Annotated in this window: 47 protein-coding genes and 1 pseudogene (2 of these 48 only partly in view); 32 read left to right on the top strand and 16 right to left on the bottom strand. The window is 71.6% G+C overall.

All coding sequences use genetic code 11. From position 1 onward, the window contains the following. Both PZB75_RS05930 and PZB75_RS05925 read right to left on the bottom strand, forming a co-directional pair. Positions 1-1,210, bottom strand: the 5' portion of a protein-coding gene (locus tag PZB75_RS05930; protein WP_275534231.1) for a YhgE/Pip domain-containing protein. 878 nt of this gene lie to the left of the window's left edge; 1,210 of the gene's 2,088 nt are visible here — the first part of the coding sequence; the start codon lies at positions 1,208-1,210; its stop codon lies beyond the left edge, outside the window. Then, the gene (locus PZB75_RS05925; protein ID WP_275534230.1) at positions 1,182-2,000 is read right to left on the bottom strand and encodes an ATP-binding cassette domain-containing protein; all 819 of its coding nucleotides are present in this window, start codon (positions 1,998-2,000) and stop codon (positions 1,182-1,184) included. Before PZB75_RS05925 ends, PZB75_RS05930 begins: the two co-directional genes overlap by 29 nt. A 255-nt stretch (positions 2,001-2,255) precedes the next feature. On the opposite strand from PZB75_RS05925, the gene PZB75_RS05920 reads away from it, so the two are divergent. From PZB75_RS05920 to PZB75_RS05910, 3 genes are all read left to right on the top strand, one after another. Then, positions 2,256-2,804, top strand: a complete 549-nt coding sequence (locus PZB75_RS05920) for an SAV_6107 family HEPN domain-containing protein (RefSeq protein WP_275534229.1) — start codon at positions 2,256-2,258, stop codon at positions 2,802-2,804. 103 nt (positions 2,805-2,907) lie between these two features. Beyond that, a complete protein-coding gene (locus PZB75_RS05915; RefSeq protein ID WP_275534228.1) occupies positions 2,908-3,666 on the top strand; it encodes a methyltransferase in 759 nt (252 codons plus the stop codon). 324 nt (positions 3,667-3,990) lie between these two features. Continuing rightward, positions 3,991-4,383, top strand: a complete 393-nt coding sequence (locus PZB75_RS05910) for a DUF3040 domain-containing protein (RefSeq protein WP_275534227.1) — start codon at positions 3,991-3,993, stop codon at positions 4,381-4,383. Between the two features lie 510 nt (positions 4,384-4,893). Here the strand turns inward: PZB75_RS05910 and PZB75_RS05905 are convergent. The 4 genes from PZB75_RS05905 to PZB75_RS05890 all read right to left on the bottom strand — a co-directional run bounded on the left by PZB75_RS05905 (position 4,894) and on the right by PZB75_RS05890 (position 10,583). After that, entirely contained in the window at positions 4,894-7,326 is a 2,433-nt protein-coding gene (locus tag PZB75_RS05905) for a DUF3488 and transglutaminase-like domain-containing protein (RefSeq protein WP_275534226.1), read from the bottom strand. Next, positions 7,323-8,693, bottom strand: coding sequence for a DUF58 domain-containing protein (locus tag PZB75_RS05900; RefSeq protein ID WP_275534225.1), 1,371 nt, complete (start codon positions 8,691-8,693; stop codon positions 7,323-7,325). The genes PZB75_RS05905 and PZB75_RS05900 overlap by 4 nt, the downstream gene beginning before the upstream one ends. Further along, positions 8,693-9,754 carry a MoxR family ATPase gene (locus PZB75_RS05895; RefSeq protein ID WP_275534224.1) on the bottom strand — a complete coding sequence of 354 codons (1,062 nt, stop codon included), beginning with the start codon at positions 9,752-9,754 and terminating at the stop codon, positions 8,693-8,695. Before PZB75_RS05895 ends, PZB75_RS05900 begins: the two co-directional genes overlap by 1 nt. A gap of 265 nt (positions 9,755-10,019) precedes the next feature. Next, the gene (locus tag PZB75_RS05890; RefSeq protein ID WP_275534223.1) at positions 10,020-10,583 is read right to left on the bottom strand and encodes a carbonic anhydrase; all 564 of its coding nucleotides are present in this window, start codon (positions 10,581-10,583) and stop codon (positions 10,020-10,022) included. A gap of 404 nt (positions 10,584-10,987) precedes the next feature. Here PZB75_RS05890 and rsmH point away from each other — a divergent pair, with 404 nt between their 5' ends. The 16 genes from rsmH (at position 10,988) to PZB75_RS05810 (ending at position 29,063) form a co-directional block, all read left to right on the top strand. Further along, positions 10,988-11,953 (top strand): 16S rRNA (cytosine(1402)-N(4))-methyltransferase RsmH, encoded by a 966-nt coding sequence (gene rsmH / locus PZB75_RS05885; RefSeq protein WP_275534222.1) that lies wholly within the window; start codon positions 10,988-10,990, stop codon positions 11,951-11,953. A gap of 55 nt (positions 11,954-12,008) precedes the next feature. Next, complete coding sequence (locus tag PZB75_RS05880; protein WP_275534221.1) at positions 12,009-12,584, top strand: septum formation initiator; 576 nt, start codon at positions 12,009-12,011, stop codon at positions 12,582-12,584. Between the two features lie 4 nt (positions 12,585-12,588). Continuing rightward, positions 12,589-14,604 carry a penicillin-binding protein 2 gene (locus PZB75_RS05875; RefSeq protein ID WP_275534220.1) on the top strand — a complete coding sequence of 672 codons (2,016 nt, stop codon included), beginning with the start codon at positions 12,589-12,591 and terminating at the stop codon, positions 14,602-14,604. Between the two features lie 15 nt (positions 14,605-14,619). Further along, a complete protein-coding gene (locus tag PZB75_RS05870; RefSeq protein ID WP_275534219.1) occupies positions 14,620-16,359 on the top strand; it encodes a UDP-N-acetylmuramoyl-L-alanyl-D-glutamate--2,6-diaminopimelate ligase in 1,740 nt (579 codons plus the stop codon). Between the two features lie 4 nt (positions 16,360-16,363). After that, positions 16,364-17,770: a UDP-N-acetylmuramoyl-tripeptide--D-alanyl-D-alanine ligase gene (murF, locus tag PZB75_RS05865; RefSeq protein WP_275534218.1), complete on the top strand. Its 1,407-nt coding sequence runs from the start codon at positions 16,364-16,366 to the stop codon at positions 17,768-17,770. Continuing rightward, positions 17,767-18,837 carry a phospho-N-acetylmuramoyl-pentapeptide-transferase gene (mraY, locus tag PZB75_RS05860; protein ID WP_275534217.1) on the top strand — a complete coding sequence of 357 codons (1,071 nt, stop codon included), beginning with the start codon at positions 17,767-17,769 and terminating at the stop codon, positions 18,835-18,837. Before murF ends, mraY begins: the two co-directional genes overlap by 4 nt. Continuing rightward, positions 18,834-20,261, top strand: coding sequence for a UDP-N-acetylmuramoyl-L-alanine--D-glutamate ligase (gene murD / locus PZB75_RS05855; protein WP_275534216.1), 1,428 nt, complete (start codon positions 18,834-18,836; stop codon positions 20,259-20,261). The genes mraY and murD overlap by 4 nt, the downstream gene beginning before the upstream one ends. A 111-nt stretch (positions 20,262-20,372) precedes the next feature. Further along, on the top strand, positions 20,373-21,854 hold the full coding sequence (ftsW, locus tag PZB75_RS05850; protein ID WP_275534215.1) for a putative lipid II flippase FtsW: 1,482 nt from the start codon (positions 20,373-20,375) through the stop codon (positions 21,852-21,854). Positions 21,855-21,860: 6 nt separating this feature from the next. Further along, entirely contained in the window at positions 21,861-22,955 is a 1,095-nt protein-coding gene (gene murG, locus PZB75_RS05845) for an undecaprenyldiphospho-muramoylpentapeptide beta-N-acetylglucosaminyltransferase (protein WP_275534214.1), read from the top strand. 50 nt (positions 22,956-23,005) lie between these two features. Continuing rightward, positions 23,006-23,797 (top strand): FtsQ-type POTRA domain-containing protein, encoded by a 792-nt coding sequence (locus tag PZB75_RS05840; RefSeq protein WP_275534213.1) that lies wholly within the window; start codon positions 23,006-23,008, stop codon positions 23,795-23,797. Positions 23,798-24,073: 276 nt separating this feature from the next. Next, positions 24,074-25,291, top strand: coding sequence for a cell division protein FtsZ (gene ftsZ, locus PZB75_RS05835; RefSeq protein ID WP_275534212.1), 1,218 nt, complete (start codon positions 24,074-24,076; stop codon positions 25,289-25,291). A gap of 44 nt (positions 25,292-25,335) precedes the next feature. Further along, positions 25,336-26,049 carry a peptidoglycan editing factor PgeF gene (pgeF, locus tag PZB75_RS05830; protein ID WP_275538606.1) on the top strand — a complete coding sequence of 238 codons (714 nt, stop codon included), beginning with the start codon at positions 25,336-25,338 and terminating at the stop codon, positions 26,047-26,049. Between the two features lie 3 nt (positions 26,050-26,052). After that, a complete protein-coding gene (locus tag PZB75_RS05825; protein WP_275534211.1) occupies positions 26,053-26,772 on the top strand; it encodes a YggS family pyridoxal phosphate-dependent enzyme in 720 nt (239 codons plus the stop codon). Positions 26,773-26,897: 125 nt separating this feature from the next. Beyond that, entirely contained in the window at positions 26,898-27,521 is a 624-nt protein-coding gene (gene sepF, locus PZB75_RS05820) for a cell division protein SepF (RefSeq protein ID WP_275534210.1), read from the top strand. 71 nt (positions 27,522-27,592) lie between these two features. Further along, positions 27,593-27,877 carry a YggT family protein gene (locus PZB75_RS05815; protein WP_275534209.1) on the top strand — a complete coding sequence of 95 codons (285 nt, stop codon included), beginning with the start codon at positions 27,593-27,595 and terminating at the stop codon, positions 27,875-27,877. Between the two features lie 49 nt (positions 27,878-27,926). After that, positions 27,927-29,063: a DivIVA domain-containing protein gene (locus tag PZB75_RS05810; protein WP_275534208.1), complete on the top strand. Its 1,137-nt coding sequence runs from the start codon at positions 27,927-27,929 to the stop codon at positions 29,061-29,063. Positions 29,064-29,250: 187 nt separating this feature from the next. On the opposite strand, the gene ileS is transcribed toward PZB75_RS05810, so the two are convergent. Next, entirely contained in the window at positions 29,251-32,409 is a 3,159-nt protein-coding gene (gene ileS / locus PZB75_RS05805; protein WP_275534207.1) for an isoleucine--tRNA ligase, read from the bottom strand. A 546-nt stretch (positions 32,410-32,955) separates the two neighbouring features. Between ileS and PZB75_RS05800 the strand changes: the two genes are divergently transcribed. The 5 genes from PZB75_RS05800 to PZB75_RS05780 all read left to right on the top strand — a co-directional run bounded on the left by PZB75_RS05800 (position 32,956) and on the right by PZB75_RS05780 (position 37,825). Next, on the top strand, positions 32,956-33,774 hold the full coding sequence (locus PZB75_RS05800) for a TraR/DksA C4-type zinc finger protein (RefSeq protein ID WP_275534206.1): 819 nt from the start codon (positions 32,956-32,958) through the stop codon (positions 33,772-33,774). Between the two features lie 57 nt (positions 33,775-33,831). Next, on the top strand, positions 33,832-34,443 hold the full coding sequence (lspA, locus tag PZB75_RS05795) for a signal peptidase II (protein ID WP_275534205.1): 612 nt from the start codon (positions 33,832-33,834) through the stop codon (positions 34,441-34,443). Between the two features lie 138 nt (positions 34,444-34,581). After that, positions 34,582-35,523 (top strand): RluA family pseudouridine synthase, encoded by a 942-nt coding sequence (locus PZB75_RS05790; protein WP_275534204.1) that lies wholly within the window; start codon positions 34,582-34,584, stop codon positions 35,521-35,523. Then, the gene (locus tag PZB75_RS05785; RefSeq protein ID WP_275534203.1) at positions 35,520-35,996 is read left to right on the top strand and encodes a GNAT family N-acetyltransferase; all 477 of its coding nucleotides are present in this window, start codon (positions 35,520-35,522) and stop codon (positions 35,994-35,996) included. The genes PZB75_RS05790 and PZB75_RS05785 overlap by 4 nt, the downstream gene beginning before the upstream one ends. Positions 35,997-36,238: 242 nt before the next feature. Beyond that, complete coding sequence (locus tag PZB75_RS05780; RefSeq protein ID WP_275534202.1) at positions 36,239-37,825, top strand: Na+/H+ antiporter; 1,587 nt, start codon at positions 36,239-36,241, stop codon at positions 37,823-37,825. Between the two features lie 175 nt (positions 37,826-38,000). Here the strand turns inward: PZB75_RS05780 and PZB75_RS05775 are convergent, their stop codons facing one another. Further along, entirely contained in the window at positions 38,001-39,134 is a 1,134-nt protein-coding gene (locus PZB75_RS05775; protein ID WP_275538605.1) for a mechanosensitive ion channel domain-containing protein, read from the bottom strand. Between the two features lie 37 nt (positions 39,135-39,171). On the opposite strand from PZB75_RS05775, the gene PZB75_RS05770 reads away from it, so the two are divergent. Further along, positions 39,172-39,750, top strand: a complete 579-nt coding sequence (locus PZB75_RS05770; protein WP_275534201.1) for a dienelactone hydrolase family protein — start codon at positions 39,172-39,174, stop codon at positions 39,748-39,750. A gap of 93 nt (positions 39,751-39,843) precedes the next feature. Here PZB75_RS05770 and PZB75_RS05765 read toward each other — a convergent pair whose 3' ends face one another. The 3 genes from PZB75_RS05765 to PZB75_RS05755 all read right to left on the bottom strand — a co-directional run bounded on the left by PZB75_RS05765 (position 39,844) and on the right by PZB75_RS05755 (position 42,966). After that, positions 39,844-40,665 (bottom strand): thioredoxin domain-containing protein, encoded by an 822-nt coding sequence (locus PZB75_RS05765; protein WP_275534200.1) that lies wholly within the window; start codon positions 40,663-40,665, stop codon positions 39,844-39,846. Between the two features lie 50 nt (positions 40,666-40,715). Beyond that, positions 40,716-41,441, bottom strand: coding sequence for a hypothetical protein (locus PZB75_RS05760; protein ID WP_275534199.1), 726 nt, complete (start codon positions 41,439-41,441; stop codon positions 40,716-40,718). A 184-nt stretch (positions 41,442-41,625) separates the two neighbouring features. Beyond that, complete coding sequence (locus PZB75_RS05755) at positions 41,626-42,966, bottom strand: DUF2252 domain-containing protein (RefSeq protein WP_275534198.1); 1,341 nt, start codon at positions 42,964-42,966, stop codon at positions 41,626-41,628. A 167-nt stretch (positions 42,967-43,133) separates the two neighbouring features. On the opposite strand from PZB75_RS05755, the gene dnaE reads away from it, so the two are divergent. Then, the gene (dnaE, locus tag PZB75_RS05750; protein WP_275534197.1) at positions 43,134-46,679 is read left to right on the top strand and encodes a DNA polymerase III subunit alpha; all 3,546 of its coding nucleotides are present in this window, start codon (positions 43,134-43,136) and stop codon (positions 46,677-46,679) included. A 79-nt stretch (positions 46,680-46,758) separates the two neighbouring features. On the opposite strand, the gene PZB75_RS05745 is transcribed toward dnaE, so the two are convergent. Further along, a complete protein-coding gene (locus PZB75_RS05745; protein ID WP_275534196.1) occupies positions 46,759-46,935 on the bottom strand; it encodes a hypothetical protein in 177 nt (58 codons plus the stop codon). 289 nt (positions 46,936-47,224) lie between these two features. On the opposite strand from PZB75_RS05745, the gene PZB75_RS05740 reads away from it, so the two are divergent. The 4 genes and pseudogenes from PZB75_RS05740 to PZB75_RS05725 all read left to right on the top strand — a co-directional run. Next, positions 47,225-48,487, top strand: coding sequence for an NYN domain-containing protein (locus tag PZB75_RS05740; protein WP_275534195.1), 1,263 nt, complete (start codon positions 47,225-47,227; stop codon positions 48,485-48,487). 166 nt (positions 48,488-48,653) lie between these two features. Continuing rightward, entirely contained in the window at positions 48,654-49,628 is a 975-nt protein-coding gene (locus PZB75_RS05735; protein ID WP_275538604.1) for an ABC transporter ATP-binding protein, read from the top strand. Between the two features lie 208 nt (positions 49,629-49,836). Continuing rightward, positions 49,837-50,583, top strand: a complete 747-nt coding sequence (locus PZB75_RS05730; protein WP_275538603.1) for an ABC transporter permease — start codon at positions 49,837-49,839, stop codon at positions 50,581-50,583. Positions 50,584-50,617: 34 nt separating this feature from the next. Continuing rightward, positions 50,618-51,229: pseudogene (locus PZB75_RS05725) on the top strand (ABC transporter permease); the annotation flags it as partial. Between the two features lie 378 nt (positions 51,230-51,607). On the opposite strand, the gene ybaK reads toward PZB75_RS05725, so the two are convergent. From ybaK to PZB75_RS05705, 4 genes are all read right to left on the bottom strand, one after another. Beyond that, on the bottom strand, positions 51,608-52,108 hold the full coding sequence (gene ybaK, locus PZB75_RS05720; RefSeq protein WP_275534194.1) for a Cys-tRNA(Pro) deacylase: 501 nt from the start codon (positions 52,106-52,108) through the stop codon (positions 51,608-51,610). Between the two features lie 17 nt (positions 52,109-52,125). Continuing rightward, positions 52,126-52,875 carry an LON peptidase substrate-binding domain-containing protein gene (locus tag PZB75_RS05715; RefSeq protein ID WP_275534193.1) on the bottom strand — a complete coding sequence of 250 codons (750 nt, stop codon included), beginning with the start codon at positions 52,873-52,875 and terminating at the stop codon, positions 52,126-52,128. A gap of 5 nt (positions 52,876-52,880) precedes the next feature. Next, complete coding sequence (locus PZB75_RS05710; protein ID WP_275534192.1) at positions 52,881-53,918, bottom strand: hypothetical protein; 1,038 nt, start codon at positions 53,916-53,918, stop codon at positions 52,881-52,883. Between the two features lie 172 nt (positions 53,919-54,090). After that, entirely contained in the window at positions 54,091-55,692 is a 1,602-nt protein-coding gene (locus PZB75_RS05705; RefSeq protein WP_275534191.1) for an oxidoreductase, read from the bottom strand. Positions 55,693-55,851: 159 nt separating this feature from the next. On the opposite strand from PZB75_RS05705, the gene hisD reads away from it, so the two are divergent. Continuing rightward, a complete protein-coding gene (hisD, locus tag PZB75_RS05700; protein ID WP_275534190.1) occupies positions 55,852-57,183 on the top strand; it encodes a histidinol dehydrogenase in 1,332 nt (443 codons plus the stop codon). Beyond that, a protein-coding gene (locus tag PZB75_RS05695) for a histidinol-phosphate transaminase (protein WP_275534189.1) crosses the window boundary here: on the top strand, positions 57,180-57,671 show its beginning. The gene runs 645 nt beyond the window's last position; the window shows 492 of its 1,137 coding nt (coding positions 1-492); it begins with the start codon at positions 57,180-57,182; its stop codon lies beyond the right edge, outside the window. The genes hisD and PZB75_RS05695 overlap by 4 nt, the downstream gene beginning before the upstream one ends.

Below are 57,671 nucleotides of genomic sequence, written 5' to 3'. Positions count from 1 at the left end.
CCTTCTGGGCGCCGGTGTCGAGGGCGTTGATCCTGGCGACCGCGTCCTCCAGGTCCTCGTCGAGGTGCGGGGAGCGTTCGGCGAGGGCGGCGGCCTGCTTCTCCAGGGCCGAGAGCTGCCCGCGCAGCTTCGTCAGCTCGCCGTTCTGGTCCTTGACCAGTGTGTTCACATCGTCGGCGACCTTCGCGACGTCCGCCGCCGCGGTCGTGGCGCGCTTCAGCGGGGGGCAGGTCTCGGCGTCGGGCACGGACTGCTCCTCGCAGCGGGTGCGGTGGACGGCGGTCAGATCGTCGGAGGCCTTGTGGGCGGCCGCCGCGGCGGTGGGCGCGGCCTTCACCAGCTCGCCGAGGTTGTCCCGTACCGTCTTCGAGCCGTCGGCCACCAGCCGGGCGGTGTCACCGATCGCCTTGCCGTTGTCCTTCAGGAAGGGCCGGACGTCGGCGGCCACGCCGTTGACCTTGCCGGCGAGCAGCCGGGTGCCGTCGGCCACCTGCCGTGAACCGTTTTCCAGGTCGCCCGCGCCCTTGTCCAGCTTGGTGAGGCCACCGGTCAGCCGGCCGCTGGCGTCCTTGGCGTCCTTGAGCCCGTCGGTGAGGTCCTTCGAGCCCTGCTTCGCCTTCCCGATGCCGGTTTCGAGGTCACCGGCGCCCTTCGCGGCCTTCGCCGTCGAGTCGTGGAGGTCGGAGAAGGAGAGGTAGATCCGGTCGAGGAAGCCGCGTGAGGCGTTCGTCGAGGCGGCGGTGCGGACCTCGGCGAAGACCGTCCGGGAGATCTGCCCGACGATGTAGTTGTTGGCGTCGTTCGTCCGCACCTGGAGCGCGGAGGTCTCGGGGGAGTCCCCCGAACTGGACGTGATCCGCCGGCTGAAGTCGGCCGGCATGGTCAGGGAGAGGTAGTACGTGCCGTCCTCAAGGCCCTTGTGGGCCTCGGTGGCGCTCACCTCGTGCCAGTCGAAGACCTTCGAGTCGAGCAGCTTCTCGGTGATCTCGTCACCGGCTCTGACACGCTCGCCCCCGGTGGTGGCGCCCTTGTCGGCGTTCACCAGCGCGACGGGGATCTTGTCGAGGCGGCCGTACGGGTCCCAGAAGGACCAGAGGTACAGCGCGCCGTACAGCAGGGGGAGCAGCAGGAGGGCGGCCAGTGCGGCGCGCGGCAGCCTGCCCCGGCCGAAGCGCTTCAGCTCAAGCGCGGCGAGTCCGGGCGAACGCATGGCCGGTCCCCTTCCCGGTCGTGTCGGTGTCGCCGACGGTGGTGGCGGTGGCGCCGGTGGGGGTGTCGGTGTCACCGGCGCCGGGGACCGTCGCCGCTTCCCGGGTCCGCACGGTGATCGTGTCCTCGGGGGCCTGGCTGCACACCGCGAGCACCGTCGTTCCGTCGGCCGCGATCGAGCGCAGCAGCGCCCAGGCGTCGGCGCGCTCGGCGTCGGAGAGCTTGAGGTCGGTGTCGTCCACGGCGAGCAGCCGGGGGCGGTCGACGAGGGCGAGGGCCACGGAGAGCCGCAACGCCTCCAGCCGCTCCAGATCGCGTACGGAGGTCCGCTCCGCCTTGGGCAGGGAGGCGAGGTCGAGTCCGGCGGCCGCCAGCGCGCCGTCGACACGGGAGCCGGTCTCGGCGGAGCGCTCGGCACGCGGCCGGAGGAAGGCGCGCAGCGCGCCGCCGTAACGGCGTTGGAGGAGGGCTCGCTCGCGCAGGTGCTCGGCGACCGTGAGGGCGGGGTCGAGTTCGCTGACACCGGGGACCGGGCCGAGTCCGCAGACGCGGCGTACGGCGGCCGACCGGCGCGGTACGCGGTGTCCGGCGACCTCGGCGTATCCCTCGCCGGGACGCATACGGCCGGTGAGAGCGAGCAGGAGGCAGGTCCGGCCGGAACCTGACGGTCCCTCGATCGCCACCAGCGAACCCGGCTCCGCGTCGAACCGTACGTGCCGGAAGGCCCAGCCGCGTGGGCCCTTGAGGCCGAAGTCCTCGGCGATGACCGCCGCACCGTGCGGACCGTCCACGGATGCCTCCTCCTTCTCCTGGAACCGTTCCCGACGGATTCGCCCGAGGGGGCGAGGGGGGAACCCCGGTGGATTCCCTGGGGAAGCGATTCTTTGCACTGACCAGTCAGTGCAAAAACTAACCCGAACCCTTGCTCGACGCAAAGTGCCTGGTCAGCCGGGGATGGCGGGCGTCAGCCGGGGCATTGTCAGTGGTGGCCTTCAGGATGGACACATACGGCCACAGAGCCGTCACACGACGACAGGAGGTTCGTCATGGCCAGCTCGTCCGCGGCAGCCGCACACCGGCGTCGCACAGGCAGCCCTGCCCCCTCACTGACCGGCGCAGCCCCGTCACTCACCGGACCGGCGAGTGACGTCCACCCCGTCCTGCGGCGCACCGCCGCCCCGCCCGCCGCCCTCGATCTGCTCGCCAAGGCCCGCACCGGTCTGGACGAGGCCGGTGCGCTCGACGTGGCCAACGAGCGCTATGCCACCGCCCACCTCGCCGCGCTGCACACGGCGGCCGCCGTGCTCGCGGCCAGGGGCCGCCCCGAGTCCTCCCGGCGCCGCCGGGAGGTGATCCGCAGCGTCTGGGACGTCCTGCCCGAGATCGCCCCGGAACTCGCCGAATGGAGCGCCCTGTTCGCCTCCGGCGCCGACCGCAGGGCACGGGCGGAGGCCGGCATACCGGGCGCCGCCGACAGCCGCGCCGCCGACGACCTGCTGCGGGACGCGGCGATGTTCCTGCGTCTCGTCGAACGGCTGCTGATGCTTCAGCCGGTGCTCCCGCAGCCCAGGGCCGGGAGGCCGGACGTGGGATGACCGGGACCGCGGCGCGAGGCAATAAGGTGGAGAGCACCCATTACCACCTGCGCCGTTCGCGCTCCGCCCTCAGCGGCGGCACCGTGCCGAGGAGTCAACTGCCGTGTCGGACCCGCTGCGCCCCCGCGCCTCCCTCCGTACCGCCGTGGTCTGGGAGGTGCTGAAGGACGCCCTCGACCGTCAGGTCAAGGCGACCGGCAGGGACGCCCTGGACGTCCTGGACACCGGCGGCGGCACCGGCAACTTCGCGGTGCCGGTCGCCCGCCTCGGCCACCGCGTCACGGTCGTCGACCCCAGCCCCAACGCGCTCTTCGCGCTTGAGCGCCGCGCCGCGGAGGCCGGGGTCGCCGACCGTGTCCACGGTGTCCAGGGAGACATCCTGGGCCTCTTCGACGTGGTCGAGCGCGGGGGATACGACGCCGTGCTCTGCCACGGCGTCCTGGAGTACGTCGACGAACCGGCCGAGGGCGTGCGCAACGCCGTCGACGCGCTGCGCCCGGCCGGTTCGCTGAGCCTGCTGGCCGCCGGACTCGGCGGCGCCGTTCTCGCCAAGGCCCTCGCCGGGCACTTCGCCGAGGCCAGGCAGGCGCTCACCGACACGGCGGGCCGCTGGGGCGAGGGCGACCCGGTGCCCCGCCGCTTCACCGCCGAACAGCTCACCCAGCTGGTCTCGGCCGCGGACATCGAGGTCCGTGCGGTGCACGGGGTACGCGTCTTCGCCGATCTCGTCCCGGGTGTACTGGTCGACGCCGAACCCGGCGCCATGGAGGCGCTGCTGAAGCTGGAGGCCGCGGCCGCCGAGCTGCCCGCCTTCCACTCGGTGGCGACTCAGCTGCACGTTCTGGGCGAGAAGCGCGCATAAGGCGCACCACCGGTCGCGCCTTGGTGTGACCGGAGTGTGTTCGGCCGGTGACCGAAGTCCGGCCGGACGTCGCTGATCAGCGACGCAGCCGCAGACGGAGTACGCCCCAGGGCCCCCGATCCGGCGCCGCGACACGTATGATCGGGGGACACCATCCGGCATGACGGATCGGAGGTTGGGGAATCAAAGCCTCAACACCTGACCCGACGTGGCGGCCCGGACTGGCTGTTTGAAAAGTGGGCAGGTTTCACGGGGGCGATTCCCTGCCTATCCTGGAAGGGCCGCATACCGGTCGCCCCCGCGGCCGACGACGAGGAGGACTCCGTGCCGCTCTCGGAGCACGAGCAGCGAATGCTCGAGCAGATGGAGCGAGCGCTGTACGCCGAAGATCCCAAGTTCGCGACAGCGCTCGAGGGAAGCGGGCTGCGTACGTACACCCGACGACGGGTCTACCAGGCGGTCGCAGGCTTCCTGGTGGGTATCGCGCTCCTCATGGCCGGAATGGTCGCTCAGCAGATCTGGATCAGCGTGGTGGGGTTCCTCGTCATGCTGGGCTGCGCGGTCCTGGCGGTCACCGGATGGCGCAAAGCGCCCAAGCCCGGTGAGCAACAGCCGGGCGCGGCCGGAGGCGAACGCCGGCAGCCCAAGCAACATCGGACCGTGATGAATCGGATCGAGCAGCGGTGGCAGCGTCGCCGCGACGAGCAGGGCCAGTAGACACGAGCCAGGTGGTACCGCGGCGGACGCGGAAGTTTCATGGGTGAGGGGCGACCGAGACTTTCCGGTCGCCCCTCACCCATGTCGGCGTGCGGGCTGTGCCGCGCGGGGCGGGTACGGGAGTGGTGCCCCGGAGGGTGGCCGACCCGCGGCGGCCCACCCGGATGGGGGAGCGGCCCGCTCGGGTCTGCCGTACCACCGGCTTCGACGGTGGCGGGTCGTACGGCCGAACCCGTCCCGCATCACGCCCGCCCGGATCTGCCGCACCGGCCCCGACCGGACGACCTGCCGGTGCGGACCAGGCCCCGGAAGCGGGGGGCCGGTCCTGTGCGGACCGGGTCGAGGCGCGTACGGGCGCCGGAGAAGCCCCCTGATGGCCCCGGGCAGGACCCCGGAACGGCTCTTCCGAACGGGTGGTGGGACCGACGGGCAGACGGGGGGGCTTCCTGGCCGGGCGAGGCCCCGGTCCGGGGAAGCCGTCCGGGTGTCGTGCGCGGAGGGCGGCCGGGATCAGCCCTGCTGGCGGGAGGGTCTGCGCAGCCGCGCCGCCCAGCGGAGACGACGGTTCTCTCCGGCCGTTCTCCTGCGGTGGGTGTACGCCGCCCAGCGTTCCGAGACCGCCCAGACCACCCGGACGGCCGAGCGCGGCGCCAGAACCGCACGCCACCGAGTGCCCCGGCCGGTCCCGGCGCGCAATCCCGCCCGTATCGCCGAGACGTCCTCGACCAGCCCAGGACGGAACATCGGCCGCGGTGCGTACAGCACCTGTTCCACCGCGTCCGCCACTCGATGGGCCGCGTTCGCCGCGCTCTCGTCCAGCCGCCCCAGCCGCACGATCCGGTCCACCGTTCCGCGCGGGGTCCGGGCGTCGTCGGGCGGGATGCCGTGGTCCCAGGCCGAGTCGACGACCTCCTGCCAGACGGCCAACACCCGGGCCGCGGTGTCGGCGGGAGCGCGACCCTGCGAGCCGGTCAGCCTGCGCCTGCGCACCCGTAGCCGCCACAGCAGCGGCAGGAACGGCAGCACCAGCACCACCAGTGCGCCCAGGACGATTCCCGCCACCGTGCCGACGGGGGTTCCCGGGTCCGTGGGCAGTGCGGCGCCCGGCGCCGTCGAACCGCCGCACTCACCCTGCTTGCGCATCCGCGCCGGGCAGTTGTCCGAGGCGGAGGGGGCCGCCGACGGCGCGGCCGAGGCAGACGTCTCGGGTCGGGCCGGGTCGGCCGTGTCCCCCGCGGGGGTTTCCGGCTGCGTGTAGACAGGGGCGGAACCACGGGTCGGAGTCGGTTCGAAGCGGGTCCAGCCCACGCCCGCGAAGTACAGCTCGGGCCAGGCGTGCGCGTCACGCAGTCCGACCGAGTACCGCCCGTCCGGCTGCGGGGAGCCCGGCGCGAACCCCACCGCGACCCGGGCCGGAATGCCCAGCGTCCTCGCCATCGCGGCCATCGTGAACGAGAAGTGGACGCAGAAGCCCCGCCTGTCCTTGAGGAACCGGCCGATCGCGGCGCTGCCCGTACCCGAGTTCACCGAGGTGTCGTAGGCGAATCCGCCGTCCGACGCGAACCAGTTCTGCAGCCTCACCGCGCGCTCGTAGTCGTTCGTCATGCCCCGGGTCAGCTCGGCCGCCGTCTCCTCGACCACCTTCGGCAGCGAGGAGGGGACCCGGGTGTACTGCCTCAGCACCTCGGGCGGCGCGTCCGGCGCACTCGCCAGTTGCTCCGCCGACGGTCTTGTCTCCAGGCTGCTGACCTCGTACCGCACGCCCCCCGTCGTCTGGCCCGAGTCACCGACGAGCGTGCGCCCGGCCGGCTCGTACCGCCACCGCCCGGCGACGTCGACCTCCGTCGCGGGGTAGGGGAGCGGCAGATAGGTCTGCCGGTACGAACTCGACGCGGAGATCTCGGAGGTCACCTCGGACACGGCGACCGACCCGGTGAGACCGTCCGGTCCGGGAAGCCGCCGCGGCACATCCGTGAGGCCGCGCTTCGACGCCCGCCACTCGTCCCCGGTGAACTCGTCCAGGGCCAGAATCCGCAGATAGAAGTCCTGCGGATTCCCTGAGGTCGTGCGGTACGACATCACCTCCCGGTCCTCCGGCTGGTTCAGGTCGTCCTGGAGGGAGACCAGCGGGTTCACCGCCGAGATGGTGCCGCCGCCACCGCCCTTGCCGTCACCGCTCCCGTGACCGACGCTCAGCAGACCGCCGTCGAGCGCGGGCAGCGCCGCCGGCACCACCAGCGCGACGCCCAGGGCCAGCACACCGATCCGCCGGCCCGTACGGACCGAGGCGAACGTGGTGCGGTCCGACGCCTGTATCCCCGCCGTCAGCCCGCCCGACGATCTCGTGGACGCGCCGAACACCCGCCCCCACCGGGCGAGCCGGTCCCGTCCCTCGGACAGCAGGAGCAGCAGATATCCGGAGGCGGCCAGCAGGAACCACAACCAGCCCGCGCCCCCGTCGGCCAGCCCCGCCGCCACCGAGTACATCGCGAGCAGCGGCAGACCGGCCGGGGCCGCGTTGCGGAACGTCACCGCGAGGACGTCCACCACGAGGCCGATCACCAGGACCCCGCCGATCAGCATCAACCGGATGCCGTCCGTCGCCGGCGCCGGAATCGCGTACTCGCCGATGTCGTCCGCGCCGGCCGTCAGCAGATCCGCGATCCGGCGCACCGCGTCCGGCCCCGGCACCACACCGACCAGCGCCTGCTCCCGCGCGAACACCACGCTCAGCAGCAGCACCGTCACCAGCGCCTGCGAGGCCACCGTCAGCAACCGGGGCAGCGACATCCGCCGGGCGAGCGTCCCCGCCCCGCTCTGCACGGCCAGCAGGAACGCGGCCTGGACGATCCACCCCGACGAGCGGACCAGCGGCAGCATCGCCGCCGCCGTCATCAGCGTCGCCGCGAAGGCGCACAGCGCCGGCCGACCACGACCGCTCATGACCGTCCCCCCGAAAGATCCGTCGTGCCACCCGCACCGGCCGGGCGTGTGTCGTCCCGCTCCCCGGCGGCCTGCCGCCACAACCGGGCCAGCTCCGCCCCCGGCCGTACCGTCACGGCTGTCCATCCCGACTCGCGCAGCATCCGCAGCCGCTCCTCGTGCGCCCCGGAAGGCACGGCGCCGTCGCCCGGCATCCAGGCCGCGCTGTCGAGCACGAACGCCATGGCCGCGCGGCTGCGCTGCCGCATCCGGGCCGCCACCGCCACCTGCTGTTCGTCCAGGTCACCGAAGAAGGCGACCAGCAGGCCCTCGGTCCCGCCGCGCAGCACGTCGTGTGCGCGTGACAGGCCACCGCCGTCGGAGTGGCCGACGACCGCGAGGGTGTCCATCATCAGGGCCGCCGACTCGGCGGCCCCCTGCGACGCCCCGGTGAAACCGTCGGCCCCCTCGCCCGGCACCGACGTGCCGACATCCGTCAGCAGCCGCACCGCGAAGCCCCGCTCCAGCATGTGCGTCAGGGCCGAGGCCGCCCCCGACACCGCCCACTCGAAGGCCGAGTCCGGCCCGGCCCCCTCGTACCCCACCCGGCGGGTGTCCAACAGCACCGTGCACCTGGCCCGCTGCGGCTGCTCCTCCCGGCGCACCATCAGCTCGCCGTGGCGCGCGGTGGAACGCCAATGCACCCGCCGCAGGTCGTCACCGTGCCGGTACCCGCGCGGAATCACGTCGTCCTCACCGGCCAGGGCCGTCGAACGCTGCCGTCCCTCGCCGTACCCGGAAGCATCGCCCGAGAGCCCGACCGCGGGCAGCGCCTCCGTCCTCGGGAGCACGATCAGGGTGTCGTACGCGTCGAACGAGCGGGTCAGCTCGCACATCCCGAACGGGTCGCCGAGCCGCAGCTGCAACGGCCCCAGCGGATAGCGCCCGCGCAGATCGGACCGGACCCGGTACGACACCTCGCGCCGGCCACCCGCCTCCACCCGGTCCAGCACGAACCGGGGCCTGGGCCCCAGCACGTACGGCACCCGGTCCTGGAGCATCAGCAGCCCGGTGGGCAGCCGCGACACGTTGTCCATCCGCAGATGCACCCGCGCCTCCGCCCCCGGCGGCACCCGGGACGGTGAGAGCCGCCGGGTGGCCGCGACCCGGTACCGGGTGCGGTACAGCACCGTCGCGCAGACCGGCGGCAGCACCCCGAGCAGCAGCCCGACCCGCAGCAGATCCCCCTGCCCCAGCACATACGCGCAGATCACCGCGGCCACCCCCGCGGCCAGGAAGGAGCGCCCCCGCGTGGTCAGCCCGCGCAGAGCGGCCGACGGACCGCCCTTGTCGTCACCGCGGTCGGCTGTGACACCCAGGGCGTCCATCACGGTCGCCGGGGGTCGGACTGCCCGCCGTACACCGGCCGGCCCGGTCGACCCGACGGGGCCGGCGCGGTCCGCGGCAGGGCCGGACCCGGCGCGCCCGCCGTGGGCACCGGCGTGCGCTGCAGGATCTCCGTCACGACCTGCTCCGCCGTCCGGCGGTTCAGCTGGGCCTGCGCGGTCGGCAGCAGCCGGTGCGCGAGGACCGGGACCGCCAGCGCCTGCACGTCGTCCGGAAGCGCGTAGTCCCGGCCGCTCAGCGCCGCCGACGACTTCGCCGCGCGCAGCAGATGCAGGGTGGCCCGCGGGGAGGCCCCGAGTCTGAGGTCCGGGTGCGCCCGGGTGGCCGCGACGAGCTGCACCGCGTACCGCCGTACGGAATCGGCGACATGGACCTCGCGCACGGCGTCGATCAGCTTCACCACGTCGTGCGCGTGGGCCACCGGCCGGAGATCGGCCAGCGGTGACACCCCGCCGTGCACGTCCAGCATCCGGAACTCCGCCTCCGGGCTGGGGTAGCCGATCGACACCCGTGCCATGAAGCGGTCCCGCTGGGCCTCGGGCAGCGGATAGGTGCCTTCCATCTCCACCGGGTTCTGCGTGGCGACCACCATGAACGGGTCGGGCAGCTCGTACGTCCGCCCGTCCACGGTGACCTGGCGCTCCTCCATCGACTCCAGCAGTGCGGACTGCGTCTTGGGAGAGGCGCGGTTGATCTCGTCACCGATCACGATCTGCGCGAAGATCGCACCCGGTTTGAACTCGAACTCGCGCCGCTGCTGGTCGAAGATGGACACACCGGTGATGTCCGAAGGCAGCAGATCCGGTGTGAACTGGATGCGTTGCACCGAACAGTCGATGGACCGTGCCAGCGCCTTCGCCAGCATGGTCTTGCCCACCCCGGGAACATCCTCGATGAGGAGGTGCCCCTCCGCGAGCAGTACGGTCAGTGAAAGCCGTACGACCTCGGGCTTGCCCTCGATCACGCTCTCCACCGACCCGCGCACCCGCTCCGCCGTCGTGGTCAGATCTGTGAGGCTCGCTCGCTCGTCATAGGTCGTCACCCGGCCCTCCTCGGCCCATTCCCCCCGGCCCCTGGAGCTCTGGAGGAATCATTCACGGGCCCGAGCGCTCGACCGGCCCGGCCCACCCCGAAATTCGGACACCCCTCCGGAAGGTCCCGGCGAGAGGTCACACACGCATTCTTGTTGGCGTTGCCGCGTCGTGTCACTCGCCTGTGGACAAGTGGGTGCGATATGTCGGTTCTTACCGGTATTCCGGCGTTCCCCGCCCCTTGACCAGGGGCGGGGAGACGGCTCAGGAGACGGCTCAGGAGACGGAGTGGATCTCCCGCAGCAGGCCGGTGGTCACGTCGAAGACGAAGCCCCTGACGTCATCGGTGTGCAGCAGGAACGGCGAGGTCCGGACGCGCTGCATCGACTGACGCACGTCCTGGTCCGCGTCGCTGTACGCCTCGACCGCCCAGACCGGCCGCTGGCCGACCTCGGCCTCCAGCTCCTGCCGGAAGTCCTCGGTGATCGCCTCAAGGCCGCAGTTGGTGTGGTGGATCAGCACGACGCTGCGCGTACCGAGGGCCCGCTGGCTGATGGTCAGCGAACGGATCACGTCGTCGGTGACCACACCGCCCGCGTTGCGGATGGTGTGGCAGTCGCCGAGCTCCAGGCCGAGCGCGGCGTGCAGGTCGAGCCGCGCGTCCATACAGGCCACCACGGCGACGTTCAGCACCGGGCGCGCGTCCATGCCCGGGTCGACGAAGTCTGCGGCGTAGGAGACGTTCGCCTCCACGAGGCGGTCGGTGACCACCCCGCCGGGGCGGGCCTTCTCGGAGGCGGGGGCGACGGGCTCGGTGGCGGAATGCGCGGAAGTCGACATACCCAAGACGTTAGACCTCGAAGCGGGCCGCGGTGTGCGGCCGGAGGGGACAAAGAAGGTCAACGGGACTTGTTGTGAGGTAACCCACAGGTCCGGCCGCAGGTCCGGCCCCTTCCCCCTGCCGGGTGAAGGGCGGCCCTTCGGCGACGCGCTGCCCGGTTGATTGATCGGGAATCGATCGAATGGCAGGGTGGACTAAAGTGACGGGAAGTTACCGACACACTCTGCACATTCCGAAACACTCCGAAGTTCCCCCGGGTGTGCGGCGTACGTACGGCCCGGCCCTCTCCCGCTCGCCGGTCGGCCGATGCCCCTTCCCCGGCGTCGGCGGACCTCCCCTTCATGAGTGGGCGGGGACCCGGCCGCACGTACGGTCACCCGGGACCTGAGCCTGAGAGGGCGCATTGAGCCAGACCCGACACGTCCCGGTGATGCTCCAGCGGTGCCTGGACCTGTTGGCCCCCGCTCTGGAAGCGCCGAGTCCCCGGCCGCCCGTGGTGGTCGACTGCACCCTCGGCCTCGGCGGACACAGCGAGGCCCTGCTCGCCGCCTTCCCGGCCGTCCGGCTGATCGGCCTCGACCGGGACAGGGAGGCGCTGCGCCTCTCGGGCGAACGGCTGGCCCCGTACGGCGACCGCGCCACCCTCGTCCACGCCGTCTACGACGAACTGCCCGACGTACTGGACCGGCTGGGTGTCCCCGAGGTCCAGGGCGTCCTCTTCGACCTCGGCGTCTCCTCGATGCAGCTGGACGAGGCCGACCGCGGCTTCGCGTACGCCCGGGACGCCCCGCTCGACATGCGCATGGACCAGACGACCGGCATCGGCGCCGCCGAGGTCCTGAACACCTATCCGCCGGGTGAACTGGTACGGATTCTGCGCGCGTACGGCGAGGAGAAGCAGGCCAGGCGGATCGTCTCGGCCGTGGTGCGCGAACGCGAGAGGGAACCCTTCAGCAACAGCGCCCGGCTCGTCGAGCTGATCCGCGACGCGCTGCCGCAGGCCGCCAAACGGACCGGCGGGAACCCCGCCAAGCGCACGTTCCAGGCACTGCGCATCGAGGTCAACGGCGAGCTGAGCGTCCTCGAACGCGCCGTCCCGGCCGCGGTGGGGGCCCTCGCCGTCGGCGGACGCATCGCCGTCCTCTCGTACCAGTCGCTGGAGGACCGCCTCGTCAAACAGGTCCTCGCGGCCGGCGCAGCCAACACCGCGCCCCCCGGACTCCCCGTCGTTCCCGAGCGTTACCAGCCCCGCCTGAAGCTGCTCACCCGAGGCGCCGAACTGCCCACCGAGGCGGAGGTCGCCGAGAACAGGCGCGCCGCCCCGGCCCGGCTGCGCGGCGCCGAACGCATCCGCGAGGAGGAGCGATGACCGCATCGGAACCGTCCCCGGCGGGCGCGCCGCCCGGGACGGCCGGGGCCGCACGGTGAGCAAGCAGGCCGGGCAGCTGAAGGGGCGGGCCGCGCGGCTCACCCGGATGCTGCCGGCCGGGTCCGGCAACGCCGCCCGTACGCCCTTCGTCCTGCTGGTCGTGCTGCTGCTCGGGGGTGGCCTGATCACGCTGCTGGTGCTGAACTCCGCGCTCAACGAAGGATCGTTCAGGCTCAGCGAGCTGAAGAAGCGGACCACCGAACTGACCGATGAGCAGCAGGCGCTGCAACGCGACGTCGACGGCTACTCCGAGCCCGACGCGCTGGAGCAGCGGGCGCGCGGACTGGGCATGGTGCCCGGCGGCAGCCCCGCCTTCCTCGGCCGGGACGGCAAGGTCCGCGGCATGCCGTCCCCGGCGGCCGCCCCCGAGCCGACGCCGTCCCCGACCGGTTCCGTACCCGCGTCCCCGCCGGCCCTCTCCGGTTCCGGCGCGGCGGACGTGCCCGCGAACGGCACCCCGGCGCAGCCGTCGGCCGACCCGGGCCTTGCCCCCGATTCCGGCTCCGGTCCCGCCCCCGACGCATCCTCGGGGGCCCTGGCGCCCCCGTCCCCGACGAGCCCCGGCAGGTGACGCAGTGCCCTCCAAGGAACCACCGCGCCGCCGGGTTCCCGGCCCCGGCCGGACCCGCGGCGCCCGGGGCGGTGAGCCCGGCCGTCCCAGGCCCGTCGGCCGTCCCGACGGCCGGCGCCCCCGCCCCGCGGCCCGCCCGCAGGCCCGGCGGCACGACCGGGCGCCGGGCGGACGGCCCGCGCGCACCCTCCGCCTCGGCAGCCCCCGTCCACGACTGCGGCTGGTCAGTCTCGGCCTGACCCTCGTCATGCTGGCCTTCGTCGTCCGGCTGCTCCAGGTGCAGGCCGTCGACGCCCACGCCTACGCGGCCAAGGCCGACAAGAACCGCTACCTGGACTACGAGATCCCCGCCGAACGCGGCGAGATCACCGACCGCAGCGGTATCGCCCTCGCGACCAGCGTCGACGCCCACGACATCACCGCCGACCCCAAGATGTTCACGCCGCAGGAGAGCAAGGCACCGGACGCGCCGCAGCAGGCCGCCGTGCTCCTCGCCCCGATCCTCGGCCAGGACGCCGCGGTGCTGACCGAACGGCTGTCGACCCCCAAGAGCCGCTACACCGTGCTCGCCCGCCGCCAGACCCCCCAGGTCTGGAAGCAGATCCAGGACCTCAAGTCCGTGTTCGCCCAGAAGGCGAGCCAGGACAAGGCGAAGGGCGGCGCCGGGGCCAACGTGCTGGCCGGGGTCTTCCAGGAGTCCAGCACCAAGCGGGTCTACCCCAACGGGGACCTCGCCGCCGGGATACTGGGTTACGTCAATGCCGAGGGCAAGGGCGCCGGCGGCCTCGAATCGAAACTCGACAAGCAACTCGCGGGCGAGGACGGCAGGATCAAGTACGCCCAGTCGGGCGGCCGCAGGGTGCCGACCGCGGGCACCAGCGAGGTCCCGGCCGTCCCGGGCACCGACATCGAGCTGACCATCGACCGCGACATCCAGTGGGCCGCCCAGAAGGCCATCGCCGACCAGGTGGCGAAGTCCAAGGCCGACCGCGGTTACGTGATCGTGCAGAACACCAGGACCGGTGAGGTGCTGGCGATGGCCAACGCCCCCGGCTTCGACCCCAACGACATCACGCACGCCGACATGGCGTCGCTCGGCAACGCCGCGCTCCAGGACGTCTACGAGCCCGGCTCCACCAGCAAGGTCATGTCCATGGCCGCCGTGCTGGAGGAGGGCGTCGCCGATCCCGGCACCCATGTCACCGTGCCCAACACGCTGCACCGCGGCGACCGGCTCTTCCACGACGACATCGACCACCCCACGTGGTACCTGACCCTCAACGGCGTACTGGCCAAGTCCAGCAACATCGGCACCATCCTGGCCACGGGCCGGCTCGGGAAGACCCAGGCCGAGGCCAACCGGGTCCTCCACTCGTACCTGCGCAAGTTCGGCATCGGCAGCACCACCGGGCTCGGCTACCCGGGCGAGTCGCCCGGCATCCTCGCCCAGCCGGAGAACTGGTCCACCTCGCAGCAGTACACGATCCCGTTCGGCCAGGGGCTCTCGCTCAACGCCATGCAGGCCGCCTCCGTCTACTCCACCATCGCCAACGGCGGGGTGCGGGTCGAGCCCACACTCGTACGCGGTACGAAGGGCCCCGGCGGACGCTTCACCGCGGCGCCCGCCCCCAAGAAGACCCGGGTGATCAGCGAGAAGACCGCCAGGACACTGGCCACCATGCTGGAGTCCGTGGTCGACGACGAGGAGGGCACCGGCGCCAAGGCCCGAATCCCCGGATACCGGGCCGCGGGCAAGACCGGCACCGCCAACCGGGTGGACCCGGCACACGGCGGCTACCGCGGCTACACCGCCTCGTTCGCCGGCTTCGCCCCCGCCGACGACCCGCAGATCACCGTCTACTGCGCGATCCAGAACCCCACCAAGGGCAGCTACTTCGGCGGCCAGATCTGCGGGCCCATCTACAAGCAGGTCATGGAGTTCGCGCTCAAGACCCTCCAGACCGCACCCTCCGGCAGCGCGCCCGCCCGGCTGCCGGTGTCCTTCAAGCCGGACGAATGACCCGGGAACCCTCCAGTGACAACCATCACCCCCGATCCCGGGAACCGGAACGGGAACCACCGCCACCCGGCCCCCTCGCTTCGCGAGAGGCCGGGTGCGCCCGGTACGCTCACCGCCGTGTCCCACGCTGATCAGTCCCAAATCACCCAGAAGGACGCCCCTGTGAACTACCCGGGAGCGCCCCGACCGGACCGGCTCAGGCCGACCTCCCTCGCGGAGCTGGCAGCCCGGCTGGGGGTCGAACCGCCGGGATACGGCGAGGTCACCGGCATCACCCACGACTCACGGGCGGTACGCCCCGCAGACGTGTACGCCGCCCTCCCCGGCGCCCGGTTCCACGGCGCCGACTTCGCCGCCCAGGCGGCCCGCCTCGGCGCCGCCGCCGTCCTCACCGATCCGGCGGGCGCCGAACGCGCCGCCGCCACCGGCCTTCCCGTCCTCGTCGTCGACGAACCGCGCGCCCATATGGGCGAACTCGCCGCCGAGATCTACGGGCGGCCCGGCGCCGGCCTCCTCCAGATCGGCATCACCGGCACCTCGGGCAAGACCACCACCGCGTACCTCGTCGAAGGCGGACTGCGCCGCGCCGGACACCGCACCGGACTGATCGGCACCGTCGAGATGCGCATCGGCGACGAACGCGTCAAGTCCGAGCGCACCACCCCCGAGGCCACCGACCTCCAGGCCCTGCTGGCCGTCATGCGCGAACGCGGCGCCGACTCGGTCGCCATGGAGGTCTCCAGCCACGCCCTGGTGCTGGGCCGCGTCGACGGCTGCGTCTTCGACGTCGCGGTGTTCAACAACCTCAGCCCGGAGCACATGGAGTTCCACTCCGGCATGGAGGACTACTTCCAGGCCAAGGCCCAGCTGTTCACCCCGCTCCGCAGCAGGCGGGGCATCGTCAACTTCGACGACGAGTACGGCCGCAGGCTGATCACGGAAGCCACCGTCCCCGTCGTCACCTTCTCCGCGGAGGGCCACCCGGACGCCGACTGGCACGCCGAGGACGTCCAGGTCGGCCCGCAGGACAGCACCTTCACCGCGATCGGCCCCGAGGGCCACCGGATCGCCGCCAGGGCCCCGCTGCCCGGTCCGTTCAACGTCGCCAACACCCTCGCCGCGATCGTCACCCTCGCCGTGGCGGGCATCGACCCGCAGACCGCCGCCGACGGCATCGCGGAGGTCCCCGGCGTCCCCGGCAGGCTGGAGCGCGTCGACGCCGGACAGCCCTACCTCGCGGTCGTCGACTACGCCCACAAGACGGACGCGGTCGAGTCCGTGCTGCGCTCCCTCCAGAAGGTCACCGAGGGCCGGGTGCACATCGTGCTCGGCTGCGGCGGCGACCGCGACCGGTCCAAGCGCGGCCCGATGGGCGCCGCGGCCGCCCGGCTCGCCGACACCGCCGTGTTCACCTCGGACAACCCCCGGTCCGAGGACCCGCTCGCCATCCTCGCCGCGATGCTCTCCGGCGCCGCCGAGGTCCCCGTGCACGAACGCGGCGACGTCCTGGTCGAGGCCGACCGGGCCGCGGCCATCGCCGCCGCGGTCGCCCGCGCGGAACCAGGCGACACCGTGCTGATCGCGGGCAAGGGCCACGAGCTGGGCCAGGACATCCACGGAGTGGTACGCCCCTTCGACGACCGCAAGGTCCTGCGCGCGGCCATCGCGCGGTCCATGGAACGCGAGACCGCCGACGACGCCCGCCGGGGCACCGCGGACCGCGCCCGTCACCACGAGAACAACAGTCGGGGATGACCAAGTGATCACCCTTTCCCTCGCCGAGATCGCCGAAATCGTCGGCGGGCGGCCCCACGACATACCGGATCGGACGGCCACCGTCAGCGGGCCCGTCGTCATCGACTCCCGTGAGGTGGTACCCGGCAGCCTGTTCGTCGCCTTCGCCGGCGAGCGGGTCGACGGCCACGACTACGCGCGGGGGGCCGTGGAGGCCGGTGCGGCAGCGGTCCTCGCGGCCCGCCCCGTCGGCGTCCCGGCCATCGTCGTCGACGACGTCCTGGCCGCACTCGGCGCGCTCGCCCGGGCCGTCGTCGAACGCCTCGGCACCACCGTCGTCGCGCTCACCGGATCGGCGGGCAAGACCTCCACCAAGGACCTGATCGCCCAGCTCCTGGCGCGCAAGGCGCCAACGGTCTGGACACCGGGTTCGCTCAACAACGAGATCGGCCTGCCGCTCACCGCGTTGCGCGCCACCGAGGACACCCGGCACCTCGTCCTCGAAATGGGCGCCCGAGGCATCGGCCACATCCGCTACCTCACCGGCCTCACCCCGCCGCGGATCGGCCTCGTGCTCAACGTCGGCACGGCCCACATCGGCGAGTTCGGTGGCCGGAAACAGATCGCGCAGGCCAAGGGCGAGCTGGTCGAGTCACTGCCCGAGGACGGACTCGCCGTCCTGAACGCCGACGACCCGCTCGTCCGGGCCATGGCCACCCGCACCAAAGCCCGGATCCTGCTCTTCGGCGAGGCCCCGGACGCGGACGTACGTGCCGAGAATGTCCGTCTCACAGAGAATGGGCGCCCCGCTTTCGCCCTCCACACACCCACCGGGTGCAGCGATGTGACCATGCGCCTGTACGGTGAGCACCACGTGTCGAACGCGCTCGCCGCGGCCGCCGTCGCCCATGAGTTGGGCCTGTCCGCAGACGAGATCGCCGTGGCGCTCTCCGAGGCGGACTCCCTCTCCCGCTGGCGCATGGAGGTCACCGAGCGTCCGGACGGTGTGACGTTCGTCAATGACGCCTACAACGCGAACCCCGAATCCATGCGAGCCGCCTTGCGCGCGCTCGCGGCCATGGGACGGGGGCGCCGCACGTGGGCGGTGCTCGGCCGGATGGCCGAGCTCGGCGAAGCGTCGCTCGCCGAGCACGACGCGGTCGGACGGCTCGCCGTCCGGCTCAACGTCAGCAAGCTCGTCGCGGTCGGGGGCCGAGAAGCCTCCTGGCTGCAACTGGGCGCATATAACGAGGGTTCGTGGGGTGAGGAGTCGGTGCACGTGTCCGACGCGCAGGCGGCCGTCGACCTGTTGCGCAGTGAACTGCGTCCGGGAGACGTCGTGCTGGTGAAGGCGTCCCGGTCGGTCGGCCTGGAACAGGTCGCCCAGACACTGCTGGAGAACTCGACCGAGGGCGAGGTCACCGGCCGATGAGGCAGATCCTCTTCGCGGGGGCCATCGGGCTCTTCCTGACCCTGGTCGGTACCCCGCTGCTGATCAAGCTGCTGGCCCGCAAGGGATACGGGCAGTTCATCCGGGACGACGGCCCGCGCAGCCACGGCAGCAAGAAGGGCACGCCCACCATGGGCGGCATCTCCTTCATCCTGGCCACGCTCATCGCGTACGCGCTGGCCAAGGTGATCACCGGGGAGGACCCGAGCATCTCGGGCATCCTCGTGCTCTTCCTGATGGCGGGGATGGGTGTCGTCGGCTTCCTCGACGACTACATCAAGATCGTCAAGCAGCGCTCGCTCGGTCTGCGGGCCAAGGCCAAGATGGCGGGCCAGCTGATCGTCGGCATCGCCTTCGCGGTGCTCGCCCTCCAGTTCTCCGACAAGCGGGGCCACACCCCGGCCTCCGACCGGCTGTCGTTCATCACGGACTTCGGCTGGCGCATCGGCCCGGTGCTCTTCGTGGTCTGGGCGCTGTTCATGATTCTCGCCATGTCCAACGGCGTGAACCTGACGGACGGTCTGGACGGTCTCGCCACGGGCGCGTCGGTGATGGTCTTCGGCGCGTACACCTGGATCGGGCTGTGGCAGTTCCAGGAGTCCTGTGCCAACGCGGCGACCCTGACCAACCCCAACGCCTGCTTCGAGGTACGAGATCCACTCGACCTGGCCGTCGTCGCCGCCGCCCTCATGGGCGCCTGCTTCGGCTTCCTCTGGTGGAACACCTCACCCGCCAAGATCTTCATGGGGGACACCGGCTCGCTCGCCCTCGGCGGCGCCCTCGCCGGCCTGGCGATCTGCTCCCGCACGGAGTTCCTGATCGCCCTGCTCGGCGGCCTCTTCGTGATGATCACCATGTCGGTCGTCATCCAGGTCGGCTCCTTCAAGATGACCGGCAGGCGGGTCTTCCGCATGGCACCGCTCCAGCACCACTTCGAACTCAAGGGGTGGTCCGAGGTCCTTGTCGTGGTCCGCTTCTGGATCATCCAGGGCATGTGCGTGATCGTCGGCCTCGGCCTCTTCTACGCGGGGTGGGCGGCGGAGAAGTGAGCGACCAGGACTGGCGGGGCAGGAAGGTCACCGTCGCGGGGCTCGGCGTCAGCGGTGTCCCCGCGGCCCGCGCCCTGCGTGAGCTGGGGGCCGAGGTCACCGTCGTCAGCGACGGCGACGACGAACGCTCCCGCGGCCAGGCCGCCGAACTGGAGGCCCTGGGCGTCACCGTGCGGCTCGGCGACGGGGCGACCCTGCCCGGGTCCACCGAACTGGTGGTCACCGCCCCCGGCTGGAAGCCCGACAAGCCGCTCTTCCGCGCCGCCTCCGAGGCGGGCGTCCCGGTCTGGGGCGACGTCGAACTCGCCTGGCGGCTGCGCGGCCTGGACGGCAGGAAACCGGCGCCCTGGCTCGCGGTCACCGGCACCAACGGCAAGACCACGACCGTACGGATGCTGGCCTCGATCCTGGAGGCGGCCGGGCTGCGCACGGCGGCCGTCGGCAACATCGGCGTCTCGCTGCTGGACGCGGTGCTCGGCGACGAGCCGTACGACGTGCTCGCCGTCGAACTCTCCAGCTACCAGCTGCACTGGTCGCCGTCGGTCCGCGCCCACTCCGGGGCCGTGCTCAACCTGGCCCCCGACCACCTCGACTGGCACGGCTCCATGACGGCGTACACCGCCGACAAGGGCCGGATCTACGAGGGCAACCAGGTCGCCTGCGTGTACAACGCGGCCGATCCGGCGACCGAGGACCTGGTCCGCGAGGCCGACGTCGAAGAAGGCTGCCGGGCCGTCGGGTTCACCCTCGGCACCCCCGGCCCCTCCCAGCTGGGCGTCGTCGACGGCATCCTCGTCGACCGGGCGTTCGTGGCGAACCGCCAGAAGCAGGCCCAGGAACTGGCCGAGGTCGCGGACGTCCGGCCGCCCGCCCCGCACAACATCGCCAACGCCCTCGCCGCCGCCGCGCTGGCCCGCTCCTTCGGGGTGCCGCCCACGGCGGTACGGGACGGCCTCCGGTCCTTCCGGCCCGATCCGCACCGCATCGAGCACGTCGCCGACCTCGACCGGGTCGCGTACGTCGACGACTCCAAGGCGACCAACACGCACGCCGCCGAGGCATCCCTCGCCGCGTACGAACCGATCGTCTGGATCGCGGGCGGACTCGCCAAGGGAGCGACCTTCGACGACCTGGTCGCCGGAGCCGCCCGGCGGCTGCGCGGCGTCGTCCTGATGGGCGCCGACCGTGCCCTGATCGGCGAAGCCCTGGCGCGACACGCCCCGGAGGTCCCGGTGGTCGACCTCGACCGGACCGACACTGGGGCGATGTCCGAGGCGGTCCGGGAGGCCGCACGGCTCGCCCGGCCGGGAGACACCGTGCTGCTGGCCCCGGCCTGCGCCTCGATGGACATGTTCGTCAACTACAACAAGCGGGGCGAGGCGTTCGCGGACGCGGTCCGCGCACGCGCCGCCGAGAGCGCCTGACGGTCACGGCACGCGCGTCGTGACCGTCCCCGGGGGGACCGGGTGCGGCATCGCCGCGGGCCCGGCCCCGGTGACGCCTCCGGCGCACGAGCAGTGGAGGGGACAGCGACAATGCCGGCCGACGAGAGTTCCGCCGCGTGCGGTCCGGCCCGTGCGGCGGGCCGCGCCCCGCGCACACCCGCCGACGGCAGGCCGCGGCCCCATGTTCGGACACCCGCCGGGCTCGTCCCGGCGGGCCTCGCGCCGCCCGTGGGCATCGCCGCCCGAGGACGGCTCGCGACCGGGGTCAGGAAGCCCCAGGCGGCCCGGGGCGGCGGCGGACGCACCCGAACCCCCCGGACCCCGCGTACGCCCCGGCGGCTGGGCCCGCGACAGCTGTACGAGCGGCTGCGGCGGGCCTGGGACCGCCCCCTGACGGCGTACTACCTGATCCTCGGGGCCGCTCTGCTGATCACCGGGCTCGGTCTCGTGATGGTCTACTCCGCCTCGATGATCAAGGCGCTCGAACTGTCCAAACCCAGCACCTACTTCTTCCGCAAACAGTTCCTCGCCGCCGTTCTCGGGGCGGGGCTGATGCTGGTGGCCACCCGGGTGCCCGTCAAACTCCACCGGGCACTCGCGTACCCGATGCTCGTGGGCACTGTCTTCCTGCTGGTGCTCGTACAGGTCCCGGGGATAGGGATGTCGGTCAACGGCAACCAGAACTGGATCTACATCGGTGGCCCGTTCCAGCTCCAGCCCGCCGAGTTCGGCAAACTCGCGCTGATCCTGTGGAGCGCCGACCTGCTCGCCCGAAAACATGACAAACGGCTGCTGACGCAGTGGAAACACATGCTCGTCCCGCTCGTCCCCGTGGCCTTCCTGCTGCTCGGACTGATCATGATCGGCGGCGACATGGGCACCGCGATCATCCTCACCGCGATCCTGTTCGGACTGCTCTGGCTGGCCGGCGCCCCCACCCGGCTCTTCGCCGGTGTGTTCGCCTTCGCGGCCGTCATCGCCGTCGTCCTGATCAAGACCAGTCCCAACCGGATGTCCAGACTGGCCTGCGTCGGTGCGAGCGAACCCGGCCCCGGGGACTCCTGCTGGCAGGCCGTCCACGGAATCTACGCCCTGGCGTCCGGCGGATGGTTCGGATCGGGGATCGGCGCCAGCGTGGAAAAATGGGGACAACTGCCCGAACCGCACACCGACTTCATCTTCGCCATCACCGGGGAGGAACTGGGGTTGGCGGGGACGCTGTCGGTACTCGCCCTCTTCGCGGCCCTAGGCTATGCGGGTATCCGCGTGGCCGGACGCACGGAGGACCCCTTCGTGAGGTATGCCGCGGGAGGCGTGACCACCTGGATCATGGTTCAGGCCGTGATCAACATCGGTGCGGTGCTCGGTCTGCTGCCGATCGCCGGGGTCCCGCTCCCGCTGTTCTCCTACGGGGGGTCGGCCCTGCTGCCGACCATGTTCGCCGTCGGACTCCTGATCGCCTTCGCGCGGGAGGAGCCCGGGGCGAAGGCTGCCCTGGCCATGCGGAGGCCCGGGGCCAGATGGAAGACGATGAGACGGCGCGTCAAGAAGCGTCCGTCCGGAGAGCGGTGAATTTCGGTGCATGTCGTACTCGCCGGTGGGGGGACCGCCGGCCACATCGAGCCCGCGCTTGCCCTCGCAGACGCCCTGCGCAGGCAGGACCCGTCCGTGGGAATCACGGCCCTCGGCACGGAACGCGGCCTTGAGACCAGGCTCGTACCCGAGCGGGGGTACGAACTCGCCCTGATCCCGGCCGTACCGCTGCCGCGCAGGCCCACCCCCGAGCTGATCACCGTCCCCGGACGGCTGCGCGGCACCATCAAGGCGGCCGAGCAGGTCCTGGAACGGACCCGGGCGGACTGCGTGGTCGGCTTCGGCGGCTATGTGGCCCTGCCCGGCTACCTCGCGGCCAAGCGCGCCGGCGTGCCGATCGTCGTCCACGAGGCCAACGCCCGGCCGGGCCTGGCCAACAAGATCGGTTCGCGGTACGCCGCGGGGGTCGCCGTCGCCACCCCCGACAGCAAGCTGCGCGGTGCCCGCTACATCGGCATCCCGCTGCGCCACACCATCGCCACCCTGGACCGGGCCCGGGTCCGCCCGGAGGCGCGCGCCGCCTTCCGGCTCGATTCCAACCTGCCGACGCTGCTGGTCTCCGGCGGCTCCCAGGGCGCCCGCCACCTCAACGAGGTGGTCCAGCGGGTCGCGCCCCTGCTCCAGCGCTCCGGCATCCAGATCCTGCACGTGGTCGGCCCGAAGAACGAACTGCCGCGCGTCGACAACATGCCGGGAATGCCGCCCTACATCCCGGTACCGTACGTGGACCGGATGGACCTCGCGTACGCCGCGGCCGACATGATGCTCTGCCGCGCGGGCGCGATGACCGTCGCCGAACTCTCCGCCGTCGGGCTCCCGGCCGCCTACGTACCGCTGCCGATCGGCAACGGCGAACAGCGGCTCAACGCCCAGCCGGTGGTCAACGCCGGCGGTGGTCTGCTGGTGGACGACGCCCAGCTCAGCCCCGAGTGGGTGCAGGGCAATGTCCTCCCGGTGCTCTCCGATCCGCACCGATTGTATGAAATGTCCCGAGCCGCGGCCGAGTTCGGCCGCCGGGACGCCGACGACCTGCTCGTCGGCATGGTGTACGAGGCGATTGCCGCACGCCGCCAGGCGTGAGGCGGTGCGGGCCCGGGGGCGTCGTCCCCGGGTCCGGCGAAGGAGCGAGCGTGGCCGGACCGACGACCGCCCAGCGTGGCGCGGAGCAGCAGGAGGACACGGACCGTTCGTCGCGGGGCCGCCCCGGAGGGCGCCGACTGCCCCGCCGGAGGACGCTGATCCTGATCGCGGTCCTGGTGGTGCTGCTCGCCACCGGCTGCGTCTGGCTGCTCTACGGTTCCTCCTGGCTCCGGGTCGAGCGGGTGCGGACCACGGGGACCGAGGTGCTGACGCCGGCCGAGGTGGAGGCCGTCGCCGCTGTGCCGGTCGGGGCTCCGCTGATCAGCGTGGACGTCGACGCGACGGAGCGGCGGCTGCGCCGGGAACTGCCTCGTATCGACACGGTGGACGTCGTGCGGACATGGCCGCACGGGATCGCCCTCAAGGTGACGGAACGAAAGCCGGTCCTGCTGGTGAAGAAGGGCGCGCGGTTCGTCGAGGTGGACGCGAAGGGCGTGCGCTTCGCGACGGTGGACAAGGCGCCCGGCCGAGTACCGCTGCTGGAACTGGCCCCTGAGCGGTCGTCGAGTCTGCGCCGTTTCGGCGGTGACCGTCTGTTGCGGGAGGCCGTCCGGGTCGCGGGCGACCTCCCCGAAGGCGTCGCGAAGGACGCCAGGGTAGTGAAGGTCACGTCGTACGACTCGATCTCCTTGGAGCTGAGCCGTGGGCGATCGGTCTTCTGGGGCAGTGGTGAGAAAGGTCCCGTGAAGGCGCGTGTGCTCACGGCTCTCATGAAAGCGGCGCCCAAAGCGGGGCACTTCGACGTGAGTGCCCCCACCGCCCCTGCGGTATCGGACAGTTGACGGGCATTTGGCCTGGCCAGCACCCTGGTTGGTCAGCGCTACGGGTGATCACATAGGGTGAAAAGAAAAACGGGAGGTTCGGCGTGTTCGTTGAACGTGCGCCACTTGTCGACTTAGTGTCCTGTTCGGAAGAGTCCATGGAGCAGACACACTGGTAACCCTAAACTTCAACGTTAGGGTTCGGGTCGGCGTTCGGACCGTCCCAATCGGCATCCGTCGTCGCGGCGGGACCACCGTCAAGCGACGACACGTAACTCGAGGCGAGAGGCCTTCGACGTGGCAGCACCGCAGAACTACCTCGCAGTCATCAAGGTCATCGGTGTCGGCGGCGGTGGTGTCAATGCCATCAACCGAATGATCGAGGTCGGTCTCAAGGGCGTCGAGTTCATCGCGATCAACACTGATGCGCAAGCCCTGTTGATGAGCGACGCCGACGTCAAGCTCGACGTCGGCCGCGAACTCACCCGCGGCCTCGGCGCCGGGGCCAACCCGGCCGTCGGTCGTAAGGCGGCAGAGGACCACCGTGAGGAGATCGAGGAGGTCCTCAAGGGGGCCGACATGGTCTTCGTCACCGCAGGAGAAGGCGGCGGCACCGGCACCGGTGGCGCACCCGTCGTCGCCAACATCGCGCGTTCGCTCGGCGCCCTGACGATCGGTGTGGTCACCCGCCCGTTCACCTTCGAGGGCCGGCGACGCGCGAACCAGGCGGAGGACGGCATCGCCGAACTCCGCGAAGAGGTCGACACCCTGATCGTCATCCCCAACGACCGGCTGCTGTCCATCTCGGACCGCCAGGTGAGCGTGCTCGACGCGTTCAAGTCGGCCGACCAGGTGCTGCTCTCGGGTGTCCAGGGCATCACCGACCTCATCACCACCCCGGGTCTGATCAACCTCGACTTCGCCGACGTCAAGTCGGTCATGTCCGAGGCCGGATCGGCGCTCATGGGCATCGGCTCGGCACGTGGCGACGACCGGGCGGTGGCGGCCGCGGAGATGGCTATCTCCTCGCCGCTCCTGGAGGCGTCCATCGACGGCGCCCGCGGTGTGCTGCTCTCCATCTCCGGCGGCAGCGACCTCGGTCTCTTCGAGATCAACGAGGCCGCGCAGCTGGTGAGCGAGGCGGCCCACCCGGAGGCGAACATCATCTTCGGCGCGGTCATCGACGACGCGCTGGGCGACGAGGTCCGGGTCACCGTGATCGCGGCGGGTTTCGACGGCGGACAGCCGCCGGCCCGCCGGGAGAACGTCCTGGGCGCGGGCGCGAACAAGCGCGAGGAGCCGGCGCCGCCGCCGGCCCGGGCCGCCGAGCCGGTGCGTCAGACGAGCGGGCTGGGCTCCGTGCCTCCGCGCGAGGAGAGCGCGGGCACGTCCGAGCCGGTGTCGGCGGGGCACGACAGCCCGTTGCCGCCGGTCTCCTCGCCGCACGTCCCGCCGGCCCGTCCGTACCAGGACTCCCAGGTCGAAGAGCTGGATGTTCCGGACTTCTTGAAGTGATAGACCGGCAACACGCGGCGGTCCCGGAGGCCGTTGTGACAGCTGTGAACGGCGCCCACTTCGCCTTCACCGACCGGTGGGGCGGAGTGAGCGCCGCTCCGTTCGGGGAGTTGAACCTCGGTGGCGCGGTCGGTGACGACCCCGCCGCCGTACGCACCAATCGTGAACGCGCCGGACGGTCCCTCGGGATCGATCCGGCGCGGGTCGTCTGGATGAACCAGGTACACGGGCGTGACGTGGCCGTCGTCGACGGCCCGTGGGGCGACACCGCCGAGATCCCCGCCGTGGACGCGGTCGTGACCGCGCGGCGCGGGCTTCCGCTCGCGGTCCTCACCGCCGACTGCACCCCCGTACTCCTCGCCGACCCGGTCGCCGGGATCACGGCCGCGGCGCACGCGGGCCGTCCGGGACTGGTCGCCGGGATCGTGCCGGCCGCCGTCGACGCCATGGTCGGACTCGGCGCCGACCCGGCGCGGATCACCGCCCTCACCGGACCGGCCGTCTGCGGCCGGTGCTACGAGGTCCCGGCGCGGATGCGGGCCGAGGTCGCCGAGGCCGTCCCCGCTTCCTGGTCCGAGACCGGTTGGGGCACTCCGGCGGTGGATGTCGCCGCCGGGGTCCACGCCCAGCTCGAAGCCCTCGGTGTGACGGACCGGCGCGCGTCGCCGGTCTGCACAAGGGAGTCGGGCGACCACTTCTCGTACCGCCGGGATCGCTCCACGGGGCGGCTCGCCGGATATGTCTGGCTGGACGGATAGGGCATGACGGAACGCAGGAAGCAACTCGCCGAAAACCTCGCAGAGGTGGAGGAACGTATCGTCTCCGCATGCGCGGCTGCCGGCCGGGCACGGGAGGAGGTGACCCTCGTCGTGGTCACCAAGACCTACCCCGCGAGCGATGTGCGGATTCTGCACGAACTGGGTGTGCGTCACGTCGCGGAGAACCGTGACCAGGACGCGGCGCCCAAGGCCGCTGAGTGTGCGGATCTGTCGCTCAGTTGGCACTTTGTCGGACAGCTTCAGACCAATAAGGTCCGTTCTGTTACGGGTTATTCCGATGTCGTACAGTCGGTTGATCGGATCAAACTCGTCGCAGCGCTCTCGGCGGCGGCGGTGCGGTCCGGCCGTGAACTCGGCTGCCTCCTCCAGGTCGCGCTCGACGCCGAGAGCGGCGAGCGGGGCGAGCGGGGTGGTGTCGCGCCCGACGGGATCGAGGAGTTGGCCGCCGCGGTCGAGGCCGCGCCCGGTCTCCGGCTCGATGGTCTGATGACCGTCGCGCCGCTCTCCGGGCCGTACGCGGGGCGCCGACGGGCCGCGTTCGACCGGCTGATGGAATTTTCCTCACACCTGCGCCGGAACCATCCGGCTGCGAACATGGTCTCCGCGGGAATGAGTGCGGACCTTGAGGAGGCCGTGGCGGCCGGAGCGACACATGTGCGCATCGGTACTGCGGTACTCGGCGAGCGACCCGGGCTCGGGTAACGTCGCGAAGCAAGTCGGACCACAGCAGAAAATATGGTCATTCCGTTCAAGAACGGGCAGACCACAGTGGATCGCGGGCACTTGGTGACGAATGCCGATCCACCACAGAGCGGAGGACTCAGAGCATGGCCGGCGCGATGCGCAAGATGGCGGTCTACCTCGGCCTCGTGGAGGACGATGGGTACGACGGTCCGGGGTTCGACCCCGACGACGAATTCGAACCCGAGCCGGAGCCCGAGAGGGACCGTCGACGGCATCAGCCCGCGCATCAGGCGGAGCGTGAGCGGGACCGCGAGAGGGACGAACCGGCACGAGTGGTACAGCCACCCGCCCAGCGCGAGCCGGTTCAGCTCCCGGTGGAAAGCGGACGACCCGCCCGAATCGCCCCCGTGGCATCCATCACACCTGAACGTCCGAACATGGAGAAGAACGCGCCGGTGATCATGCCCAAGGTCGTGTCCGAGCGGGAGCCTTACCGCATCACCACGCTGCACCCCAGGACCTACAACGAGGCCCGTACCATCGGGGAACACTTCCGTGAGGGCACTCCGGTGATCATGAATCTCACGGAGATGGACGACACGGATGCGAAGCGACTTGTCGACTTCGCGGCGGGACTCGTCTTCGGTCTCCATGGCAGCATTGAGCGCGTGACACAGAAGGTGTTCCTGTTGTCGCCTGCTAACGTCGATGTCACGGCGGAGGACAAGGCCCGCATCGCTGAGGGCGGATTCTTCAACCAGAGCTGAGAACACGACACCGGGAACGAACCGGCCGAGAGGCCGGAGCTACGAGAGCCAGGGGAGAGGGAAGCGCGGGAATGGGCGTCGCACTCGATGTGGTCTATATCGCGCTGATGTGTTTCCTCATCGTGCTGATCTTCCGGCTGGTCATGGACTACGTCTTCCAGTTCGCGCGTTCATGGCAACCCGGCAAGCCGATGGTGGTCGTTCTTGAGGCCACCTACACTGTCACCGATCCACCGCTCAGGCTTCTGCGGCGGTTCATCCCGCCGTTGCGTCTCGGGGGCGTGGCACTCGACCTGTCCTTCTTCGTTCTGATGATCATCGTTTACATCTTGATCACCATCGTGACCAGGTTGTGAGCGATACGGTCTTGCCGACTGCCGACGACTACGTAGAGGTGAAGAAGAGATGCCGCTGACCCCCGAGGACGTGCGGAACAAGCAGTTCACGACCGTCCGCCTCCGAGAAGGCTATGACGAGGACGAGGTCGATGCCTTCCTCGACGAGGTCGAGTCCGAACTGACGCGCTTGCTCCGTGAGAACGAGGATCTGCGCGCCAAGCTGGCCGCCGCGACGCGTGCCGCCGCGCAGAACCAGCAGCAGCAACAGCAGCAGGGTATGCGGAAGCCGGAGCCGCAGGACAGGCCGGGCGCCCCCGTGCCCGCCGCCATATCGGGACCACCGGTCCAGCAGCAGCAGCCCCCGCAGATGGGCCCGCCCCAACTGCCGGGCGGGGCGCCGCAGCTGCCCGCCGGTCCCAGTGGTCACGGTCCGCAGGGCCCGCACGGCCCCGGGCCCCAGGGTCCGCACGGTCCCGGTCCGATGCAGGGCGGTCCGATGGGTGGCCCGATGGGCGGACCCATGGGCGGTCACGCGCCGCAGCAGCAGATGCAGCAGATGCAGCAGCCGGGGCAGACACCCGGTGGCGACAGCGCCGCCCGTGTCCTCTCGCTCGCGCAGCAGACCGCGGACCAGGCGATCGCGGAGGCCCGTTCCGAGGCCAACAAGATCGTCGGCGAGGCCCGTAGCCGCGCCGAGGGCCTGGAGCGCGACGCCCGCGCCAAGGCGGACGCGCTGGAGCGGGACGCGCAGGAGAAGCACCGTGTGGCGATGGGCTCGCTGGAGTCGGCCCGCGCGACGCTGGAGCGCAAGGTCGAGGACCTGCGTGGCTTCGAGCGCGAGTACCGCACCCGGCTGAAGTCCTACCTGGAGAGCCAGCTGCGTCAGCTGGAGACCCAGGCGGACGACTCCCTGGCCCCGCCGCGCACTCCGGCCGCCGCTTCGCTGCCGCCGTCGCCCTCGATGGCTCCGGCCGGTGCGAGCGCCATGGGCCACAGCATGGGTGGTGGCAGTCACGGGAACCACGGCGGCCAGCCGATGGGCGGCAACTCGTCCATGGGCGGCGGGCCTTCGTACGGCGGCCAGCAGCAGATGTCGCCCGCGATGACCCAGCCGATGGCGCCGGTGCGGCCGCAGGCTCCGCAGCCGATGCAGCAGGCTCCGTCGCCGATGCGCGGGTTCCTGATCGACGAGGACGACAACTGATCGGCGGGCGCTCGCTGAGCGCGTAGCCGTCGGCAGGCAAAGGGCCGGGCCCCGGGATTTCCCCGGGGCCCGGCCCTTTTGCCGTGTGCGGGACCGCCTGCCGTGCGGTATGGCGCTCCGCGGTGCGTCCCGCGGGGTGGTCCGCCGCGAAGAAGCGCCGGGCCCCGCGGGAGGCGGGGTGTGCGGGTCAGACCTCCGACTTGCGCAGACGGAACACCAGGGACAGGCCCTCGTCGGTGAACGGCGTCCCGTAGGTGTCGTCCGCCTCGCCCTGCGCGTAGTCGACCGCCAGGACCTCGTCCGAGATCAGTGTCGCGTGCTCGGCCAGGGCCTCCGCGGTGGCGGGGGAGGTGGACGTCCAGCGGACCGCGACGCGGTCGGCGACGTCCAGACCGCTGTTCTTGCGGGCCTCCTGGATCAGCCGGATCGCGTCGCGGGCCAGTCCGGCGCGGCGCAGTTCCGGAGTGATCTCCAGATCCAGGGCGACCGTCGCCCCCGAGTCGGACGCCACCGACCAGCCCTCGCGCGGGGTTTCCGTGATGATGACCTCGTCGGGCGAGAGCGTGACCGTCTCGCCGTCGACCGTCACGGTGGCCGTGCCCTCGCGCAGCGCCAGCGAGAGCGCCGCCGCGTCGGTCTCGGCGACCGCCTTCGCGACCGCCTGGACCCCCTTGCCGAAACGCTTGCCGAGCGCGCGGAAGTTCGCCTTCGCCGTGGTGTCGACCAGCGAGCCGCCGACCTCGGAGAGGGAGGCGAGCGAGGAGACGTTCAGCTCCTCCGTGATCTGGGCGTGCAGTTCCGGGGAGAGTTCGCCGAATCCGGACGCGCCGATCAGCGCGCGTGACAGCGGCTGGCGGGTCTTGACGCCGGACTCGGCGCGGGTCGCCCGGCCCAGCTCGACGAGGCGGCGCACCAGCGTCATCCGGGTGGAGAGCGCCGGATCGATCGCCGACAGGTCGGCCTTCGGCCACGAGGACAGGTGCACCGACTCGGGGGCGTCCGGGGTGACCGGGACGACCAGGTCCTGCCAGACCCGTTCGGTGATGAACGGGGTCAGCGGGGCCAGCAGCCGGGTGACCGTCTCCACGACGTCGTGCAGGGTGCGCAGCGCCGCCTTGTCGCCCTGCCAGAAGCGGCGGCGCGAGCGGCGTACGTACCAGTTGGAGAGGTCGTCGACGAACGCGGACAGCAGCTTGCCGGCGCGCTGGGTGTCGTAACCCTCCAGCGCCTGGGTGACCTGGTCCACCAGGGCGTTCAGCTCGCTGAGCAGCCAGCGGTCCAGCACCGTGCGGTCGGCCGGGGCCGGGTCGGCCGCCGACGGGGCCCAGCCGGACGTGCGGGCGTACAGGGCCTGGAAGGCGACCGTGTTCCAGTAGGTGAGGAGCGTCTTGCGCACCACCTCCTGGATCGTGCCGTGCCCGACGCGCCGCGCCGCCCACGGGGAGCCGCCCGCGGCCATGAACCAGCGGACGGCGTCGGCGCCGTGCTGGTCCATCAGCGGGATCGGCTGGAGGATGTTGCCCAGGTGCTTGGACATCTTCCGGCCGTCCTCGGCGAGGATGTGACCGAGGCAGACGACGTTCTCGTACGACGACTTGTCGAAGACCAGCGTGCCGACGGCCATCAGGGTGTAGAACCAGCCGCGCGTCTGGTCGATGGCCTCGGAGATGAACTGCGCCGGGTAGCGGCTCTCGAAGACGTCCTTGTTCTTGTACGGGTAGCCCCACTGCGCGAACGGCATCGAACCCGAGTCGTACCAGGCGTCGATGACCTCCGGGACGCGGTACGCCTCCAGTTGGCAGTTCTCGTGCGAGCAGGTGAACGTGATCTCGTCGATGAACGGGCGGTGCGGGTCCAGGCCGGACCGGTCCGTGCCGGTCAGTTCGGACAGCTCGGCGCGCGAACCCACGCAGGTGAGGTGGTCGTCCTCGCAGCGCCAGATGGGCAGCGGAGTGCCCCAGTAGCGGTTGCGGGAGAGCGCCCAGTCGATGTTGTTGTTGAGCCAGTCGCCGTAGCGGCCGTTCTTGACCGAGTCGGGGAACCAGTTGGTGTTCTCGTTCTCCTGGAGGAGCCGGTCCTTGATCGCGGTCGTACGGATGTACCAGGACGGCTGCGCGTAGTAGAGCAGCGCGGTGTGGCAGCGCCAGCAGTGCGGATAGCTGTGCTCGTACGGGACATGGCGGAACAGCAGGCCCCGGGCCCTGAGGTCCTCGGTGAGCGCTTCGTCGGCCTTCTTGAAGAAGACACCGCCGACGAGCGGCACGTCCTCCTCGAAGGTGCCGTCGGGGCGGACCGGGTTCACGACCGGCAGGCCGTAGGCGCGGCAGACGGTGAGGTCGTCGGCGCCGAACGCGGGGGACTGGTGGACCAGGCCGGTACCGTCCTCGGTGGTCACGTACTCCGCGTTGACGACGTAGTGGGCCGGGGCCGGGAAGTCCACCAGGGCGAACGGGCGCTCGTAGGTCCAGCGCTCCATCTCGCGGCCCGTGAAGGACGGTCCGACGGTCTCCCAGCCCTCGCCGAGGGCCTTCTCCAGCAGCGGTTCGGCGACGACCAGCTTCTCGACGCCGTCGGTCGCGACGACGTAGGTGACGTCGGGGTGGGTGGCGACCGCGGTGTTGGAGACCAGGGTCCAGGGGGTGGTCGTCCAGACCAGCAGCGCCGCCTCACCGGCCAGCGGGCCGCCCGTCAGCGGGAAGCGCACGAAGACCGAGGGGTCGACGACCGTCTCGTACCCCTGGGCCAGCTCGTGGTCGGAGAGGCCGGTGCCGCAGCGGGGACACCAGGGGGCGACCCGGTGGTCCTGGACCAGCAGGTCCTTCTCGAAGATCTCCTTCAGCGACCACCACACCGAGTCGACGTACTCGGGGTCCATCGTGCGGTAGGCGTCGTCGAGGTCGACCCAGTAGCCCATACGGGTCGTCAGCTCGGCGAACGCGTCGGTGTGACGGGTCACGGACTCGCGGCACCTGGCGTTGAACTCGGCGATGCCGTACGCCTCGATGTCCTTCTTGCCGTTGAAGCCCAGCTCCTTCTCGACCGCCAGCTCGACCGGCAGGCCGTGGCAGTCCCAGCCGGCCTTGCGGCCGACGTGGTAGCCCTGCATGGTCCGGAACCGGGGGAAGACGTCCTTGAAGACGCGGGCCTCGATGTGGTGGGCACCGGGCATGCCGTTGGCGGTGGGCGGGCCCTCGTAGAAGACCCACTCGGGGCGGCCCTCGGACTGCTCCAGGCTCTTGGCGAAGACCTTGCTCTCGCGCCAGAAGTCGAGCACGGCGTGCTCCAGTGCGGGCAGGTCGACCTGGGCGGGCACCGGGCGGTACCGGGGCGATGTCGGCGATGTCATGGGTGTGCTTCCTCCGGCGGACGACTTCCACTTCCGTCGGAGGGACGAGAGCCTTCGGCTCCCGCGGTACCACCCTCCTTGGCCCCGGACGGGTGCGTCCGTGGCCCCCTCATTGGGGTCGCGATGCCGGGTCTACTGGCCTTGCGGCGTTCTTCCGACGGCTCCGGGTGATCTTCACGACGCGCTCGCCCCCGGGCTTCCACCGTCCCCGGGTCGCTCCTGGCCGCGTACGACGCTACTCGTCCCATCCACGCCTCTCGCTGCGGCCAGTGTACGGGCCCGTGGGGGCGGCGGCCCACCGGTTTCACCGGGGCGCGGGCGTGACCCGAACGGCCATACCGGGGAGCGGGTTCCCGAAGGGCCGAGCGGACGGCCCGAGGGCGGAATACCCGGCGGGGAGCTGGGCACAACGAATGCGGGCGCGTCGCCTCCATGCGCGGGGGAGGGGCCATCCGGCGGCGTGCCCCGTTGCCGCGGGGCCGGGGTCGATTTATCGTCCCAGCACGATTCGCGTGCAAGATCACAATATGTGAAGGGGCCGCGGCCATGGTGGCGAAGAAGACCGCCGGACAACGGACGGCGTCCGGGAGTTCCACGGATGCGGTGGCCGGGGAAACGGCCGACAAGGCGGACGGGCGGGCCGGTCCTGGGGTGCCTGAGGAGAAGGAGCCGAAGGGCGCCGCCGCCCGGAGGGACGGGAAGGACCGGAAGGAACGGAAGCCCGCCGCTGGGAAGAAGGCCGCGGCGGCGGAGGGGACGGCGGCGCCCGCGAGGAAGCGGGCGGCGGCGAAGAAGAGCGTGGCCGGACAGACATCGAAGAAGACCGCTGCGGCGGCGACGGGGGCGGCCGAGGCCGCCGATGAGACGGGAGCCCAGACGGTGGTAGCCAAGAAGAGCGCGGGCCGGGCATCGGGTTCCGGGGAGGGCACGGCGGTCCCGTCGGCCCGTACCGCGGAGGCGGCGGAACCGGGCGAGCTGGCCGTACGCCCCGGTGAGGACCCCTGGACGCCCGACGAGGTGGCCGAGGCGCGGGCCGAGCTGACCAGCGAGATCATGCGGCTCAGGAGCGAGCTGGAGGCGTCGGGGGAGGCGCTCGCCGGACTGATGCGGGACTCCGGCGGTGGCGCGGGTGACGACGAGGCGGACACCGGTACGAAGAACATCACCCGGGAGCACGAGATGTCGCTCGCCGCCCACGCGGAGGAGATGGTCGAGCAGTCCGAACGCGCGCTGGCCCGGCTGGACGCCGGGACGTACGGACTGTGCGAGGTGTGCGGCCAGCCCATCGGCAAGGCACGGATGCAGGCCTTCCCCCGGGCGACGCTCTGTGTGGAGGACAAACAGAAGCAGGAGCGGCGCGGTTGATCCGGGCGGTGTGTCGTACCCTCGTCCTCAGTCAGGCACCTAGGTTGAGGGACTCACGTGGCAGAGGCGGAGCGCATCATCGGTACGCCGGACATCCCTGACGCCGAGGGGGCCGGGCCGGAGCGGCCCGGCGAGGGCGTCGGTCCGGACGAGGGCGACAGCACCGCCGCGCGCCGTGCCGACGGCAGGCGGAAGATTCTGGTGCTCTTCGCCGTGGCGGTCTTCGCCTACCTCCTCGACCTGATCAGCAAGACGATCGTGGTCGCGAAACTGGAGCACCAGCGGCCCGTCGAGATCCTCGGTGACTGGCTGAAGCTCGACGCGCTCCGCAACTCGGGTGCCGCGTTCGGCTTCGGCGAGGCGTTCACGGTCATCTTCACGTGCATCGCGGCGATCGTGATCGTGGTGATCGCCCGGCTCGCCCGCAAGCTCTACAGCCTGCCCTGGGCCATCGCGCTGGGACTGCTGCTCGGTGGAGCGCTCGGCAACCTCACCGACCGGATCTTCCGCGCGCCGGGCGTGTTCAAGGGCGCGGTGGTGGACTTCATCGCGCCCGCGCACTTCGCGGTCTTCAACCTCGCCGACTCCGCGATCGTCTGCGGCGGCATCCTGATCGTGATCCTCTCCTTCAAGGGGCTGGACCCCGACGGGACCGTGCACAAGGACTGAGGCCCCTCGTCCGGCCGTGGCCGGGCCGGTGGGGCGGGGTCCGGTACGCGCGTCCGCCGCGTTGGCGGGGCCGCGCTGTCGGAGTCGCGATCGCGGTCCGCAGAACAGAGCCCGGCCCGCGCAAGGCATACTCGACAGGTGAGTACGAATCCCGAGGTCCGCACCCTGCCCGTTCCCGACGGCCTGGAGGGCGAGCGCGTCGACGCCGCCATCTCCCGGATGTTCGGTTTCTCCCGCACCAAGGCCGCCGAGCTGGCCGCAGCCGGGAAGGTCCAGGTGGACGGCGCGGCGGTCGGGAAGTCCGAGCGGGTCAGCGGTGGCGCCTGGCTGGAGGTGGAGATGCCGCAGGCACCCGCTCCGGTGCGGGTCGTCGCCGAGCCCGTCGAGGGCATGGAGATCGTCCACGACGACGACGACATCGTCGTGATCGTGAAGCCGGTGGGCGTCGCCGCCCATCCGAGCCCCGGCTGGACCGGCACCACCGTCATCGGCGGTCTCGCCGCCGCCGGCTACCGGATCTCCACGTCGGGCGCCGCCGAGCGCCAGGGCATCGTGCACCGGCTGGACGTCGGGACCTCCGGGCTGATGGTCGTCGCCAAGTCCGAGCGCGCCTACACCCTGCTGAAGGCGCAGTTCCGCGACCGGGTCGTCGACAAGAAGTACCACGCGCTGGTCCAGGGCCACCCCGACCCGATGAGCGGCACCATCGACGCCCCCATCGGCCGCCACCCCACCCACGACTACAAGTGGGCGGTCACCGCCGAGGGCAAGCCGTCGGTCACGCACTACGACCTAGTCGAGGCGTACCGCGCCGCGAGCCTCCTCGACATCAAGCTGGAGACCGGCCGCACCCACCAGATCCGGGTGCACATGTCCGCCCACCGCCACCCCTGCGTCGGCGACCTCACCTACGGCGCCGACCCCACGATGGCCAAGCGGCTGGGGCTGACCCGGCAGTGGCTGCACGCCGTCAGGCTCGGCTTCGAGCACCCGTCGGACGGCCGCTGGGTGGAGTTCTCCAGCGGGTACCCGGACGATCTCCAGCAGGCCCTGGACAGGATCGCGGCGGAGAGCGAATGACCTCCGCGGCAGTCCCCTACACCACACGGACCGCCGTCGACGAGCACGACCGTGCGGCCTGCTTCCAGGTCCGCAAGGAGGTCTTCGTCGGCGAGCAGCGGGTGCCGGAGGAGATCGAGTACGACGAGCACGACGCGGACGCGGTGCATGTGATCGCCCGCGCCCCGGACGGTACGCCGCTCGGCACCGGGCGGCTGCTGCACGGTGCCGGGGCGGCCGGCCGGACCGGTGGCGACCCCGCGGTCGGCTCGCTCGGCCGGCTGGCGGTCGTCCGGTCCGCGCGCGGGCTCGGGGTCGGCGCGGCCCTGGTGCGTGCCGTCGAGGACGCGGCCCGCGGGCTCGGTCTGGCCGCTGTGGACCTGCACGCGCAGACCCACGCGCTCGGTTTCTACGAGCGGCTCGGATACGAGGCGTACGGCCCCGAGTTCCCCGACGCGGGCATCGCCCACCGGGCGATGCGCCGGGTCCTGTAGGGCCGCTCGTCGGGCGATGCGCCGGAAGCCGTACGGAGCCGCCGCCCGACTCGCCGTCGCACGCGCGGGACCCCGCTCACCGGTCCGCCCGGCCGCCGAAGATCCCCGGCGGAGCCGTCGGCGCCGGTCCTTCCGGGCGGGGGGTCATGAGCCGGACGGGGCCCGTCTGCGACGCTTGAGTCCCTGATTCCCCGGTCACCGCCGCCCGGGGACGACGTTCGGCATGTCCCGGAAGGCACATAGTGGATCAATTGGCACTGCTGCTCCTGTTGTTGCTCGGAGCCGTGGTCACGGTGCCGCTCGGGGAGCGTCTCGGACTGCCCGCCCCGGTCCTGATGACGCTCGCCGGAATCGGCATGGCCTTTCTCAGCTTCGTCCCGAACGTCGACATCCCTCCGGCGATCATCCTTCCCGCCCTGCTCCCCCCACTGCTCTACGCCTCCGTGCAGCGCACCTCCTGGCGGCAGTTCACGGCCAACAGGCGGCCGATCTTCCTGCTCGCCGTGGCTCTGGTCTTCGTGACGACGGCGGCCGTCGCCGCGGTCGCCAACTCGATAATCCCGGGACTGCCGATCGCCGCCGCCGTGGCGCTGGGCGCGCTGGTCGCCCCGCCGGACCCGGTCGCGGCGACGGCCGTCGCCGGATCGGTCGGGCTGCCCCGCAGGCTCGTCTCCATCCTGGAGGGCGAGGGGCTGTTCAACGACGTCACCGCGATCGTCCTCTACCACGTGGCGATCGCCGCCGCCGTGAGCGGCACCTTCTCCCTGCCGGAGGCGTTCGGGCTGCTGATCCTCTCCGCGGTCGTCGCCGTGGTGGTCGGCTTGGCACTGGGCTGGCTCACCATCAAACTGATGGGTCTGCTCGGGGACGCCACCCTCCAGGTCGGTCTGACCCTGCTGGTGCCGTTCGTGGCGTACGTACTCGCGGAGGAGCTGATGGGGTCCGGCGTCCTCGCCGTGCTCACCATCGCGCTCTTCCTCGCCGAGCACACCGCCGACGCGGACGACGTGCTCGGCCGGCTCACCGGCCGTACCTTCTGGGAGATCGTCGACACCCTCGTCACCGGGGTCGCCTTCGGGCTGATCGGTCTCGAACTGCACAACGTCTTCGGTACCGCGGACGGCCGCGAATGGCAGATGGTCGGCTGGGGGCTGGCGGTCGTCGCGGTCGTCGTCGGCGTACGGCTGCTGTGGCTGCTGCCCGCGACCTGGCTGGCCAAGCGGCTGCACACCCGCCGCGACTACAGCGAGGAGATCCCCACCAGCTGGCGGGAGACGGTCGTCATGTGGTGGGCGGGGATGCGGGGGGTGGCCTCGGTCGCGCTGGCCCTGGCCATTCCGCTGACGACGGACGACGGGAAGCCGTTCCCCGGTCGCGAGGAGATCATCTTCGTCGCGTTCGCGGTGATCATGGCCACCCTGGTCTTCCAAGGTCTCACCCTGCCGTGGCTGGTGCGCAAGCTGGGGGTACGCGCGGACACCGCCGCCGAGCGGGTGCTCGAACGGGACCTCGCCGTCCGCGCCGCGAAGGCGGCGCGGGACCGCCTCCGGGAGATCGAGGAGGCCGAGGAGTTCCCCGAGGATGTCATGGACCGGCTCCAGCGCGCGGCGTACGACATCGGGGCGCGGATCAGCCCGGACATGGTCGACGAGGAACGGCGCGAGGCGTACGCGCAGCGCGCCGAGCGGTTCAAGGCGGTCAGCCGGGTCCAGCGGGAGATGATGTCGGCCGCCCGCCACGCGGTGCTCTCGGCGCGCAGCGAGGCCGGGGCGGACCCCGAGGTCGTGGACCGGGTGCTGCGGCAACTGGACGTGCGCAGCCTGCGCTGAGCGGGCGGGGCCGGGTGTGTGAGTTCCCCAGGGGCATCGGCGGCGTGGGAGGGGCGGTGGCGTGGGGAGAGGCGGGGCGGACCGGGCGGCGGCGTGGGGAGCGGCGGGCCGAACCGGGCGACGCCGTGGGGAGTGGTGGGGCGGACCGGGCGGCCCGGCCCGCCCCCGCCCTGTGTCAGCCGCGGCCCATGTGCGGGGCCTTGCTCAGCCTGGTCCTCTTCCCGGACGCGTCGCCGTTCGTCCGGCCCGGCTCCGGCCACCGGTCGCCCGGGGGCAGCGCCGCGGGGGCCGTGGCCACCTTCGGCAGCGCGTACGGATGGTGGTCGCGCAGCCAGCCGATGAGCTGTTCCCGTACCGCGCAGCGCACCGTCCAGATGTCGTCCGCGTCCTTGGCCGTGACCACCGCGCGTACCTCGATCGTCGTCGGGGTGGTGTCGGTGACGGCGAGGGACCAGTTCCGTCCGTCCCACGCGGCGCATTCGCCAAGAATCTCCCGCATCTGCTCGCGCATCGCCGCCAGCGGGGCCGAGTGGTCGAGGTGGAAGTACACCGATCCGCTCATCTGGACACCGCCGCGCGACCAGTTCTCGAACGGCTGCCCGGTGAAGTACGAGACGGGCATGGTGATGCGCCGCTCGTCCCAGGTCCGCACGGTCAGGAAGGTGAGGGTGATCTCCTCGATCGTGCCCCACTCGCCGTTCACCACCACGGTGTCACCGATCCGCACCATGTCGCCGAACGCGATCTGGAGGCCGGCGAAGAGATTGCCGAGCGTCGACTGGGCCGCGACACCCGCGACGATCCCGATCAGACCCGCCGAGGCGAGCATCGAGGTGCCGAAGGTCCGCATCTCCGGGAAGGTCCGCAGCATCGCCGCTATGGCGATGATCGTGACGAGGGCGATGACCACCCGCTGGATCAGCGTCACCTGCGTACGCACCCGGCGCACCCGCGCCCGGTCGCGGCTGCCCGCCGCGTACCGCGAGTACGTGGACTCGACGATCGCCGACGCGATCCGCACCACCAGCCACGCCGTCGCCCCGATCAGCGTCAGGGACAGCGCCTGGCCGATGCCCGCCTGATGGCTTCTGACCAGTTCGAGCCGGGTGTGGGTGTACGAACCCCGCAGCAGCGCCGTGCAGAGCAGTATCTGGAGCGGGAGCCGGCAGCGGCGCAGCAGACCCCACAACGGGGTCTCGTGGTGCCGGGCGTCGGCGCGCCGCAGCAGCAGGTCGACCAGCCAGCCCAGCGCCACCGTCAGTACCAGTGAACCGCCGATGACCAGCAGTGGACGCACCACGTTCGCCATCCCCTCGTTCTGCATGCTCTGGATGCCGACTGGCACCATGACTCCCATGAACATCATGCTTTTCCACTCGACATACGGTCTGCGGCCCGCTGTGCACGCCGCCGCCGACCGGCTCCGGTCTGCCGGACACGAGGTGCGCGTGCCCGATCTCTTCGAGGGGCACACCTTTGAGACGGTCGAGGAGGGAATGGCCTTCAAGGAGGAAGTGGGCACGGACGAGCTGCTCAGGCGCGCGGTGCTGGCCGCCGCGCCCCATTCCGACGCCGGTCTGGTCTACGCGGGTTTCTCCCTCGGCGCGGCCATCGCGCAGACCCTGGCGCTCGGCGACGCGAAGGCGCGCGGGCTGCTGCTGCTCCACGGCACGTCGGACATCGCGGAGAACGCGTCGGTGGAGGAGCTGCCCGTACAGCTGCATGTGGCGGACCCGGACGCGTTCGAGACGCACGACTGGCTGACGGCCTGGTACCTGCGGATGCAGCGGGCGGGCGCCGACGCGGAGATCTACCGCTACCCGGGCGCCGGGCACCTGTACACGGACCCGGACCTGCCGGACTTCGACAAGGCGTCGGCCGATCAGACGTGGAAGGTCGCGCTCGGTTTCCTCGCCACCCTCTGAGGCCGGTACGGGCTGCGGCCCTGGTGCCGCGCCTGGTACCGGACGCCGAAAGGGGGCCCGCGGTCGGCGGGCCCCCGGCGTCGACCGGTGTGATCAGCCCTTGAGGGCCTTGGCGATCGCGGTGGTGTAGTCCGGCACGGTCATCGGGGCGTTCTTCTGGCCCTCGGCGGTGATCGTCTTGCCGTCCATCTTCAGCGTCGGTGTGCCCGTCACACCGCTGTCCTGGAACTTCTTGGACATCTTCATCGCCCAGCCGTCGTACGTGCCGTCCTTGACGTTCTTCTGGAACGCGGCGTTGCCCTTGAGCGCGTCCACCGAGTTCGCGATCTCGATCAGGTACTCGTCCTTGGAAAGCTTGTCGTCCGTCTCCTCCGGGTGGAACTTCGCGGAGTAGAGCGCCGCCTTGTAGTCGAGGAACGCGTCGGAGCTCACGTCGAGCGCCGCGCCGAGCGCGCTCAGGGCGTTCTTGGAGCCGGTGCCGTTGGAGGACTTGTCGCCGTCGAGGAACGTGGCACCGATGTACTGGATCTTGTACTTGCCCGCCTCGACGTCCTTGCGGACCGTCTCGCCGACGGTCTGTTCGAACGTGGCGCAGACCGGGCAGCGCGAGTCCTCGTACACCTCCAGCGTCTTCTTGGCCGCCGGCTTGCCGATGACGACCGTCGTGCCGTCGTCGCCCGAGGTGTTCTTCGGCGCCGTGATGTTCTTCTCGTCCGCGACGGAGTCCCAGTGGGAGGGCTTGTTCATCTCCATCACGGCGTAGCCGACGCCGCCGGCGACCGCCAGGACGGCGACCACCGAGACGGCGACGACGACCTGCTTGCGGATCTTGTCCTTCTTGGCCTGGCGCTCGCGCTCGGCGCGCAGACGGTCGCGGGCCGCCGCCTTGTTGGCCTGGCTGTTGCGGTTGCTCATGGTGTCTTCTCCGTGGTGATGCTGGGGGGTGTCGGTCGGGAAACGCGTGCTCAGGCGGTGGCACAGGCCGAGCGCGGCGGTCCCCTCCGTCCCACGGAGTGCACGAGAAGACGGGCCTGCGGAAGAAGCAGCGGCGCCCGGTGGGCGGGGCGCGCGCCCCGGCGCACGAGGGCGCGGGCGGTGCCCACCACGGCGACCGCGGTCAGCAGCGGCCGGAACGCCAGGAGGGCGACCGTCCGCATGAGCCCGGCGAGCGCGGACTCCCCGCGCCGCAGCCAGGCCGCGGCGAGCAGACCGACCGTCACATGCGCGGCGAGCAGCAGCCACGGCACGGCGGGGCCGGGGGACGCGAGCAGGGCCGCGGTCCCGTCGCCGGCCCCGGTCACCCCGGCCAGCGGGGTGCCCACCGCGCCGACCGACGCGAGGTGCGCCGGGCCCAGATCCCCGCCGCCGCACAGCACGTCGACGCCGACCGAGCGCAGCGGGCCCGCGATCGGACCGCCCGCCGCGCCGTAACAGAGGTGCTGACCGGTGGTGAAGACGGTGTCCGCCGCCAGTTCGAGCGGTACGAGGAGTCCGGCTATCGCTCCGAAACCCCGCTCCCGGCCCGCCAGCGCGTACGCCGTGACGAAGACCGCGCCCGCCATCGCGCCGACCATGGTCAGCGGCAGCGGCACCTGGGAGAGCAGCACATGGGACGCGGCGGACAGGGTCACGACGAGCGCTGTGAAGAGCGCCGCGCGAACCGTCCTGAACTGCGTCCTGGTGATGTCCATCGTCGAGGAGTGTGCCATGCGTACGCGTAAGCGATACCTCAAGGGGCCCGTCGTCCTCACAGACTCCGCACAGACCGGCCCCGCCGGGGCCTCCGCCGCCCCCTGCCCCCGCCCGTCCCGCCCGCCTCGCCCGTCCGGTCCGCCCTGTCCGTCCCGTTCCCGTCCGCCCGGCCCGTCCGCCGTCCTACCCGTCCAGGCCGGGTACCCGGCCGCCGCGGAACAGGTCCACGAAGATCCGGTGGTCGGCGCGGGCGCGCGCCCCGTAGCCGTGCGCGAAGTCCACCAGGAGGTCCGCGAAGCCCTCCTCGTCCGCCGCGATCGCCGCGTCGATCGCGCGTTCCGTGGAGAACGGCACCAGCGAGTGCCCGCTCCTGTCGCCCGCCGCCGCGTGCGCCGTCGCCGTCACCCTCCCGAGATCGGCGACCACCGCCGCGATCTCCTCCGGCTCGTCGATGTCGGACCAGTCCAGGTCCACGGCGTACGGCGACACCTCGGCGACCAGCTGCCCGGCCCCGTCCAGCTCCGTCCAGCCCAGCCACGGGTCGGCGTGCGCCTGGAGGGCACGCCGCGAGACCACCGCGCGGTGCCCCTCGTGCTGGAAGTACCCGCGCACGGCCGTGTCGTCGACGTGCGGCGAGACCGCCGGGGTCCGCGCCCGTCCGAGCCGGATCACCACATCGTGCTCCAGGGCGTCGCTCCCGCCCTCCAGCAGGATGTCGTACGAGGGCGGCCCGGCCGGACCGGCGCCGACGCCCCGCCTTCCCACGACGTCCTTGACCCGGTACGAGTCGGGGTGGGCCAGGCTCGACTCCGGAAGCGTCTCCAGATAGCCGTCGAACGCGGCCAGCACCTTGTACCGCGCCGCCGCGTCCAGATCGACGGCTCCCGACCCCGGCGCGAACCGCCGCTCGAAGTCCCGGATCTCCGTCAGCGAGTCCAGCAGTCCGGAGCGGGTCAGCGACCGGGCGTCCCGCAGCGCGTCCAGGAGCGGGCCCTCGGCCGTGTCCAGGGTGAAGGGCGGCGTCTCGTCGTTCTTCGCGCCCGTCGCCAGCGCGTGCACCCGCTCGCGGTACGCCCCCGCGTAGATCCGGACCAGCTCGGTGATCCGGTCGTCGGACAGCGCCTTCGCGTGCCCGAACAGGGCGACGGACGCGGCGAAACGCCGCAGGTCCCAGGTGAAGGGACCGACGTACGCCTCGTCGAAGCCGGTCACGTGGAGGACCAGCCGGCCGGTGGAGTCCAGGTACGTGCCGAAGCTCTCCGTGTGCAGATCGCCGTGTATCCACACCCGCGAGGTGCGCTCGTCGAGATACGGGCCCGTCGCCGGGCCGCCGTACTCCCGCTCCAGGTCGTCGTAGAACAGACAGGCCGTCCCGCGGTAGAAGGCGGACGCCGATCCCGCCATCCTGCGGAACCTGGCCCGGAAGGCGGCCGGATCGGCGGCCAGGAGCCCACCGAACGCCGTCCCGAGGACGGCGAGAATCCGCTCCCCGCGCTGCTCCGCGCCGAGCTGCGTGACCGACATCGCTGGGTGCCTCCCGTGCCTGATGACCATGACAAATCGGACTGGTGTCCGCATCCGTACAACGCGCGGCCGGGACCGGGAGTGCCCCGCGTCCGTCACCGCGGCGACGTAGACTTCCACGCTGTCCCCCCAGTCCGTCATCGCCAGCTCCCCGGAGGTCCGACGCCGTGACCAAGCCGCCCTTCACGCACCTTCACGTCCACACCCAGTACTCGCTGCTGGACGGGGCCGCGCGGCTGAAGGACATGTTCGAGGCGTGCAACGAGATGGGCATGTCGCACATCGCGATGACGGACCACGGCAACCTCCACGGGGCGTACGACTTCTTCCACTCGGCCAAGAAGGCGGGTGTGACACCGATCATCGGCATCGAGGCGTACGTCGCCCCGGAGTCGCGCAAGCACAAGCGGAAGGTGCAGTGGGGACAGCCGCACCAGAAGCGCGACGACGTGTCCGGCTCGGGTGGTTACACCCACAAGACGATCTGGGCGTCGAACCGGACCGGGCTGCACAACCTCTTCCGGCTGTCCTCCGACGCGTACGCCGAGGGCTGGCTCCAGAAGTGGCCGCGCATGGACAAGGAGACCATCGCCAAGTGGTCCGAAGGCCTGATCGCGTCCACCGGCTGCCCCTCGGGCGAGGTGCAGACCCGGCTGCGGCTCGGCCAGTTCGACGAGGCGGTCCAGGCGGCCTCGGACTACAAGGACATCTTCGGCGAGGGCAGGTACTTCCTGGAGCTGATGGACCACGGCATCGAGATCGAGCGCCGGGTCCGTGACGGGCTCCTCGAAATCGGCCGGAAGCTGGACATCCCGCCGCTCGTCACCAACGACTCGCACTACACGTACGCCAACGAGGCGACGGCGCACGACGCGCTGCTGTGCATCCAGACCGGCAAGAACCTCTCCGACCCGGACCGCTTCCGCTTCGACGGCACCGGCTACTACCTCAAGACCACCGACGAGATGTACGCCGTCGACTCGTCCGACGCCTGGCAGCAGGGCTGCGCCAACACCCTCCTGGTCGCCCAGCAGATCGACACCGAGGGCTGGTTCGAGAAGCGCGACCTGATGCCGAAGTTCGAGGTCCCCGAGGGGTACACCGAGATCACCTGGTTCCAGGAAGAGGTCAAGACGGGCATGGCCCGCCGCTTCCCGGCCGGTATCCCGGAGGACCGGCAGAAGCAGGTCGAGTACGAGATGGACATCATCATCCAGATGGGGTTCCCGGGGTACTTCCTGGTCGTCGCCGACTTCATCATGTGGGCGAAGAACAACGGCATCGCGGTCGGCCCGGGCCGAGGCTCCGCGGCCGGTTCGATCGTCTCGTACGCCATGGGCATCACCGACCTCGACCCGATCGAGCACGGCCTGATCTTCGAGCGGTTCCTCAACCCCGAGCGCATCTCGATGCCGGACGTCGACATCGACTTCGACGAGCGCAGGCGCGTCGAGGTGATCAGGTACGTGACGGAGAAGTACGGCGCCGACAAGGTCGCCATGATCGGCACGTACGGCAAGATCAAGGCCAAGAACGCGATCAAGGACTCCGCCCGCGTCCTCGGCTACCCCTACGCGATGGGCGACCGCCTCACCAAGGCGATGCCCGCCGACGTCCTCGGCAAGGGCATCGACCTCAACGGCATCACCGACCCCAAGCACCCGCGCTACAGCGAGGCGGGCGAGATCCGGGGGATGTACGAGAACGAGCCCGACGTCCAGAAGGTCATCGACACCGCGAAGGGCGTGGAGGGCCTGGTCCGTCAGATGGGTGTGCACGCGGCCGGCGTGATCATGTCCAGCGAGACGATCACCGACCACGTCCCGGTCTGGGTGCGGCACAGCGACGGCGTCACCATCACGCAGTGGGACTACCCGCAGTGCGAATCGCTCGGCCTGCTGAAGATGGACTTCCTGGGGCTGCGCAACCTCACCATCATGGACGACGCCATCAAGATGGTGGAGGCCAACAAGGGCATCAAGCTGGAGATGCTGGCCCTCCCGCTGAACGACCCGAAGACCTACGAACTGCTCTGCCGCGGTGACACGCTCGGCGTGTTCCAGTTCGACGGCGGTCCGATGCGTTCACTGCTGCGCCAGATGCAGCCCGACAACTTCGAGGACATTTCCGCCGTCTCGGCCCTCTACCGGCCGGGCCCGATGGGCATGAACTCGCACACGAACTACGCCGAGCGGAAGAACGGCCGCCAGGAGATCACCCCGATCCACCCGGAGCTGGAGGAACCCCTCAAGGAGGTCCTCGGGCTCACCTACGGCCTGATCGTCTACCAGGAGCAGGTCCAGAAGGCCGCCCAGATCGTCGCCGGGTACTCCCTCGGCGAGGCCGACATCCTGCGCCGGGTGATGGGCAAGAAGAAGCCCGAGGAGCTGGCGAAGAACTTCGTCCTCTTCGAGGCCGGGGCCAAGGAGAAGGGCTTCTCGGACGCGGCGATCAAGGCGCTGTGGGACGTCCTGGTGCCGTTCGCCGGATACGCGTTCAACAAGGCGCACTCGTCGGCGTACGGTCTGGTCACCTACTGGACCGCGTACCTCAAGGCGAACTACCCCGCGGAGTACATGGCGGCGCTGCTGACCTCGGTCAAGGACGACAAGGACAAGTCGGCGGTCTACCTCAACGAGTGCCGCCGCATGGGCATCAAGGTGCTGCCGCCGAACGTCAACGAGTCGGTGTCGAACTTCGCCGCCCAGGGTGACGACACGATCCTGTTCGGCCTGACCGCCATCCGCAACGTCGGGCAGAACGTCGTGGACTCGATCATCCGGTCCCGCAAGGCGAAGGGGAAGTACAGCACCTTCCCCGACTTCCTCGACAAGGTGGAAGCGGTCGTCTGCAACAAGCGGACCGTGGAATCGCTCATCAAGGCCGGCGCCTTCGACGAGATGGGCCACACCCGCAAGGGCCTCGTCGCCCACCACGAACCGATGATCGACAACGTGGTGCAGGTCAAGCGCAAGGAGGCCGAGGGACAGTTCGACCTCTTCGGCGGCATGGGGGAGGCGGAGGACGGGCCGTCCGAGCCGGGCTTCGGGCTCGACGTCGAATTCTCCGACGTCGAGTGGGAGAAGTCCTACCTGCTCGCGCAGGAACGGGAAATGCTCGGCCTGTACGTCTCCGACCACCCGCTCTTCGGCATCGAGCACGTCCTCTCCGACAAGTCGGACGCCGCGATCTCCCAGCTGACCGGCGGGGAGCACGCCGACGGCGCGATCGTCACCATCGGCGGCATCATCTCCGGCCTCCAGCGCAAGATGACCAAACAGGGCAACGCCTGGGCCATCGCCACCGTCGAGGACCTGGCCGGTTCCATCGAATGCATGTTCTTCCCGGCCACCTACCAACTGGTCTCCACCCAACTGGTCGAGGACACCGTCGTCTTCGTCAAGGGCCGCCTCGACAAGCGCGAGGACGTCCCGCGGCTGGTCGCCATGGAGATGCAGGTCCCCGACCTCTCGTCGGCCGGGGCCAACGCCCCCGTCATCCTGACCATCCCCACGGTGAAGATCACCCCGCCCATGGTCAGCCGCCTCGGCGAGGTCCTGAACAGTCACCGGGGCAACACCGAGGTACGGATCAGGCTCCAGGGCCCCCGCAAGACCACCGTGCTCCGGCTCGACCGGCACCGGGTCCAGCCCGACCCGGCCCTCTTCGGCGACCTGAAGGTGCTGCTCGGCCCGTCCTGTCTGGCCGGCTGACCGTACGACGCACGACGGAGGGAGGAGCGGTCCCGCGAAGGCGGGACGCCCCTCCCTCCGTGCGCGGGCGGAACACCGGTCAGTTGTGGCCGAACCGTTTCTGCTGCTTACGGGACACATCGCCGCCACTCTGCGACTCCGGCCGCGCCTGTGCCTGCGCCTCGTAGGAGGTCGACTTCGCCTCCTGCGCACCGCGCTCGGCGGCCGAGGCGCGGTCCTGCTGGGCGCTCTGTTTGCGGTTCTTGTTCTTGGCCATGGTGTGCCTCCGTGAGGGGACTAGGGTCCGGGGCCGCTGTCAGATTCACATAGCGCAGGAAACGCCGCATTTTGGATCATTAACACCCAAGGTGAGGGCGTATAATCTGCCGATTCCCCGTTCCGCCACGCCGATGATCCAGTTCCGGCCGTTAACCCCAGCGCTGTCGGGCAGACTCGAAGGAAACCCTGAGTAAGACGGACCGGTGACTACGGGTACGTGTCGGCCCCCGTGACGCCGCGCCTCCCCGCCGATCCGTCGGGACCCGTTCCCGAATTCCTGGAAGAGGGTGGAACGCGTGGACCGTTGCGTCGTCCTGGTGGACGCCGGCTATTTGCTGGGCGCAGCCGCCAGTCTGCTGGCCGGAGAGCCCGCCCGGTCCCGCATCACCGTCGACCACGCGGCTCTGATCCAAGGACTGCGCGAGGGGGCGGAGGCGGACACCCGGCAGCCGCTGCTGCGGATCTACTGGTTCGACGGCGCGCCCGACCGCGTCCCGCAGCCGGAGCACCGACGACTGCGCGTGATGCCCCGGGTGACGGTCCGGCTGGGCGCGCTGACCAGGAGCGACGGACGCTGGGCGCAGAAGGGCGTCGACGCGGCGATGCACGCCGAACTCACCGAACTGGCCAGGAACCGGGCCTGTTCCGACGTGGTGCTGGTGACCGGGGACGGTGATCTGCTGCCGGGCCTGATGTCCGCCAAGGAGCACGGCGTGGCCGTGCACCTCTGGGCCGTCCAGGCCGCCGACGGCGACTACAACCAGTCCGAGGACCTGGTCGCCGAGGCCGACGAGCGGCGGGTGCTCGACCGGGTGTGGATCACGAAGGCGGTACGGGCCAAGGAGACCGGCGGATACTGTTCGCCGACGCCCACGCCCCGTCCCGAGATCGCGGCGATCCTCTCCGCCCCGCTGCCCGAGGCCGCGCTCGCCGCCTCGGCCGAGCGTGCGGCGGCGACGCGCACCGCCCCGGCCGACGAACCGGCGCCGCCGGCCGGCGACGAGACCGACGAGATCCCCGGGGGCCAGGGGGGCAGAACCGTCCCCACCCCGAAGGACCTGGCGGGCACCCTGCGCGGCCCCGGCGCCCCGGCCGCCCCGCAGCCGCCCCAGACCCCACAGCCGGTCCCGTCCGCGACCCTGCGCTGGTCCTCCGACAAGGGCTGGGTGGAGCGGGGACCGCTCGGCGAGCCCGCCGAGACCGCGTCCTTGCCGACGCTGGCCCAGCTCACCAGCGCCGAACAGCGCTGGGCGGACCGCGAGGAGGACATCACCACGGTCGGTGGTGACCCCTTCGAGGTGGGCCAGGTCTTCGCGAGACGGTGGATGGAACGGCTGCCGGAGACCGTCCACGTCCAGAAGCTGTCGACCATGTACCCCCGTATCCCGCACCGCATCGACGGCGAGCTGCTGCGGTACGCGGCACGGTTCGGCCTGCTCGCCCACAAGGACGACCAGATCGACGAGCACGACCGGTACGCGATCCGGGCGGGCTTCTGGCGCGAGATCGACGTGCGCGCCGCGGCCGACCCGGTCACCGCGCGCGAATAGTCCGGCGGTGGCCGGAATCCGACCCGATCCGCCCCGGGCACGATCCGGTGCGCCGCACCCGGTGCGCCGCCCCGGGCCGCCCCGGGCGCGGTCGGGGGCGCCGCACCCCGTACCCTCGTACCTCGTGAGTACGGGCACAGCACAGGCGCAGACGGAGGCCGGGACCGTGTGCGCGGTGCGTGACCTGGTCAAGACCTATCCGGCCGCCCGCGGCCGGCGCGGCGCACCGGACACGCCCGAGGTGCGCGCTACCGACGGGATCAGCCTCGACGTCCGGCGCGGCGAGATCTTCGGGCTGCTCGGTCCCAACGGCGCCGGGAAATCCACCCTGGTGCGCCAGCTCACCGGGCTGATGCGCCCCGACTCCGGGACCGTCGACGTCCTGGGGCACGATCTCGTACGCCACCCCGAGCGGGCCTCCCGGCTGATCGGCTACCTCGGGCAGGAATCCACGGCGCTGGACGAGCTGACGGTGTCACTGGCCGCCGAGACCACCGGCCGGCTGCGCGGCCTCGCCGTGCGGGAAGCCCGCGCCGAGCGGGACGCCGTGCTCGACGAGCTGGGACTCACCGCCATCGCCGGACGCCCGCTGAAGAAGCTCTCCGGCGGGCAGCGGCGGCTCGCCTGCTTCGCCGCCGTCCTGGTCGGGGAGCGGCCCGTACTCGTCCTCGACGAACCGACCACCGGCATGGACCCGGTCGCCCGGCGCGCGGTGTGGGCCGCCGTCGACCGGCGCCGGGCCGAGCACGGCGCCACGGTACTGCTCGTCACCCACAACGTGATCGAGGCGGAGACCGTCCTCGACCGGGTCGCCGTCGTCGAACGCGGCAAGGTCATCGCCTGCGACACCCCGACCGGGCTCAAGCAGCGGGTCGCGGGCGAGGTCCGGGTCGAGCTGGTCTGGCGCGACCGGGCGCCCCTGGACGTGCCCGAGGTGGCCGCGCTGCGCGCGTTGGCCCAGGAGTCCGGGCGGCGCTGGGTGCTGCGGCTGGGGCCGGACGAGGCGCGGGCCGCGGTCGCCGCGGTGACCGGCGGGGCGGCGTTCGCGGCCCTGGACGACTTCACCCTGGCCACGCCCAGCCTGGAGGACGTGTACCTGGCGCTCGGCGGGGGCGCGGACAAGGGGCTGGTGAAGGCATGAGCGGGCACCGACCGAAGAGGAGCAGCGCCAGGTGACGAGCATCGTTCCCGCCGAGAGCGTGTCCGGACGGCTGCGGGGCACCGGTGAACGGCCCGGCTCCGGGAGGACCGGGGCCGCTCACGCCGCGGCCGACGCCGGTCCGGGGCGTGAAGCCGGGGCCGGGCCGGGTTCCGGCACGGGTACGGGTACGGGCGAGGGGGCCGCGCCGCTGGCGCCGCGCGCCCGGCTGTTCCCGTCACTGGCCGCCGTGTACCGGGCCCAGCTGTCCCGGGCCAGGGTGGCCCGCATCCCGCTGCTGTTCGTGGCGACCTTCCAGTCCGTCGGGATCATGGTCCTGATGCGCGGGGTCGTCGACGGCGGTTCGGAGGCGCGGGCGGTGGTCGCCGGGTCCAGCGTGCTGGTGGTGGCGTTCGTCGCGCTCAATCTGCTGGCCCAGTACTTCGGGCAGCTGCGGGCGAGCGGCGGTCTCGACCACTACGCCACGCTGCCCGTCCCGCCGGCCTCGGTGGTCCTCGGGGCGGCGGGGGCGTACGCCTCGTTCACGGTGCCCGGCACGATCGTCACGGCCGTCACGGGCAGTGTGCTCTTCCAGCTCCCGATGACGCACCTCTGGGTGCTGCTCGCCGTGATCCCGCTCTCCGGGGCGGCGCTCGCCGGTCTGGGCGCCGCGCTCGGACTGCTCGCGCCCCGGCAGGAGCTGGCCACCCTGCTGGGCCAGCTGGGCATGTCCGCCGCGCTGCTGCTCGGGGTGCTGCCCGCCGAACGGCTGCCAGCCCCGATCGGCTGGGCCCGGGACCTGCTGCCCTCCACCTACGGTGTCGAGGCGCTGGCCCGCTCCTTCGACGCCCACCCCGACTGGGCGGCCGTCTGCCTCGATCTCGCGGTCTGCGCCGTGGTGGGCGTCCTCTCGCTGGCCGTGGCCACATGGGCGTACCGCCGGGCAGCGGTCCGGTGAGGCGGGGCACAGGTCCGCCTGGCACCATGGCACGGTGACCGCACCTCTGACGCCGCCTCACCAGCCGCCGCCCCACGATCCCTGGCAGTCCCCGCGGTGGGGAGGCGAGCCGCACCCCGCACCGGGCTCAGGTGACGGCGAGAAGACGGATCTGCCGGCGGAGCTGGGGCAGGCCGCCGCGGTCGCCGCGCTGGTGACGGTCCTCGGCGTCGGACTCGGGCTGCTGTGGCTGTGGCTGGCGCCGCGGGTGCCGTTGATCGCGGACTCCCAGGCCGTGTTCCTCCAGGACAGCGAGGGCGAGGAGGCGATCGGGGCCGACGGCACCTTCGCCCTGCTCGCACTGGGCTTCGGTGTGGTGACCGCGTTGCTCGTCTTCTGGTTCCGCAGGCGCGGCGGCATCGCGGTCGTGGCCGCTCTGGCGATCGGCGGGGTGCTCGGTTCGCTGCTGGCCTGGCGGCTGGGCATCTGGCTCGGACCCACCCAGGACGTGGTCGCCCACGCGCGGTCGGTCGGCAAGGGCGTCGTCTTCGACGCCCCGCTGAAGCTGAACGCGAAGGGGGTGCTGCTGGCGTGGCCGATGGCGGCGATGATCGTGCACCTCGCGGTGACGGCGGTGTTCGCGCCACGCGAGCCTATGCCGGAGTGGGGATACCCGGGGGGCGCGCCGGGGACGTGGGCCGGGGTGGGGACCGGCGCGGGACCGTGGGCCACGCCGGGCGCGGGTACCGGCGGTGGCGGTGACGGCGATACCGGTCCGGGTGCGGCCACGGGTACCGGGGGCGACGGCGGTACGGGCGCGAGCGCGGGCGCCGCGCCCCCCGACGTGCCCCGGGACGCGTCACACGAGGCGTCGCACGACACCGCGTACGACACGCCCCGCAGCGGGTCCGAGGACGGCTCCGGCGATCCCGGTGGACCGACGCCTCCGGCCAAGCCCTGAGCGCTGAATCCCGAGCCCGAGCCCGAGCCCTGAACCCCGAGCCCGAGCCCTGAACCCCGAGCCCGAGCCCTGGGCGCCGACCCCTCAGCCCCGGCCGATCGGGGCGAAGGCCGCCGACGTGAGCGCCGCCAGGTCCGTCGGGGACAGCTCGACCTCCAGTCCCCGGCGGCCCGCCGAGACGCAGATCGTCGGATGGGCGCGGGCCGACTCGTCCAGCACCGTGCGCAGCCGCTTGCGCTGGCCGAGGGGCGAGATGCCGCCCCGTACGTAACCCGTCGTGCGTTCCGCCGTCGCCGGGTCCGCCATCGCGGCCCGTCTGCCGCCGACCGCCGCCGCCAGCGCCTTGAGGTCGAGTGACCCCGCGACCGGTACGACCGCCACGGTGAGTTCGCCGTCCACATCGGCGACCAGCGTCTTGAACACCCGGTCGGGGGAGACCCCGAGTGCCCGCGCGGCCTCCTCGCCGTACGAGGCGGACGCCGGGTCGTGCTCGTAGGCGTGGACGGTGAACGAGGCGCCCGCCGAGGTCAGCGCCACCGTCGCCGGTGTGCCGCCGGGCTGCTGCTTCTTCGTCTTCTTCGGCACGGAACGGTCCCGTTCGGTCAGTTGGGGTGCGTCGGCGCCCGGGTCAGGTCCACGGCGGGCAGCGACGGCAGATGCCGGATCACGGCGGTCTCCGCGCGCAGGAGCGTCAGCTCCTCGCGGAGCCGGGTGGCGGTGTCCGGTGCCTGCAGCAGCCGCTGTTTCGTCGGGATGTCGAGAACGACCGCCGCGGCCACCAGGTACGAGACGACCGACGGGTCGTCCGGCAGCTCCGAGCCCGTGGTCAGGGACCGTTCGCTGGCTCCGGCGAGCCGCTTCTGGTAGCTCCGGAAGGCACGCAGGACGCCCTCGGCGAGCGCCCCGGCCTCCTCCCCCTGCTCCTCTTCCAGCTCCTCCAGCTCGGCCGTCAGATACGGGCCGCTCGCGTCGACGGAGAGCAGCCGGACCCGGGTGGTGCCGGTCGCGAGGATCTCGAAGCTGCCGTCCGCGCGTTCCCGGATCTGCGCGGTGTCCGCGACACAGCCGATCTCGTGGAACGCCTGGAGGGGGTCGGGGCCGAAACCGTCGGACGGGCCGCGCTCGGTCCGTGGGGCGAGGGCCGTCGGGTCCGGCATGCCGGTGGCCGTCGGCGCTGTCTCGTGGCCGTCGCGGATCGCGACCACGACGAAACGGCGCGGCTCGTTCTCGTCGGCCTTCAGCAGCTCGCGCATCATGGAGCGGTAGCGCTCCTCGAAGACGTTCAGCGGGAGCACGAGGCCCGGGAACAGCACCGCGTTCAGCGGGAAGAGGGGGAGACGAGCTGTGGTCACAACGGTCAAGCGTAGTGCTCCCGGGACCGGCCGTGGTCGCCGCTGTCCCGCAGGGGCTTCATGGCGGCCACCCGCTGACGCGTTCCGTCCCTCGCGTCGAGGAACCTGCCGAGCGGATCGTCCGACACCGACGTCCACGGGAACGAGGTCGCGCACGGGCCGATCAGCCGGAACTGTTCCAGTGCCTCGGCCCAGCGACCCCGTACGACCAGCACGTATGCCAGCAGATTGCGCACCTCGGCGGTCCGGACGTCTCCCGGCCGGTGCGAGGCGGACAGCGTGATCGCCAGATCGGCGGCCGAGTCGATCCGCTCCTCCTGTACGGAGGTGAGCACGGCCCCCGTACCCGCGTCGAGCAGGAGTGCGAACGCGGCCCGCACCGGCAGCGCCTGTGCCAGGGATTCGGGCAGGGAGTCCTCGGCGGCCCGTTCGGCGAAGTCGAAGCACTCGCGGTGCGAGCCGTACCAGGCGGCGGAGAGGTAGCGCAGCGCCGCGACATGGCAGCCGTAGTGGTGGGGGGAGCGCCGGAGGGCCTGTTCCCACAGGGCCTCGAAGACGGTGTGCGTGGCATGGGTGCCGCGGGCGTGGTCGAGCGCCAGCCGCCAGGGCACCGGGTCCCGGGGATCGGCGTCGGCCGCCGCGGTGATCAGCGGACCCGCCTCGATCAGCCGTTCGGCGCGCACGGGTGACTCCCAGGCCCGGCGGACGGCCAGCTCCGCCTTGACGAGCAGCGCGTCGGGGTCGCGCGGCGCGGCGGAGAGCCAGTCGGTCAGCCAGCCGTCCCGGTTGCGCGCGAAGGTGACGAGGCGGCCGAGATAGCGGTCCCGGTCCTCCCACTCGGAGCCCTCGCGGGTGGTGGCGAGGAGCTTGCCGGCCGGTTCGTACTCCCCGAGGGCGGCCGCCACCAGCGCGGGCGAGAGCCGGTCGTCGGGGGCGTCGAGCAGGACCGACTCGGCCGGGGGCAGTCCGGCGGACAGGCGCGGCGTGTGCCGGACGGTGCGCGCGGTACGGAGCAGGGCGCGAAGAGACATGGTGCCGACCATTGAAAAGCGCTGCTGAGGGCCGTACCGGGGAGGCGCTGTGAAGCTTCTGTGCCGAGTGGGCGGGTTGCCCTGAATCGATTCAAGAGAGGGTAAAGAAACCTGCCGGAACTGGCTTGATCCGGCCCAACCGGAGCGACCTCCCCAAGGGAGGGGTAAGGGCGGCCCGGGTGTTTCAGCCGCGCCGCAGCAGCCGGGACGCGCCCGCCGCGACCGTGGTGGCCAGAATCCATCCCAGCATCACCAGCACCGCCGCCGCCCACTGCCAGCGGCCCGCCATCCGCCAGTAGCCGTCCTGGCCCAGGTTGATCACCGGGATCAGCAGATCCAGCGCGTACAGCGCGGGATTCCACTCCGGGTGCTCGTCCTCCTTGATCGGCGCCGGGCGGTGCTGGGCGAAGGCCACCGTCCCGGCCGCCCAGAGCACCGCCATCCACACCGCCGCCCGCCCCGGCCGGTAGCCGTACGCCACCGTCCAGTCCTGGAGGTGACCCCACATCCGGGCGGCGGGCGGCAGCGTCTCGCGCCGCCGCCGCTGCTTGGCGAGCAGCACCTCCCGGGCGTCCGAGTCCTCCCCGCTGCCGCGGAGCACGGCCGCCAGCCGCTCGTACGGATCGGGTACGTACTCCGGGGTCGCCGCCGACACCCACTCCAGCCGCCGGGAGAGCGGGAAGTGCCCGTACGGGACGAGGTTCTCGTACACGAAGCCGCCCATCGCCAGCCCGCCGGGCCCCGGCCAGCTCGTCGACATGTCGATGAGTGTGACCACCCGCGCGCCGTTCAGCACGACCCGGCCCTCCTCCGGGCGCTCGGCGTTGAACCGCAGCTCGGGAGTGACGATCCGGCGCATCGACAGCTCCTCGTGCGGCGCCAGCACGAACCGCGCCTGATGCAGGTCGACCGCGTCCCCGAAGCGCCCGTCGTCCAGCCGCACCCCGCCCCGGCAGGCGAAGTTCTGCGAGCGGGTGCCGCGCGCCGGGGTCCCGCCGCGCACGATGCCGTACGGGGGAGTGGTGCCCTGGACGCCGGTGTCGACGCTCACCCACGCCTCGCTCATGTACAGCGTCCGCTCCACCGACAGCTGCGGGGCGTTCAGGGCCCGCCGCCCCGCGGCGCCGCGCAGCCTGCTGCCGCGCAGGCTCAGCGAACCGCCCACCTTCGCCCCGCGCAGACTCAGCTCGCCCCGCGCCTCGACCATCTCCGCCTGGAGGTCCTGGCCGACCGCGAGACCGTCACCCGCCAGGGCGCAGCCCTGCCGGTCCGGACCGATGTCGATCTGGTTGAGGAGCAGATCCGTGCCGATCTGCGCGTCGGTGAGCCTGATCCCGCGCTCCACCCGGCAGCGCGGCAGATGCAGATCGCCCTCCGTGCGCAGCCGGGCCGCCTCCAGCCGGGGCACCGCGCAGCCGACCATCCGCAGTGTCGTGAAGTGACACTCGGGCAGCACCACCTCCTGCTCGAACCGGCACCCCGTCAGCTCGACGTACGGCGCCACCCGGCCCCCCGCGAGATCCAGCGTCCCGGTGATCCGCACGCCCCGGAGCTTCAGCGCCGCGACCCGCCCCGGCCTGGCCGGCGGGCCGCTCAGCAGCAACCGGGCCACCACCCGCGCCGCGACACTGCGCTCATGACCCCAGATGCGGGGCGCGAACGGATCGTCCTGCGCCGGGTCGTGCGTCCGCAGGTCGTACGTGCTGCCGTTCTGGAAGGACTGCCACATGCCCAGCTCGGCCGCGCTGAGACCGTCCGGGATTTCGCAGTCGTGCGCCTCGGTCACCGGCACTCCTTCCGCTCGCGGCCCGCACAGCGGACCGTAAAGCTGTTCTTCCCTCTCTGTGACCGTATGAACGCGGATGGTCAGCCGGTACGGCCGGGACATGTATCAGCCAGTGATACGGAGGACCGGGCGCCGAGAGCGGTCTGCGAGAATTGGAACGTGATCTCTCGAATCGATCTGCGCGGCGATGCCCTCCCCGAGGGCGGCGCCCTGCGCGACCTGTTGCCCCGTGCCGAGTTCGACGTGGAAGCCGCCCTGGAGACGGTGCGGCCCATCTGCGAGGACGTACGCCATCGCGGCTCGGCGGCAGTGATCGACTGGGGGGAGAAGCTCGACGGGGTACGGACCGGCTCGATCCGGGTCCCCGCCGCCGCGATCGCCGACGCGCTCGACCGGCTGGAACCCGCCGTCCGGGCCGCGCTGGAGGAGTCGATCCGCCGCGCCCGCCTCGTCCACCGCGAGCAGCGCCGCACCACGCACACCACCCAGGTCGTCCCCGGCGGCACCGTCACCGAGAAGTGGGTGCCCGTCGAACGCGTCGGGCTGTACGTACCGGGCGGGCGCTCCGTCTATCCGTCCTCCGTCGTCATGAACGTCGTCCCGGCCCAGGAGGCCGGTGTCGAGGGCATCGCCGTCGCGTCCCCGCCGCAGAGGAACCACGACGGGCTGCCGCACCCGACCATCCTCGCCGCCTGCGCCCTGCTCGGCGTGGACGAGGTGTACGCCGCGGGCGGCGCCCAGGCCGTCGCGATGTTCGCGTACGGCACGACGGGAGCCGACGGCTGCGCCCCCGTCAACCTGGTGACGGGACCCGGCAACATCTACGTCGCCGCGGCCAAGCGCCTCCTCAAGGGACGCATCGGCATCGACGCCGAGGCCGGCCCCACCGAGATCGCGATCCTCGCCGACGCCACCGCCGACCCGGTGCACGTCGCCGCCGACCTGATCAGCCAGGCCGAGCACGACCCGATGGCCGCGGCCGTCCTCGTCACCGACTCCGAGGAGCTGGCCGCCGCCACCGAGGCCGAACTGGCGCCCCAGACCGCCGCCGCCAAACACGTCACGGACCGGATCGGACCCGCGCTGGCCGGCCGCCAGTCCGCGATCGTCCTCGTCAACGACCTGGCGGACGGCCTCAAGGTCGTCGACGCCTACGGCGCGGAGCACCTGGAGATCCAGACCGCCGACGCGGCGGCCGTCGCCGGACGGGTCCGCAACGCCGGAGCGATCTTCGTCGGCCCCTGGTCCCCGGTCTCCCTCGGCGACTACTGCGCGGGCTCCAACCACGTCCTGCCCACCGGCGGCTGCGCCTGCCACTCCTCGGGCCTGTCCGTCCAGTCCTTCCTGCGCGGCATCCACATCGTCGACTACAGCCGCGACGCGCTCGCCGAGGTCACCCACCACGTCGTGACCCTCGCCGAGGCGGAGGACCTGCCCGCCCACGGCGCCGCGCTCAAGGCACGCTTCGACTGGAAGGTTCCGCAGCAGTGACCGGCAACACCACCCCCGCCACCCGCGTGGACGACCTGCCCGTCCGGGACGAACTGCGCGGCCAGACCCCCTACGGGGCGCCCCAGCTCGACGTACCCGTACGGCTGAACACCAACGAGAACCCGTACCCGCTGCCCGAAGCGCTCGTCGACCGGATCGCCGAACGGGTCCGCGAGGCCGCCCGCGACCTCAACCGCTACCCCGACCGGGACGCCGTCGAACTCCGTACCGAACTGGCCCGCTACCTCACCCGCACCGCGGGCCACGAGGTCGCCGCCGCCAACGTCTGGGCGGCGAACGGCTCCAACGAAGTGCTCCAGCAACTGCTCCAGACCTTCGGCGGCCCCGGCCGCACCGCCATCGGCTTCGAACCCTCGTATTCGATGCACGCCCTGATCTCACGCGGCACCGGCACCGAATGGATCTCCGGACCGCGCAAGGACGACTTCACCATCGACGTGGCGGCGGCCCGCGACGCCCTCGCCGAG

It is taken from the genome of Streptomyces sp. AM 4-1-1 (assembly GCF_029167625.1).
Classification (GTDB): Bacteria; Actinomycetota; Actinomycetes; order Streptomycetales; family Streptomycetaceae; genus Streptomyces.
Note: the sequence above shows the minus strand (reverse complement) of the source record. Positions and strands in the feature narration are given on the sequence as shown.

What these genes read in the sequence shown, in the direction of transcription:
- PZB75_RS05900 (WP_275534225.1), bottom strand. Translation starts at nt 8,693, where the DNA reads ATGGACGCCCTGGGTGTCACAGCCGACCGCGGTGACGACAAGGGCGGT.
- PZB75_RS05760 (WP_275534199.1), bottom strand. Translation starts at nt 41,441, where the DNA reads ATGGACATCACCAGGACGCAGTTCAGGACGGTTCGCGCGGCGCTCTTC.
- PZB75_RS05905 (WP_275534226.1), bottom strand. Translation starts at nt 7,326, where the DNA reads ATGAGCGGTCGTGGTCGGCCGGCGCTGTGCGCCTTCGCGGCGACGCTG.
- PZB75_RS05810 (WP_275534208.1), top strand. Translation starts at nt 27,927, where the DNA reads ATGCCGCTGACCCCCGAGGACGTGCGGAACAAGCAGTTCACGACCGTC.
- PZB75_RS05755 (WP_275534198.1), bottom strand. Translation starts at nt 42,966, where the DNA reads ATGTCGGTCACGCAGCTCGGCGCGGAGCAGCGCGGGGAGCGGATTCTC.
- sepF (WP_275534210.1), top strand. Translation starts at nt 26,898, where the DNA reads ATGGCCGGCGCGATGCGCAAGATGGCGGTCTACCTCGGCCTCGTGGAG.
- PZB75_RS05890 (WP_275534223.1), bottom strand. Translation starts at nt 10,583, where the DNA reads ATGTCGACTTCCGCGCATTCCGCCACCGAGCCCGTCGCCCCCGCCTCC.
- PZB75_RS05800 (WP_275534206.1), top strand. Translation starts at nt 32,956, where the DNA reads ATGGTGGCGAAGAAGACCGCCGGACAACGGACGGCGTCCGGGAGTTCC.
- PZB75_RS05815 (WP_275534209.1), top strand. Translation starts at nt 27,593, where the DNA reads ATGGGCGTCGCACTCGATGTGGTCTATATCGCGCTGATGTGTTTCCTC.
- PZB75_RS05775 (WP_275538605.1), bottom strand. Translation starts at nt 39,134, where the DNA reads ATGGCGAACGTGGTGCGTCCACTGCTGGTCATCGGCGGTTCACTGGTA.
- PZB75_RS05770 (WP_275534201.1), top strand. Translation starts at nt 39,172, where the DNA reads ATGACTCCCATGAACATCATGCTTTTCCACTCGACATACGGTCTGCGG.
- ileS (WP_275534207.1), bottom strand. Translation starts at nt 32,409, where the DNA reads ATGACATCGCCGACATCGCCCCGGTACCGCCCGGTGCCCGCCCAGGTC.
- PZB75_RS05710 (WP_275534192.1), bottom strand. Translation starts at nt 53,918, where the DNA reads ATGGTCGGCACCATGTCTCTTCGCGCCCTGCTCCGTACCGCGCGCACC.
- PZB75_RS05920 (WP_275534229.1), top strand. Translation starts at nt 2,256, where the DNA reads ATGGCCAGCTCGTCCGCGGCAGCCGCACACCGGCGTCGCACAGGCAGC.
- PZB75_RS05765 (WP_275534200.1), bottom strand. Translation starts at nt 40,665, where the DNA reads ATGAGCAACCGCAACAGCCAGGCCAACAAGGCGGCGGCCCGCGACCGT.
- ftsW (WP_275534215.1), top strand. Translation starts at nt 20,373, where the DNA reads ATGCCGGCCGACGAGAGTTCCGCCGCGTGCGGTCCGGCCCGTGCGGCG.
- mraY (WP_275534217.1), top strand. Translation starts at nt 17,767, where the DNA reads ATGAGGCAGATCCTCTTCGCGGGGGCCATCGGGCTCTTCCTGACCCTG.
- PZB75_RS05785 (WP_275534203.1), top strand. Translation starts at nt 35,520, where the DNA reads ATGACCTCCGCGGCAGTCCCCTACACCACACGGACCGCCGTCGACGAG.
- PZB75_RS05825 (WP_275534211.1), top strand. Translation starts at nt 26,053, where the DNA reads ATGACGGAACGCAGGAAGCAACTCGCCGAAAACCTCGCAGAGGTGGAG.
- PZB75_RS05745 (WP_275534196.1), bottom strand. Translation starts at nt 46,935, where the DNA reads ATGGCCAAGAACAAGAACCGCAAACAGAGCGCCCAGCAGGACCGCGCC.